We start from the raw sequence: 54209 nt of genomic DNA, 5'->3' as shown, positions 1-54209 counted from the left end.
CGACTTTGGACTGGTCGCAGACCTGTTCCAGGCGGTCCCGGAACTCACCGAGAAACTCGGCTGAGTATCGGACGCGGTCCTGAAAAAACGATCTGGAAAGGCCCGCCATTGCGGGCCTTTTTTATTGCAAGTCCTGAACGGCCTTAGCAAGCACATCGGCAATGCGCCGATGGGTTGCCGGGCCAATCATACGCTCGGCTATCGGCTGCTGCAGGGTTCCGAACAGCATGTCCTCCAACTCGTCAGAATTTCCGGACAATCGAACGGGCAGTGATACCAACTCAGCACAAAACGGCCTGAGCATGTTCGCCATGGAAGCATCGATCCGGATCGGATCAGCCTCGGCGTGGCCGTTCAGAGTGCTCGTATCTGATTGAAGCTTCAGCCACAGAACAATTACAGGCGTCTTCACCAGCCCCAGAAATGCGCGGATTTTTGTAACCCAGCTTTCGCACAGCGCGTCGGCTACAATATCGAACCGGGCGTCCTGATAGCTTTGCAATCGGCTGGCCAGGTGCCGCACGAAATGAACATCCGTGAAATCGACCTCGGGGTACAGAGCAACCATTTCTGGCGTTGGGCACAAAAAACGGTCGTTCCGTCGAGGGTGCACGCGGTAGAACGGATTCGACTGCTCCAGAACGCCGGGAAGTTGTAAGACACACAGCTTGGCGGCGTTTGCCATCGTCAGAAGACCTGCATCCTGGCTCATCGCCTCAACACCGCAAAACATGCTGCCCAGATTGATGCAATTGCTGCCAAGTCGGCTTTCGAGCACGGACGGAAACGGACGATCTACAAAACGCCCGAACGTCTCAGTGCTGCCGATACAGGCGGTATACGGGGCATCCAAAACACGTTGCGGCCCCCTGAACGGGAGGTTGGAACCGTCATAGGTACAGATAGACTCGGCGGCCCCACCCGCCGCCAAAGGTTGGTAGCTCATGATATTCACCCAATTATTTTCACCCGGTTGCCATCATGCGGCCCTAGGTCTTGCAGTTTCGTTAATGCGCGCATTTGAAGCGAAATTGACCGGTCCGCTCCCCTTGCCGCCGGGGGAGAACTACCGGTAGTGTCGCGGTATTCTGCGAACAGGGGCACCGGAGCATGGAAATCAAATCGGTCGGAGTGATTGGCGCGGGCCAGATGGGCAACGGGATCGCTCATGTCATGGCACTGGCGGAGTTTGATGTGCTGTTGAACGACATCAGTCAGGACGCGCTGGATGGGGCCATGTCGACCGTCGAGGCCAATCTGGCACGCCAAGCGTCGCGTGGAAAGATATCCGAAGGCGACGTCCAGGCCGCACTGGGCCGGATCACCACAACCTTGCACCTGCCTGATGTCGGGAAAACCGATCTGGTGATCGAGGCCGCGACAGAGAGAGAAACGGTCAAACAGGCAATCTTTGAAGATCTGCTGCCGCATCTTCAACCGCACACTATTTTGACCTCGAACACGTCCTCCATTTCGATCACCCGCTTGGCCAGCCGCACCGACCGCCCCGAACGTTTTATGGGGTTCCATTTCATGAATCCGGTCCCGGTGATGCAGCTGGTAGAACTGATTCGCGGTATCGCCACTGATGAAGACACCTATAAAGCTTGCAAAACCGTGGTCGATAAGCTGGGCAAGACAGCTGCCAGCGCCGAGGATTTTCCGGCATTTATTGTAAACCGGATTCTAATGCCAATGATAAACGAAGCCGTCTATACGCTGTATGAAGGCGTCGGAAGCGTTCAATCCATCGATCAGTCCATGAAACTGGGGGCAAATCATCCGATGGGTCCGTTGGAATTGGCGGATTTCATCGGGCTCGACACATGTTTGGCCATCATGAACGTGTTGCACGACGGTTTGGCCGACACCAAGTATCGCCCCTGCCCATTGTTGACCAAATATGTTGAGGCCGGATGGCTCGGCCGCAAAACAGAACGCGGTTTCTATGATTACCGCGGTGAGGTCCCTGTTCCGACGCGGTAAAGGGGGCCAGCCCCCTCGCCCGGATTTCATCCGGGCTCACCCCCGGGATATTTATGGCCAGATGAAGATTTGGATCAGGTCTTTTTGGAACTGCCCAAAGACAGGGTATGTTCGCGAAGCCAGGCCATGAAGCCACGGGGATCGCGTTCCAGCAATTCCATGTCCTCGTCCGGAATTGGGTCACCGATGACCGGGGACTGCGGCCTATTGCACGAGCGGACAATCTCGTGCAGCAGCAGGCCCTGGCGCAGAATTGGCGATACGCGGTTGGCGATCTGATACCAGCGCGAGTTACTGCCGGGGAAGAAAATCGGGACGACGCGCGCGCCCGAGCGACGGATCATCTTGGCGGTGAACACGTTCCATTCACGTTCCTGCGCCGGACCGAACCAGTCGTCCGAGGACATCACCACCCCTGACGGGAAAAGCGCAACAACGCCACCATTCTTGAGGTGATCCATCGCCTTGCTTCGCATTTCCAGCATCTTGGATTGCGCCTCGGGATCGTGAGGGAACGGCACAGGGATCATGAATGAGGTGGCGGCCTCGTCCAGCCCGGTCAGAACCGAGCGGGTCAGAATGCGATAGTCGCTGCGGACCCGTCCAATCAATTCGGCAAGGATCATGCCGTCGACCATACCGTGCGGGTGATTTGCCACGACCACGACTGGGCCCTTGCGCGGTATGCGGGCAATCTGGTCTGCCGGTGTGGTCAGGTCGATTCCCATCGTGCTAAGCGCGCCGCCCCAGAATTTCTGACCGCGATAATGTTCGTTCTGCTTTTCGAACTTGTTGACCATACGCAGAATGGTCAGCTTTCCGGTGAGCCATTCGATCGCGCGAATTGCCGTGGAGGTCCATGCATGGTCAAACGAATTCGCATAGGTCAACGTCCGGCGATCATAGATTTCACCCTGATCGGGTTCGTGATCCACAACCGGACCCGTCTTGGTATCGTGCGTGGTTTCCGCCAATGCCTGGTCTTCCCGTCAAAATATCGCGGCAGTTTCTGTCAGAACCCTTCTCCGAACTTGTCGGCCACCAGAGTCTCCAGAGCTTCTGCCAACGCCTCAGCATCCGGGCCAGACGTCTCGACGTCAATAGTGGTTCCGCGCGACGCTGCCAACATCAAAAGACCCATGATGCTGTCACCCGAGGCAGAAAGCCCGTCTTTTGAAACCTCGGCATTTGCGTCAAACCCTTCGACCACTTCAACCAGTTTGGCTGAAGCGCGGGCGTGAAGCCCTTTTTCGTTAATGATTTTCAAGCTTCTATTGACCATCTTAAACTATCCGCTTTCAATCCGGCGTCACATTTTGCGCGTTGATGTATTTTCGACCGGCCTCCATAGCCAGACGCACGGCATCGGCCACCGGTAAGTGGCGGCTTTTGGCCAATTTGATCAGCAAAGGCAGGTTCGCGCCATAAAGAATCCGCCGATCCTGGGGCGTGCAAGCCCGCAGGCTGAGATTCGACGGGCTACCGCCGAACAGGTCGGTGACGACCACAACGCCGTCTCCGACATCCACCTCATCGGCGGCACGGCAGATTTCGGCCTGCTTTTCCTCGCGGTTGTGGTCGGCCTCGATCGGGACAGCCACCAGCCCCGGCTGTTTGCCAACCACATGCTGGGTGGCGGCCAGATACTCTTGTGCCAGCCCGCCATGGGCTACTATTACGATCCCGATCAATCCGGCCTCACATTCAATGATCGACGCTCCATTTCGCGATGCCTTATTGACACCGGCTGCCCTGCCTCCGCAAGGGCCTTTGCAACGGCTTCCGCCGTGGCCACCGATCTGTGCTGTCCCCCGGTGCACCCGAAAGCCACCGAAAGATGAGCTTTGCCCTCGGCCCGGAAGGCCGGAAGCAACCCGATCAGCAGGTCCACGACACGGTCAAAGAAAGCTGCATAATTCATATCGGATTGAACATAGGTCGCCACATCCGGATTCCGACCGTCTTCGGCCCTTAATTCGGGACGCCAATATGGATTTGCCAGAAATCGGCAATCGAACACCATGTCCAAGCCCCGCGGCAGACCGCGCTTGTAAGAGAAGGATTCGATGGAAACGGCCAGATGTCGACCACCCTGCGGAGCAAACCAACGCTCAACTTCTTCGCGCAATTGATGAACATTCAAGGTTGAGGTGTCGATCAGGGTATCCGCAATCTCGCGGATCGGCTGAAGCAGCTCTTTTTCCCGCGTGACACCTGTTTCCGGGCTGGCATCCGAAGACACAGGGTGGCGGCGGCGGGTCTCAGAGAACCTGCGCAACAACACCTCATCGCTGCAATCCAGATAAAGCGTTGTCAGATCGACTTGCTCCATCCGGCCCAGCTTGGCGACCAGTTCGATAAAGCCGATGGTTGAAAAGTCGCGATTGCGTGCGTCAATGCCCAATGCCATCGGTTGCTGATCGTCTGCACCGTCCAGCAGGCGGGTCAGCAGCCCCATCGGCAAATTGTCGATCGCTTCGAACCCCAGATCTTCCAGAACGTGGATCGCGGTTGAGCGGCCTGCACCCGATGGACCTGTCACCAGGACGATACGCCTTTGCGTGGTTATCTGTTCGGCCATTCCGGGTCTACCCGCCCCATTTTCACATATTGCATCAGCGCTGCTGCCAAATTGGGGATGCCCGCAGCGTGAAGCAAGGGAACAGTTTGCCTCAGGACTGGGACGGTCATCGGGTCGGGTAACCTCTTGGATGTTTCCTGCCCCAGATCGACGACAACAGACACTGGAACCGGACCGGCCGTGTCTGCGCGCAGCAGGCCAATACCTCGCGCCTCGACAAGGCCGCGGATGGCGGGCGGCGCATCGGCGATGACCCTGCCCGCGTCCTCGGCCAAGTCGATCCGGTCGTCCCCTACCAACTGCGCGCCCAGCGCCATCATATGCAGCGCAAGTCCGGATTTGCCCGCTCCTGAAGGGCCAACGATCAACACCCCTTGCCGCAGGACCGCAACACAGGACGCGTGAACGCAGGCCGCTTCACGACCAACCGTATCTTTCAGAGATTGACACTCCATGACCCTAAATAGGTAGCCCCACAACAAAGCGTGCGCCAAGCGGGTCCGAGGTAATGTCTGCCTCGGTTGGGCGAATGTTTTCCGCCCAAATCACGCCGCCATGGGCTTCGACAATCTGTTTTGAGATGGCCAGCCCAAGGCCGGAGTTATTGCCGAAATGCTCCTCGGGGCGTTCCGAGTAGAAGCGCTTGAACACCTTGGTCAGCGCCTGATCGGGGATGCCCGGTCCCGTGTCTTCGACAACGATCAGAACCCGTTTGTCGCGCTGACGCACCCAGACACGGATAGCGTCACTTTCATGACAGAATGAGATCGCATTGGTGATCAGGTTGACGAAAACCTGCGCCAGACGTGCCTCAAGCCCGTTGATGATGATCGGCTCGGACGGCAGGTCAGTAATGTACTCGATACCCTTTGACTGCGCATCTTCACCCAGGAACTGGCCAATATTATCCAGCAATTTGAGCAGGTCGAACGGCTGTTCTTCTTCTTTAACCAACTCGGCATCCAGACGAGAGGCGTTCGAGATATCGCTGACCAGACGATCCAGCCGGCGCACGTCATGTTCGATAACGCCCAGCAGTTTTTCGCGCTGATCGTCCCGCTTGACCATGCGCAGGGTTCCGACCGCGGATTGCAGGCTGGCCAGCGGGTTCTTGATCTCGTGCGCAACGTCGGCTGCAAACTGCTCGTTCGCATCGATCCGGTTGTAGAGGGCGGTGACCATGCCGCGCAACGCACGGCTCAGGCGACCGATTTCGTCGGGGCGGGCACTGAGGTCGGGAATACGGATCCGCCCGGGATTAACGCCAGAACCACGATCCTTGCCCGTTTCAGCCGCCGAAGCCAGATCAGCCAGCGGGTTGGCGATGGTCGAGGCCAGGACCAGGCTGAGGCCAATGGAGACCAGCAGCGCAACAATGAACATCTGCAGGATACGCTCCTGCTCTTGCCGGGCAAGGGCGTCGATTTCTCCAGCGGGGCCTGCCATCGCGACGGCTCCGACGGGGGTGTTGTTCAACAGGATCGGCGCAACCGCCACGATCACTGTATCCCCGGCGTCATCCTGAACGGTCTGAACCTGCACCTCACCCTCCAGGGCGCGGGGAATGATTTCTTGCACGCGCTGTGCAAGGGTTGGGGCTTCCCCTTCGGGGGCGCGGCTAAAGAGTGTATGGACGCCCATCCAGACCGCATTAAGCGCATCGCTGATCAGAGTGCTGCCGGATGCGGCTCCGTTGTCTGAACGGATAAAGACCGGCACTTCAGACTCGGATACTGCACCCCGGGTCCATCCGATTAGTGTTCCGGTATCGTCATAGACGAAGACTTCACCACCTTCCGGCAAGGTGAGGCCGGATAGGGTATCACGAACATCCAGACCCACGGTTTCTCCACCAACCGTTAGGCGTGGCTGCCGCAGCTGGGTTTCGAACACGTTGCTGATCAGCTGGGCGTCGCCAATCAGGTTGCGCGCTGTCTGCTGCACCCTTTGTTCGCGGGAGTTGTCCAGATACAACAGCCCGGCCACCAGAATGACCAGAGCGATCAAATTGAACGTAATAATGCGCCGCGCCAACGGCGATCTGCGCAGCGAAAACAGATTGCGCCGCGAGCGTTTGGCATTCAGCTCGGCGGCCTCAGGGTCCTGCGGGATGACCCAGTCATCCCCAAGAACGACATCACCGTCGCGCAATTCGCTGGATTGTTCGGTATCACGCACGAGACCCTACCACCCCTTTAATCGGTCGCGTTTATTCTTCGTTATACCGATATCCGATGCCGTACAAAGTCTCGATTGCCGAAAACTCGGGGTCTGCGGCCCGCATCTTCTTGCGCAGGCGTTTGATGTGGCTGTCGATTGTCCTGTCATCCACATAAACCTGATCGTCATATGCGACGTCCATCAGCTGGTCTCGGCTTTTGACGAAGCCCGGACGCTGCGCCAATGCCTGCAAAAGCAGGAACTCGGTCACGGTCAATGAGACGTCTGCGCCTTTCCAGCTGACCGCATGGCGCAACGGGTCCATCCGCAACTCACCGCGCTCCATGACCTTGGCGTCCCCTGTGGCAGCGGCTGCCGTATCACCATCGCTGACCTCCTGTCGACGCAGCAGCGCACGGATACGCTCGACCAGCAGGCGTTGCGAGAAAGGCTTTTTTACATAGTCATCCGCGCCCATGCGCAGGCCCAGAACCTCGTCGATCTCGTCGTCTTTCGAGGTCAGGAATATGACCGGCATCTGGGTTTTTTGCCGCAGGCGCTGCAACAGATCCATACCGTCCATTCGCGGCATCTTGATATCCAGAACTGCCATGTCCGGCAGCTTCTTGTTGAACGCATCCAGCGCTGCCTGCCCGTCATTATATGTTTCGACCTCAAACCCTTCGGCTTCGAGTGTCATGGATACAGACGTCAGAATGTTTCTGTCGTCGTCAACCAGTGCGATCTTTGACATCGGGTTCACCCCTATTTCCTGCTCACTGCGAAATAATTCGCTTTTTTGTAAGGCATTGTTGGCGGTTTTAAGACGCCGAATCAATCCGTAACTGCGAATCATGCCTTTGTTGGGGCAGCTATGCGGCAAATTTGCCTTCATGGCCGCAAAATTCTGCCCGGATTTCCTGCACGAAAATTGTGGTGGCGCTAAACTGTAACTTGGTTGCGCTAACTGCGCCAAACCGTCCTGTTCATGCCCTAAACGACCGTGATAAGAGGCCTTTGACCGCCGGGTTGCCCCGGCATGAATGCCCCAAAGGCGCATCTGGCCAAACCGCCGTCGCGCCGCCACAGGAGAAGACACACATGACATCTGGACGGGTTAACCCGCAATTCCGCCTCGAAGATCAGGGCATCGAGGGTCTGGGCAATGTCTATTACAACTTCATGGAACCAGCGCTGATCGAAGAAGCGCTGAAACGCGGCGAAGGCACCCTTGGCAATGGCGGGGCATTTCTGGTCACCACCGGCAAGTTCACCGGTCGTTCGCCCAAAGATAAGCACGTTGTCAAAACTGACAGCGTCGCCGACAGCATCTGGTGGGAAAACAACGCCGCGATGAGCCCCGAAGGGTTCGATGCGCTTCACAAGGATATGCTGGCCCATATGAAGGGCCGTGATTACTTCGTGCAGGACCTCGTTGGTGGGGCTGATCCGGCCTATTCGATCAAGGTGCGCATGGTCACCGAGTTGGCCTGGCACAACCTGTTCATCCGCCACCTGCTGCGCCGTCCGGATCGTGAGGATCTGGATGATTTCATTGCAGACTTCACTATTATCAACTGCCCCAGCTTCCAGGCGGACCCGGCCAAGCACAACTGCCGCAGCGAAACGGTGATTGCGCTGAATTTCGACCGCAAGATGATCCTGATCGGCGGCACTGAATACGCGGGCGAAAACAAGAAGTCGGTCTTCACCCTGCTGAACTACATGCTGCCCGAGAAGGGTGTGATGCCGATGCACTGTTCGGCCAATCATGCCGTGGGCAACCCTGTCGACACCGCCGTGTTCTTTGGCTTGTCGGGCACCGGTAAAACAACGTTGTCGGCTGATCCGGCGCGCATTCTGATCGGTGACGACGAACATGGCTGGTCGGATCGCGGCACCTTCAACTTCGAAGGCGGCTGCTATGCCAAGACGATCAACCTTAATGCCGAAGCCGAGCCCGAAATCTACGCGACCACCAGCAAGTTCGGCACCGTAATCGAGAACATGGTCTTCGATCCCGAAACCAAGGAACTGGATTTCGACGACGACTCGCTGACCGCAAACATGCGGTGCGCCTATTCGCTTGAGTATATCTCGAACGCATCCAAAAGCGCTCTGGGCGGTCATCCCAAGAACATCATCATGCTGACCTGTGACGCATTCGGCGTGCTGCCTCCGATCGCGCGTCTGACACCGGCGCAGGCCATGTATCACTTCCTGTCCGGCTTCACCTCAAAGGTGGCGGGCACAGAGCGTGGTGTGACCGAGCCGCAGCCGACCTTCTCGACCTGCTTTGGTGCACCATTTATGCCCCGCCGCCCCGAGGCCTATGGCAACCTGCTGCGCGACAAGATCGCCCAGCACGGAGCCACTTGCTGGCTGGTGAATACCGGCTGGACCGGCGGAGCCTACGGCGTTGGCAGCCGGATGCCGATCAAGGCGACCCGCGCCCTGCTGACGGCAGCACTGGATGGGTCATTGGCCGATGCGGAATACCGCAAGGATGCAAATTTCGGCTTTGATGTTCCCGTCTCAGTACCCGGCGTCGCCGAGGTTCTGCTGGACCCGCGCCGCACCTGGGATGATCAGGAAGCATTTGACAAGCAGGCCGAGAAACTGGTGCAGATGTTTGCCGAGAATTTTGAACAATACGTTCCCTTCATCGACGACGACATCAAGGCCGTCGCCATTGGGTGACTGCATTAAAAGGGGCTGCAAGGCCCCTTTTTGTCACCTTACGTAGGGTTCACTTGTATAGGTTGACTATACAATTTAATTGCAGGCTATCACTGCTTCAGGTATCAAATTAAGCCATTATGACAGCCCCGACCTGATTCTCCTCGTGGGAAGGGCCTGTCTTGGTGCCGATTGGGGGCTTCTGCGATTTCACTCACACCCGCGTTGTGAGCTTACCAATCATATGGTGAATGAGTTCAATTGGGGTGAGTACCAAGCTGGGGTAGATAGAAATGCCTCTGATTTGCAAGCCTCAGCCGTGTGCTGGAATTAACAGGGAAGTCATGACCGAAATCTCGAAACTCGCTGAACTACGCAGACTGATGCAGAGCATGGAACGCACATTGGGGCTGGAAGAACTATCTCCCGTCGAGCGTGATATCTATTATGCCGCTGAGGAACTGTCCAAAGCCCATCAGGAAGTGCGCACTTTTGGCCTGATCGAACACACCCTGGTTCAAAGCGTCTCGCGCCCAACATTTTTTCGCGCACTGAAGTCGCTGGTTCAGAAAGGGTATCTGTCACAGAGCGGTAGCGCCAACCGGGGGCGATATATCGTACATGCACCCAGGTGATACGCCCCTGCGGCAAGTACTCGGCTGATGCCCGTGCGTGGTTGGGTAACGGACACATTTTTCGCCTCATTGGCCTATGTGGTGGCCTCGCTTCTGACCTTTGAGGTTCTGATGCCGCTGCAAAATGTCTTTTTTCCGGAATATCCCAGCCACGCCAGCCTGCTGTTTCTGCCGCATGGCGTACGCGTTTTGGCGGCCTGGCTGTTAGGGTGGCGCGCGATCTTCGCGCTTCTTCCGGGTGTGTTCCTGGTTTTTGCAATGGTTGGTGGATGGGATGTCCTCCTGCCAAGTCGTCTACTGGCCATCGTCATCGCAGTGACAACGGTACCGGCTGTGTTCTACGCGTGCAGATGGGTGGGATGGGATCTGTTTCCCCATCCAAACCGGCAGCCATGCTGGTCCTGTGTTATGGGGGTCGGCGTGATCACCTCAGTCCTGGTTGCAATTCTGACCAACCTGGCCTTTGGCAGCGCCACGATAGAATATTTCGCCTATCTGATCGGCGACATCTCGGGTCTGTTTTTCCTGATGCTTGTCCTTTACTTTTCATTCCGCTTTGCGGACCGACGAGCCTGAAGCCTTAGCCCAAAAGCCCGCGCCGCAACAGGTTCAGGCCAGCGATCAACAGTACCAATAAGGTCAGCTTGCGAAATTGGGCCTGATTGATCCGGCCTTGCAAGAACATTCCGCCCCACATCCCTACCAGAGCAGGCAGTATCAGCACCGCTGAAAACGTGGCCGTTTCAGCCCGTAAAATCCCCGAGCCGGTATGCGCGGCAGCCAATGCAACGGCACCCAACCCGTATACGACACCTTGCACGCGCATCTGTTCCTGCTTCGGAGTATTCAGCGCCGTCAGATAGGCGACGGTCGGTGGGCCCCAAACCCCGGACACTCCCCCGACAAAACCGGCAACCGCACCCGACGCGGCCTCGACCCGGAAAGATGGTTGATCCAACACCAGTTTCAGCCCCAGCAACTGCACCAGCGCGAAGAAAGACACCGGGAAACCGATCAGCGTCAGAAACATCGAAGGCGACAGAATACTGACAAGCTGCGCACCGGCCAGCAGAAAAATCAGACCAACCCCAAGAAACACCCGAAACTGACAAACTGAGTGCCAGGCCGCGCCCGCCCCTTCACGCAGGGCCTGAACGCCATTGGTGACCAATGTCGGCAGGATCAGCCCCGCCAAAGCCAGATGTGGCGGCAGAACGATGCTCAGCCCTGAAATCATCACCATCGGCATGGCGAATCCCACCATGCCTTTGACCCATCCCGCCAGAAACGCGACGGCCAACGCCAGATAGAGGTCCTGAGGCTGTATGATTGAGAAAAGCGACACGCCCCTTCATAACACTGGAGAATTTCTCTGCACTGCAAAATTCATAGCGCAATAATTGAACTTTTTTTGATCATTTTTCGTATTTTTGTTGCGCTGCACTTGCAGCATGATATGACCAGACGACCGAATGAAGGACGCGATTCATGGCCCATGACGGACAGGATATGACCACCATGACTACACCGGCTGTTTTGCCTGACCTGCTTGCACTGACGTCAGCCGCCGTGCCTGCGGTTGATGGCGTGTTCCACAAAGCACGTGAATCGGTGCGGGAAATGGTTTCCAAGGATGGCCGTGTTTCGGGCGCGTTGATCGAGGCACACCAGACAGCGGCCCATGGCCTTGCGTGGTTTGCAACCTATCACCAGGCACTGACACAGATGCAGCGCTGGGCCGAAGCGTTACAGGCCGAGGGTAAATTCGGCGAGATCGAACAATTGCTTCACCAGATCGCCTTCGGTGAATACCTGCATCAGGTGGCAGGCGGCATTCCGATGAATCAAGGTGAGGTCGTGCGCCTTCAGGATATGGGTCTGGGTTGGGACGCATTGTCCGGCTTCCAGTGCCCCGAGGTGCAAACGCTCATGGCGCAGGCCAACTCTCAAGCCGCGCGCACCCGCCTGGTTGAACTGGTGCAGGACCAGCCTGGCGCTACAATGTTCGGCGCCTCAGGCCTTGATGAAGAGCTTGAGATGATCCGCGACCAGTTCCGCCGCTATGCGCAGGAAAAGGTCGAACCCAACGCGCATGAATGGCACCTCAAGGACGAGCTGATCCCGATCGAGATCATCGAGGAACTGGCCGAAATGGGTGTCTTTGGCCTGACTATCCCCGAAGAGTTCGGTGGATTCGGCCTGTCCAAGGCTTCGATGTGTGTGGTGTCAGAGGAACTGTCACGCGGCTATATCGGTGTTGGGTCGCTGGGCACCCGGTCCGAGATCGCGGCTGAATTGATTATCGCGGGCGGAACAGATGAGCAAAAAGCAAACTGGCTACCGAAACTGGCCAGCGCCGAGATCTTGCCGACGGCTGTCTTCACCGAACCCAACACCGGCTCGGATCTTGGCAGCTTGCGCACCCGTGCCGTGAAAGACGAGAATGGCGACTACCAGATCACCGGCAACAAGACCTGGATCACCCACGCGGCACGAACCCATGTCATGACCTTGCTGGCGCGAACCGACCCCGACACCGCTGACCATCGGGGCCTGTCCATGTTCCTGGCCGAGAAGACACCGGGCACCGACGAGAATCCCTTTCCCACACCCGGCATGACCGGCGGCGAGATCGAAGTTCTCGGCTATCGCGGCATGAAGGAATACGAGCTGGGGTTTGACGGTTTCCACGTAAAGGGCCAGAACCTGCTGGGCGGTGAAGAGGGCAAAGGCTTCAAACAATTGATGGAGACCTTCGAAAGCGCCCGCATCCAGACCGCCGCCCGCGCCATCGGCGTGGCGCAAAGCGCGCTGGATATCGCAATGCAATATGCACAGGACCGTAAGCAGTTCGGCAAGTCTTTGATCAACTTCCCTCGTGTGTCAGGCAAATTGGCGATGATGGCGGTTGAGATCATGATCGCGCGGCAGCTGACTTATTTCTCAGCCTGGGAAAAAGATCACGGCCAGCGCTGCGACCTTGAGGCCGGGATGGCCAAGCTATTGGGCGCAAGGGTTGCCTGGGCTGCAGCAGATAACGGTTTACAAATCCATGGCGGCAACGGATTTGCACTGGAATACAAGATCAGCCGCGTCCTGTGTGACGCGCGGATTCTGAACATATTCGAAGGGGCTGCCGAAATTCAGGCACAGGTCATCGCGCGACGTCTGCTCGGTTGATCGAGGTTCGGCAATCCCGTTTCCCCAACTGGCCCGGCCCCAACGCCGGGTCTTTTTCTTGATCGGCTGGCTTACGGTAACGCTGGGTGAAACCCATGTATTGGCTGCTCCCTGATCCGCTGATACGCAAACTTCCCCTTTGATCCCCGACAGAAGCCGGTTACAGCACGCAAAAGATATTCTAAATCCGAGCAGTTGGCCGCTACATGACCAGACAATTCCTAGCCGTTTGCATGACCCTTGTCGCACTTGCCGTTGGCGGCTGCGCGACCACCTACCCGACCGCCAGTCAGAACGATATTGATGCGCTGGCGCAGGCCATCCAAAAACTGGGCCCTGAGGTTGATCCGGTCGAGGCACGACAGGCCGCCACCATCTCGTACACCTATTCGCAACAATTGGCACGAGATTGGCAGGTTACCGACTCGGCCATTGTCCATAACGCCAAAGTCATCAACGGGTTCCGCGAGCGTGGTTTATGCAATGACTGGGCTCAGGCCATGACACAGCGCTTGCGGCAAGAGAACTTTCGCACATTGGATCTGCATTGGGCCACGTCTCCGCCGACACCGTTCCGTATCATCCACCATTCGGCACTGATCAGCGCCAAAGGGGATTCGATGTATGACGGCATTATTCTGGACCCCTGGCGGAACAGCGGCGCGCTGCATTGGGCCCCAACGCGCGAAGACACCCGCTATAACTGGCGCCCCCGGCTTGAGGTCCGCGAAGAGCTTCTGAACGGAGAATTGGCGTTCTGACCGAAGTTTTCATCGAAACGCAGATAGGTTAAATCCTGATCATGACACGCCTGATCATGACCCTGCCGCTGGTGGCCCTGTTTCAATGCGCCAAAGACGAAACCGTTGCGGCCTACGGCGCGGCAGATCAGACATGGGTTCTGCAGGAAATCGACGGGCAACCCTATGGGGCAAGCGCCCTGTTGCGGTTTCCGGACGAGGGCAAGATCGCCGGAAACGCCCCGTGCAATAGCTATTCAGGCACCCTGAACGCGCCCTACCCATGGTTCGAGATCACCGATCTCGCGGCCACCCGCGCCGCCTGCGCAGGGCTTGAGGCCGAAGGGGTCTACTTTGCCGCTCTGCTGTCCATGACTCAATCCGAAGTGTCCGGAGATGTGCTGATCCTACGCAACGAAGACGGGCACGAGATGATCTTCAAAGCCGCCGACTAAACTGCTCAACAAACCGCGCCCGTGCCTCTGGTAGTGGATGATGGCCCAGAGACGGAGCCAAACGCTGTTCCATAAAATAGCCTGTCGTCCGTAGCGCCTCGGCGACCTCGGCGTCGGGGGCGACCCCTTCGCCTCGCAGGCATGGCGGCAGCGGCAACAGTTTATCCGCCCACTCCCCCGCTCCTTTTGCGCTGACCGCGCGGCCCGTCTTGGGCGAGACATAGATCAGCCCCTCGGTCGCGCCGGTTACGGCGCAAGTGGACAAGTCCAAACCGAAACCCAATTCCTCAAGCAACGCCAGTTCCCACCGCAGATAGGCCAGCGGCCAGATGTCATCCTGCCCCAACAAATCCATCAGTTGTTCCGTCTGCCTATAGATAGACGGATGCGGCTCACGTTCCGGCAGGCAAAAGGACAACAAAGCCACCACTGCATTCAACCCCGCCAGTGCCAGCCGACCAGAGAACGCAGCCGCAGCTCGGGAACGCAAAGGTTCAACCTGAAAGGTGCCGATATGTTCCTCTAGCCGCGCACGCCAAAGCACATCCAGTTGCGCCCCCGGTTGCAGGACCGGAGCGATCTTGCGGCTGGCCCCCCCGCGCACGACACCGGCATGACGTCCGTGGGTTTCGGTAAATACCTCAATGATCGCCGCAGTCTCACCATGGCGACGAGAGGTCAGGAGTATGCCGTGATCGCGCCAGTCCAATACAGGGTCCTACCAGTGGATAGATTAGAATGTCCGCAGAAAACCGCGAAGAACGCATTTCCGCAATGGTTTTGCGCATCGGAGACTGAAAGATGAAGCGATCATTTGATCTGGCTGAAAGGCATAAGTCGTATAGGCGGACTTACCGACCGTTCGTCTACCCGATCACACTTTTTAGAACGCGTTGATAGAACGCGCCTTGTGCATCCTCATCAGCAGGTCCTACGACCCATTCTCGATCCAAATTCAGTGCTCCCGCGGGTACGATTTGCCGCGCGATCTCGGGCGGCGTGGTTTCGTCAAACGTTCCATTCCTCCAGTCGTGAAAGGCTGATGAGTATCGAACGACCGCTCCGCTATTCGGCAAATCCAGCAACCCGCCCTCGGCAAAAAACGTCAATCCATCGCCCATTTCTTCGCCGATGAGTTTGAGCCTATTTCCCAAACGATGTTTAAGGATGGCTACAAACACGATCGCTGCGGAAAACGTGAATTTATCCACAAACACAACAACCTGCTGACTTGCGCTTTGCGAAATCGCGTCGATCAGTGGCATCGTTAGAAGAAAATCGCCGCCGGTGTTTCCACGAACGTCAACTAAGAGTGTTTTGCCTGAGCAGGCGCGCACGCGTTCCACTGCATCCGAGATGGCTTTGGGCAGCGCAGTTTCGCTCGGATCAAAGAAACTTGGCAATGCTATTGAAAGCCCAAGCTCTTGCCAGTCCTGTATTTCCACAAATGTCTCGGGTTCCCACGCTGGATCAGCCCTGCCGTGCTCGTTTCTTGGGTAGAGCTTTGATGCAGGAACAGTATTGCCGGTTGCAACTTTCAGATTGGCTATCTGCCCTTTTTCGTCCTGCACACGATACTCGATCGTACCTCCGTTTGACGAAAAGCCCAAACGTGTCAATGCGTACGGCCAAGCCAGAAGGATCGGCCCGATGACCCGTTTCCGTTGGCACGTGCCCGCCAGAAATTTCTCCGCAGTGGCTTCGATTTGGCTCAAGGCTGCGCCGTTGACTGCTATCAACTTTCCTCGTGGTGCAGTTACCCCCGGCGCGGCCCCAATGAGGTGCACCGAACGCCCCACACTTACGAACCTTAGCGGTAGCACCGAAATTGCATCATTCGGGATCAGCCGTGTGTGCCCATTACCGGGAAGTGCCAATAGGCGCATCGCGGACATCAGAAAGGCTTCGGTGGAACTCTCCAAAGCGTACCGCCGGCAGTCACTAATGCAGCTGTCCACCACCGCCTTTTCGACCCGCCGAAAGCTGGGATCGGTTGGCAGAGCAGTTTCCAGAATTTGGTCCAGGTCTTCTGTCAGCGACATGGCTCACAGTGGGCATAGCCGTTCGTCAATGTCCAGATTAGACCCGAAGCCGACACGTCAGCATCCTTCTACTCCAACCCATCCTCTCCCAACAAATGCCGCCCTTGTCGGTCCTCGACCTCGATCACCCAAAGATCGGGGTCAAAGCTACGCTGTTTGGTGATGGCGGAGTCCACGTCGCCCTCAGGCCCCGAGGACAATTCAACCCACTTCCGCTCCCCGCTCATCAGATCAAAGCTGCGCTGATACGCAACCGCCTGACCGTCAAGGGTGTTCAGTTTGACCAGAACCGCGCCCGCCGTATCATCGCCGTGGGTCACGACGAAGGCGGGGATTTCCTGCAACCGCAGCCGCGCCAGATAGGCGTGGACCCAGAACTCTGCCGTAAGACGAGTCATGCGTTGCCGTCTTTGAAATCCAGGCCCATTTCCGAGTAACGCTCGGATTCTTCCAGCCAGTTGGGCCGGACTTTCACTTGCAGGAACAGGTGGATCTTGCGGTCGAGGAATTCTTCCAGCTCCGCCCGCGCGGCCTGACTGACCGCCTTGATGGTTTCTCCGCGTTTGCCCAGCACGATGCCTTTGTGACCGTCGCGCATGACATAGATGACCTGATCGATCTTCGCCGAACCATCCTTGCGCTCTTCCCAGTTCTCGGTCTCGACGGTCAGTTGATAGGGCAGTTCCTGATGCAGGCGCAAGGTCAGCTTCTCGCGCGTCATTTCAGCCGCGATCATGCGCAGGGGCAGATCGGCAATCTGGTCTTCAGGATACAGCCACGGACCTTCGGGCAGTTCCGAAGCCAGCCATTTGCGGAGATCGTCGACACCGTGGCCTTTCTCGGCAGAGATCATGAAGGTTTCGGCAAACGGATAGCGGGCGTTCAGGTCACTCGTCAGGGCAAGCAACTTCTCGGACGGCACCTTATCGATCTTGTTGATGGCCAGTGCGATCGTGCGGCCCTGCCCGATCTCTTCCAGACCTTCGAGGATGCGCTCGACACCTTCCGTGATGCCGCGATGCGCTTCAACCATCAGAACAACGACATCCGCATCAGCAGCCCCGCCCCACGCGGCGGCAACCATCGCACGGTCCAGTCGGCGGCGGGGTTTGAAAAGGCCCGGTGTGTCTACGAACACCAGCTGCGCGTCGCCCTCCATCGCTACACCGCGGATGCGGGCGCGGGTGGTCTGCACCTTGTGGGTCACGATCGAGACCTTGGCCCCGACCATGCGGTTCAGAAGGGTGGATTTGCCTGCGTTGGGCTCTCCGATCAGGGCGATAAATCCGGCGCGTGTGCTCATGTGTCCTGCGATCCTGTTTGCAAGTGCGCACCCCTATAGCAGAACGCAACCCCGGACCAGAGGGATTTGTCGCATTGCGGACCTGTGTTGGGGATGTCACCAAAGCGATACGCCGCGCCAATGCCAGCCAGGCGATCATCCTTTGCAATGAGGCAAAATATGAAACGTCGCGAGTTTCTTTTGGGTAGCGGGGCGGCCGCGGGTGCGCTGGGTCTGGGAGGCTTGGGTTTGGCCGCAGGGGCGCAGGAGCTGGTGATCCAGCCCGCAAGCTTTGCCCTGCGCGATCAGGTAACGCGAGGTATGGTCAGCCTGTCACCTGATGCGCCGCCTCCGGTACTTTACGGCAAGCAGGGTGAGGCGATGCGGTTGCCCGTGCGCAATACACTGCCCGATTACACTGCGATGCACTGGCATGGGCTGCGCATTCCCAACGGGATGGATGGGGTTCCCTATTTGACCCAGATGCCTTTGGGCCAAGGCGAAACCTTCCACTATGAGTTTACGCCTCCTGATGCAGGCACCTACTGGTACCATCCCCATTGCATGACGATGGATCAGATGGCCCACGGGTTGACCGGCGTTATGGTGATTGCCGAGGCCGAAGATCCCGGCTTTGACAGCGAGCAGGTGATTAATCTGCGGGATTTCCGGCTGGATGACGCGGGCGCTTTCCTGCCGGACTATACACAACGCGGTGCGGCGCGGGCCGGGACGTTCGGCAATGTTCATACGGCGAACTGGCTGCAGGCGCCGGTCTATGACCATGGCGCTGGCGGGCTCGTGCGGCTGCGCGTGCTCAATTCAGACACGACACGGATCTACAGAGTGAATCTGGACAGCTCCAACGCCCGGATCATCGCGTGGGACGGGCATCCGGTGGATGTTGAAGTGCCATTGCCCAGCGCCAAGGAACCGTTGCTGCTCGGCCCCGGCCAGCGTGTCGATTTTGCGGTGAAGATGCCCGAAGGTGAAGGCCAGACAGTGAACTTGATGGTCAAGCTGCCCGGGCAGCCCTTGCGGGTGATGGCTGGATTACGGGCGGTTGGCGCGTCCGTGGCCAGAGATTTGCAAGAGCTGAAGCCTCTGCCTGCGAACCCCATTGCCCGACCTGATCTGAAGGGGGCTGAGCTGCACGAGTTCGTCTTTGGCTGGACCCCTGAAGGAGGAGAGCCGAATAACGGGTTCTGCGGATCGCTTGGGTATAATTTCTGGTCGATCAACCGAAAGCCCTGGCCGGGAGACGCCGCCACAGATGTCGGGCCTCTGGCAACACTGGAACTGGGTAAAAGCTATATTCTGCGCCTACGCAATGAATCCCCCAATCTGCATCCAATCCATTTGCACGGCTTGGCTTTTGTACCGCTAAAATCGAATATCCGCACCTTGCCCCGGTTGATGACTGACACGATGTTGCTGCTGAAAGATGAAGTTGTCGAGATCGCTCTGGTCGCCGACAATCCGGGCGACTGGGCATTCCATTGCCATGTGATCGAACACCAGAAAACCGGGCTGACAGGGTTTATTCGGGTGGTTTGAATCTGAAAGATGACCGGAGATGCCACGTGCTCTGCCGATGGGTATTGATTGAGAGGACAGCTTTGGGGGCCAGCCCCCAAACCCCCGGGATATTTTTAGCCAGATGAAGAGGGATCCCGTTTCGGGGCAGCCCCGTTACTTGGTCAGACGGTCCAGCAAAGCCTTGGCCGCAGCCTGCTCTGCCTGGCGTTTTGATCCGGCGGTTGCCTGTGCCTCTGTTCCATCCTGCAAACGTGCTGCAATCGTGAAGATTGGGGCGTGATCGGGGCCGCTTCGGTTGAGTTCGACGTAGGATGGTGGCTTTTGGCCACGCGCCTGCGCCCATTCCTGTAAAGAGGTTTTGGCGTCACGGGCGTCGGCCTCGACATCATGAACGCGGTCACCCCACAGTCTTAGGATGACGTCACGCGCGGCCTCAAAACCGGCATCCCGGTAGACGGCGGCAATCACGGCCTCCATCGCATCTCCCAAAAGGGCCTGTTTGCGGCGTCCCCCGGACAGCATCTCGGACCGGCCCAGTTTCAACACCGCGCCCAGATCGATCTGACGGGCGACATCAGCGCAGGCCTCTTTGCGGACCAGCGCATTGAAGCGGGGGGCAAGCTGCCCTTCTGAAGCGGTTTTGTCGGCCTCAAGCAGCGCGGTGGCCATTACAAGGCCCAACACACGATCCCCCAGAAACTCAAGCCGCTGGTTGTCGGGGCGCGTAGCGGAGGAGACAGAGCCATGGGTCAGTGCACGCACCAGAAGTTCAGGGGTGGTGAACTCGTACCCCAAACGGTGTTGAAACGCTTTTATCTCAGCCGAAAGCTTCAATTGACAGCCTTGAAGAAGCGATCACCGCGCCAGGTCCAGAAAAACAGCATGGATCGGCCAGCTGACGAGAACATGATGCGATCCGCGCGACCGATCAGGTTTTCATAGGGCACGAACCCGACGCCGCCAGCAGATTTTGGCAACCGGCTGTCGGCCGAGTTATCCCGGTTATCGCCCATAAAGAAATAGTGCCCGGCAGGTACAGTATAGACGCCGGTATTGTCCGATCCCTGGTTGCCAATATTGAGAACGTCATATGAGACCCCATTCGGCAGAGTTTCGATTAAACGTGTCTTCTCACAAACTCCACCAATCCCAACCGGGCCGTTTTCACAGCGGGGGCGCAGACCCTGAGGACCCTGTGGTTCGGCTATTTCGGTGAAAACCCCATCCGGTTGTTGCGGCACCGGAGTACCGTTCAGAATGACCTGACCCTCGCGGATCTGAACCTTGTCGCCCGGCAGGCCGATCAGGCGTTTGATGTAGTCGCGCCCTGTAACCGGGTGACGGAAGACAATAACATCGCCACGCTCGGGCTCGCCACCCCAGATACGGCTTTCACCGTCCCCTTGCATCCAGCCACAGATATCTTCAGCGTCGATGTTCAGGCCGACCCTTGGAATGATCAGGCTGGGGCATGAGGCGTAGGAGTAGCCGTACGCCATCTTGTTGACGAACAGAAAATCTCCGATCAGCAGTGTCTGCTTCATCGAGCCTGAGGGGATCCAGAAAGGCTGAAAGAACAGGGTGCGGAAAACGCCCGCAATCAGCAGGGCGTAGACGATGGTTTTGATCGTCTCCCAAACGGCGTTACCTGTTTTGGCTTCCTCGGCCATACTGCTCTCCGGTCCTTTGGTTGTTGGGGTGCTACATGCGGGTCAGGTAGGGGCAAGTCAAGGCTGCGCGGTGCGTTCTTCAAGTGGAAGCGCCTCGATCACTACGAATGCCTGCGCCCAAGGGTGATCGTCGGTCAGGGTGACGTGGATAATTGCTTCATGGCCCTTGGGCGTCATCTCTTTCAGGCGCTCGGCAGCCCAGCCTGTGACGTGCATGATGGGCTGGCCTGTGCGCAGATTGGTCACGGCCATGTCTTTCCACGAGATCCCCATTCTGAGCCCGGTTCCCAGCGCTTTTGAGCACGCCTCTTTCGCGGCCCAACGTTTGGCATAGGTGCCTGCGGTATCCGCCCGGCGTTCGGCCTTGCGCTGTTCGGTTTCGGTGAAGACGCGGTTGCGGAATCGGTCGCCAAACCGATCGAGCGTACCCTGGATACGCTCGATATTGGCGAGGTCTGTGCCGATGCCGAGGATCATCTGGAAAAGGCCGATCTTACAAGCCCTAAGCCCGCAACTGCAAACAGACCGGCGACCACGCCATCGATCCATCGGCGAAACCTGCGATAGCCCGCCATCATGCCGCCCACTGAAAACACAACAGAGTACAACAGGTTGTTTAGGAACCCTGCGGCGACACACACAAATGTTGCTGCGGCCACGGATATCAGGCTGTCATCCGGGCCAAGCCCGACGGACAAGGCTGCCATCCATGCAATGACCGACTTTGGATTGGACAGATTCAGGATCAGCCCCCGCCAGAACCAACGGCCCTTGTACGATACAGTCACATTGTCTGACCGCGGTTGCATCGCGGATCGGCCCGATTGCCAGGCCAACCACAACAGGTAAAGGCCACCGAGAACTTTCAGAACCATCAAGACATAAAACGAGCTTTGAAGGACTGCCCCCATGCCGCTAGCGGCCACCATCCCCCAAAACACCAAACCACAAGACAGCCCAAACCCGTAGATCAGACTGGTTTTTCGGCCATAACTCATCGCAATGGCAGCATTTGAAATATTTGCCGGGCCAGGAGACACAGCCACGACAAAAAATGCAGCAGCGGTAATGGCAAGTGCGGAGACGTCTATCATTCGCGCGCCTCATCCATCAGGCGGCGCATTTCCTGTATCGCTGGTGTCAGGCCCAGAAAGATCGCCTCACCGATCAGGAAGTGGCCGATATTCAGTTCGCGCACCTCAGGGAAAGCCGCAACCGGCCGCACGGTATCATAAGTCAGGCCATGGCCAGCGTGAACCTCAAGCCCCAGTGAATGAGCGAATGTGGACATCTTGCGCAGAGCTTCCAACTCGCGCGCGGCGTCTTCCATTCGGCCTTCCGCATGCGCGTCACAATAGGCACCGGTGTGCAGTTCAATCACCTCGGCCCCGATGCGGTGGGCGGCCTCGATCTGACGCTGATCAGCGGCGATGAAGATGGACACGCGGCAGCCGACGTCGCGCAGAGGGGCAATAAAATGCGCCAGCTTGTTTTCTTCGCGTGCAACTTCAAGCCCGCCCTCGGTCGTGCGTTCTTCGCGCTTTTCGGGCACGATGCAGACGGCATTCGGTTTGTGCCGCAGGGCGATTTTCTGCATCTCATCCGTCGCGGCCATCTCAAAGTTCAGCGGAACTGACAGAACCTCCATCAGCCCGTCGATATCGGCATCGGAAATATGGCGGCGATCTTCGCGCAGATGCGCCGTGATGCCATCGGCCCCGGCCTCCTCTGCCAGTTTCGCGGCGCGCAGCGGGTCCGGATAAGCTCCACCCCGAGCATTTCGTACAGTGGCCACGTGGTCGATATTCACACCCAACCGCAGATGATTATCAGTCATCTTTCGAATCCTTTTTGAACCTTCGGGCCGACCCTATCGGTTTTGCGGCCGAAGCGGCAATCTCTGCCTGAGCCAAACGTTTGATTTGCTGGAATTTCGCTTTGATTTTCGCGCGACGGCGCTGCTGATAGGTGCGGATCAGGGGCAAACTGAGATAGCCGCAGATTGCCCCTGCGACAAGGCCCGGAACAATCCCACCGATCATGTAGGGGTAGAATACTTCGTGGTAAAAAACCTCGAGCCCGCGCCAATCGGCGACGTTGTCGGTGAACATTGCCAGAAAGTTGTTCTTGAGGTCGCCCAGCGCACCAGCAAATTTCCCCATCAGCCCGTGGGTATCGCCTTCGTCAAAATCGGTTCCCAGCAGAAAATGCCCGGTCTGCAGACAAATCACCCCGATGGGCACATAGGTCAGCGGGTTGCCGAAAAAGGTACCGCTGAGCGCCGCCAGAATGTTGCCGTTGATCAAGCGGGCACCAATAGCTGCCACGACGAAGTGCATGCCATAAAACGGCGTGAAGGCGGCAAAAACGCCGGCGCCGATGCCGCGCGCGATGCGTTCAGGCGAATCCGGCAGTCGCCGCACGCGGTGTTTGACGTAGTGAAAGGCGCGAGTCCAGCCGCCGCGCGGATAGACGAATTCCGATGCGATCTGGATGGGCGAGCGTCGATCTCGGCGCTTGAAAACCACTCCTGATCACCCCTTCTCAGCCAGCCGCAACCGCGGTTTTGGTCCGATCCCTGTACCGTTCCACCGCGGCCACGTCACTTTCTGCTTCTAGCATCAACATCAGCGAATGCAGCTGTTCCAGATCCCGCAATTCGACACTGATCAGCAGACGATAAAAATCCGGTTTGCGGTCAACAAATTCCAGGTTCGAGATATTGGCCTTTTTCTCGCCAATCAATGTGCAAATACGCCCCAGGACTCCGGCATCGTTGCCGATCGTCAGGTCCAGCGTTGCGCCATAAACCGCTGGGTGCGTTCCGGAGTGCCAATGCAAATCCACCCAACGGTCGGGTTCACTTTCAAACTCGCTGAGCCGGTCGCAGTCGATGGCATGCACGACCACACCTTTGCCGCGATAGGTGATGCCAACAATACGCTCACCCGGCAGAGGCTGGCAGCAAGGCGCGCGGTCGAACTTCTGCCCCGGCTCCAGACCAATGACCGCGCGGCGCAAGGGGATAGCATCGCCATCATCCTGTGTCAGTTCCGGATAAACCGCACCAACAACATCGTGGGCTGTCAATTCCGCACTGCCGAGGCGGGCCAGCAATTCGTCGCGATCCTTCAGGCGCAAGTGCTTGGCGGCGGTGTCCAAAGCCTTATCTGTCGCCTTTCGGCCAACATGCTCAAACCCTGAGCGGGCAAGTTCCTTGCCCAGTTTGATGAACCGTTCCCGGTCAACCTCGCGCAGGGCGCGGCGGATGGCGGTGCGGGCCTTACCCGTCACGGCGATCTCAAGCCATGTGACTTGCGGTGTCTGTCCGTCAGCGGTGATAATATCCACCGACTGCCCGTTCTTGATCCGTGTCCACAGCGGCACTCGGATGCCATCCACCTTGGCCCCGACGCAGGCATGACCGATCCGCGTGTGGATGGCATAGGCAAAGTCAATCGGCGTCGCCCCGCGCGGCAGCTTCACCACATCCCCTTTGGGCGTGAAGCAGAACACCTGGTCGGAATACATCTCAAGCTTGACGGCTTCGAGGAAATCCTCGTGATCGTCCTCACTGTCAAACTGCTCGGTCAGGTTGGCGATCCATTTGGCCGGGTCCACGGCAAAGGGGTTTTCGGATCGCACACCATCCCGGTAAGACCAATGCGCCGCCACACCGGTTTCGGCGACGTCGTGCATCTGACGGGTTCGAACCTGAACTTCGACCCGTTTGCCATCACGACCCGACACCGTGGTGTGGATCGAGCGATAGCCGTTCGACTTCGGCTGGCTGATATAATCCTTGAACCGCCCCGGCACCGCACGCCAACGCTGGTGGATCGCGCCCAGAGTCCGGTAACAATCTTCCTCGGTCTGCGTGATGATGCGGAAACCATAGATATCGGACAGGCGGGAAAAACCCTGATCCTTTTCCTGCATCTTGCGCCAGATCGAATAGGGTTTCTTGGCGCGCCCGAAAACCTCGGCCTCGATCCCGGCCTTTTCTAGCTCGTGCCGCATGTCCCCGGTAATCCGATGGATCACATCGCCGGTTTCGCGTTGCAGTGTGATGAAACGGCGGATAATCGACTGACGGCCTTCGGGATTGAGAACGCGGAACGCAAGGTCTTCCAGTTCCTCTCGCATCCATTGCATCCCCATGCGTCCAGCCAGCGGCGCATAGATATCCATCGTCTCACGCGCCTTGACCACCTGCTTTTCCGGGCGCATCGCCTTGATCGTGCGCATATTGTGCAAACGGTCGGCCAGCTTGACCAGAATGACCCGCAGATCCTTGGACATGGCCATGAACAGTTTGCGGAAGTTCTCGGCCTGTTTGGTTTCGCGGCTGGAGAGCTGAAGGTTGGTCAGCTTGGTAACACCATCCACCAGCTTGGCGACCTCATCCCCGAACAGATCCGAGATTTTGCCATAGCTGGCCTTGGTATCTTCAATCGTGTCGTGCAGCAGGGCCGTAATGATCGTCGCATCATCCAAACGCTGTTCGGTCAGGATGGCGGCTACGGCAACGGGATGAGAGAAATAAGGCTCGCCGGAATGGCGAAACTGACCGTCATGCATCTGCATTCCGAACTCATAAGCCCGGGCGATGCGGTCAGCATTTGTTTTCGGGTTGTAGTTGCGGACCAGCGCAATCAGGTCATCAGCAGAAATCATCCGGTCCGCACCTTCATTACTGGGGCTTACCCCTGGCCCTGAGCCTCCATCAGAGCGCGCAGGAGCTTTTCTTCCGACATGTCGTCATCGGCAGGCTTGTCCGATTCCGCGCCCATCAGCAGCGCCATCTGATCTTCTTCAGGCTCATCAACCTCGATCTGAGTCTGGTTGGCCTCGATCAGGCGCTCGCGCAGCTCGTCCGCGCTTTGGGTTTCGTCGGCGATTTCGCGCAGAGACACGACAGGGTTCTTATCGTTATCGCGGTCAACGGTGATCGCGGCACCAGCAGAAATCTCGCGCGCCCGGTGGGCTGCAAGCATCACCAGTTCGAACCGGTTCGGGACCTTGTCTACACAATCTTCGACCGTAACGCGGGCCATAGGGCGCTCTCCGTAAATGAATCCGTGGCAAGAAGGGGTTTATCTAAGCGTGATTCCCCGCCTTGACAAGCAGGAAATGCCGCAAATGCAAGGATCACAGCGGCGTCACAAGGGCCACATCCTCCGGCGGCAGCGCGGCTATCATCTCAGCAACATTCTTTCCAAGCATCGGGTGACGCCAGTCAGGCGCAACATCCGCCATCGGAACCAGTACAAACGCCCGGTCCTGAACGCGCGGATGCGGCAGGATCAATTGGTCCGGGGCCAATTGCCTTTGGTCTTCGGGGGGCAATGTCCTCCAGCGCTCGTATTCAGTGACATCAGGCAGCACAAGATCGTCCCAGCACACTAAATCCAGATCCAATGTCCGCATCCCCCAGCGCTGTTCTCGCGAGCGGCCAAATCTATGTTCGATGTCGTGCAGAACCTGCAACATGACCTGAGGGTTCTCATTTGTCTCGACCAATACGGCGGCGTTGACATAGTCCGGCCCTGCCCCAACAGGGAAACAGGGGGTGGCAAAAAACCTGCTTTCCGCGCGAATCACCAGGCCTGCTTCGGCCATGGCCAACACAGCGTGCTCGAGTGTCACCTTGGGTCCGCTATGTCTCAAGCTGAGATTTGCGCCCAGCGCCACAACCGCTTTTGACTGCGTTTTTACCATATTTACCTCTATATTCAGGTCAGAGAATACTTGCGATAAACCCCAAAAGGCCTATTTTAAGTTTACCATTGTGCTGACCAAATTTTTCTCACTCACGGAACCAAACGGTGCGATGGTTTATACCGGAAGGATCTATTTATGTTTTATAAGGACGAACGGCTAGCGCTGTTCATCGATGGCTCGAATCTTTACGCAGCCGCAAAAGCACTGGGGTTTGACATTGACTACAAGCTGCTGCGGCAGGAGTTCATGCGCAGGGGCAAACTCCTTCGGGCCTTCTACTACACAGCGCTACTGGAAAATGACGAGTATTCACCGATCCGCCCACTCGTGGACTGGCTGCACTATAACGGGTTCACCATGGTGACCAAACCGGCCAAAGAGTACACGGACGCCATGGGACGTCGCAAAGTCAAAGGCAACATGGATATCGAACTGACGGTCGATGCCATGGAACTGGCTCCGCGCGTTGATCATATCGTGCTGTTTTCGGGCGATGGGGATTTCCGCCCGCTGATCGCAAGTTTGCAACGTCAGGGCGTACGCGTTTCGGTCGTGTCGACCATTCGCAGCCAGCCTCCGATGATCTCGGACGAGTTGCGCCGTCAGGCCGACAACTTCATCGAACTGGAGGATCTGCGCGATGTGATCGGCCGCCCTCCGCGCGAGATGCCCAGCGAACCACGTAGCGTCGCAGCCGCTGGCGGGCTCTGATCCCACCAAAGCTGTTCAATACAATGAAGCGCGGTCAGAAGTGATTCTCCTGACCGCACTACTTTAACTATGTATTGGTACTGAAACGTCATTTTGATAGCAGTTAATCATGTCATGTAAATGACGCGTTGCTGTCTGGACCATGGCAGGGAAAAGACTTACCTGTCTGTCAAGGAGACAGACACATGAGCAAGCCGCCCCTGACACTTTATCTTGCAGCCCCGCGCGGTTTCTGTGCCGGTGTGGACCGGGCCATCAAGATCGTTGAGATGGCTCTGCAGAAATGGGGGCCGCCGGTCTATGTTCGCCATGAGATCGTCCATAACAAATTCGTTGTCGACGGGCTACGCGCGCAAGGGGCCGTATTTGTCGAGGAACTGGACGAATGCCCTGACGATCGGCCAGTGATCTTTTCTGCCCATGGTGTTCCAAAATCGGTTCCCGCTGCGGCATCCCAGCGCGAGATGATCTATGTGGATGCCACCTGCCCGCTGGTGTCTAAGGTGCATGTCGAAGCTCAGCGCCACGCGGATGCCGGATTGCAGATGATTATGATTGGCCACAAGGGCCATCCTGAAACGGTCGGTACAATGGGGCAATTGCCTGAAGGTGAAGTGCTATTGGTTGAAACCGTGGACGATGTGGCCTCGGTTCAGGTCCGCAATCCTGACAAGCTTGCCTTTGTCACCCAAACCACGCTGTCCGTGGACGACACCAAAGACATCATCGCGGCGCTGCAAACGCGGTTCCCGGCCATTGTCGGGCCACATAAGGAAGACATCTGCTACGCCACCACAAACCGGCAAGAAGCTGTGAAAGCCGTAGCCCCGAAATCCGACGCCCTGCTGGTTGTCGGAGCACCAAACTCATCAAACTCGCGCCGTCTGGTCGAAGTCGCTTCGCGCGCCGGGTGCAACTATGCACAGTTGGTACAACGCGCGACCGAGATTGACTGGCGCGCACTGGACGGCATCAAAAGCGTCGCGATCACCGCAGGCGCCTCGGCTCCTGAGGTTTTGGTGAATGAAGTCATCGACGCCTTTCGGGGCCATTATGACGTCACGGTCGAACATGTCGAAACCGCAATCGAAAACGTTGAATTCAAGGTGCCGCGCGTTCTACGAGAGCCCGCATGAGTGATATACCGCGCGCACCCTTGCTTCTGGCTCTGGCCGGGTTGATTCCGTTTGTCTGGGGCGCGCTGACATATCTGAACTCTGACCTTCAGGCTTGGGGATCGCGTGCGCTTGGGCCACGTTTTGTTGGCCCTTACGTTCAGCTGTTTTACGGCTCTGTAATTCTAAGCTTCATGTCGGGGGTTTTGTGGGGTTTCGCCACCAAAACGTCAGGCAGCAGGGCCGCCACCGGCTATACCCTGTCGGTGCTGCCCGCGCTGTGGGCGTTTTTCATGACTGGCGGCGGGCCGATAAGCGCCAGCGTCAATCTGATCATGGGCTTCACCGGGCTTCTGTTTCTGGATGCGGCCTTCTGGTACTGGGGTCTGGCCCCGCGTTGGTGGATGAAACTGCGCATCCTGATGACAGCCATCGTAATCCTGTGCCTTTCCGTCGGAGTGTATCTATGACCGACCGGAACACCATTTCCGTCTATGACGCGCAAGCCGCGCGGTACTCGGAACTGACCGACGCAGACAATACCGGTGACCCCCAACTGGCCCGATTCATTACCGCCCTTCCCGATGGCGGCTCTGTTCTGGACCTGGGCTGCGGCCCCGGTGCTTCTTCTGCCGTGATGGCACAAGCAGGATTGCAGGTGCAGGCCGTGGATGCCTCGGCTGAAATGGTGCGTTTGGCGTCCTCTCATGCGGGTGTTTCCGCCATACAAGCCAGCTTTGCCGATTTGGATGCGGTCGCTGAATATGACGGCATCTGGGCTAATTTCAGTCTGCTGCACGCGACCCGTGCGGATTTCCCCGGATATTTGCGCGCAATCCACCGGGCCCTGAAGCCAAAAGGGCATTTCTATATTGCCATGAAACTGGGGCGCGGGGACGGACCTGATCGGCTGGGCCGTTATTACAGCTATTACAGCGAGGATGAATTGAAGACATATCTGCAGAAGGCGGGCTTTCGCATCACAGATCGACGACTGGGTAGTGGGACCGGGCTGGACGGCTCGGTTTCGGATTGGATCGGACTGACCGCCCATGCCTGAGCTGTTTGCCTATACCGACGGCGCGTGTTCGGGCAATCCCGGCCCTGGCGGCTGGGGTGTTTTATTGCGCGCCATGGATGGCGATACCGTTTTGAAAGAGCGCGAACTGAATGGTGGTGAGGCGGAAACCACCAATAACCGCATGGAATTGCTGGCCGCGATCAGTGCGCTGGAAACGTTGTATCGGCCCTCAAAGCTGACCATCGTGACCGACAGCGCCTATGTGAAGAATGGCGTCACCGGATGGATCTTCGGGTGGAAGCGCAACGGCTGGAAAACCTCGAACAAGAAGCCTGTGAAGAATGTTGAACTGTGGCAACGGCTGGACGAGGCGCAAGCCCGCCATGACGTGACGTGGGAATGGGTCAAAGGCCATGCCGGTCACCCGGAAAACGAACGCGCGGATGAGCTTGCACGGGCGGGAATGGCCCCGTTCAAACCGAAGAAAGAGCAAGCGTGACCGCGCTCGCAGTGCTGGACTACACCTCGGTTCTGGTCTTTGCCCTGACCGGCGCACTGGTGGCCAGCCGGGCGCAATTGGATTTGGTGGGTTTTGCTTTCATTGCCTGCCTCACCGCAGTCGGCGGCGGCACCGTGCGCGATTTGCTGTTGGATCGCCATCCGGTCTTTTGGGTGGGCCAGCCGGACTATATCCTTATTGCTGCGGCAGCAGCAGTTCTGGTTTTCTTCACCGCCCATCTGGTGGAAAGCCGCTATAACTGGCTGATCTGGCTGGACAGTTTTGCGTTGGCCATCGCGGTTGCAGCCGGCACCGGCGCGGCTTTGTCTCTGGGTCAGTCGGGCGTCATTGTGGTGCTGATGGGTGTCAGCACCGGCTGTCTTGGCGGACTGATGAGAGACGTGGTGTGCAACGAAGTTCCATTGGTTCTGAAACAGGGCGAACTCTACGTATCCTGCGCTTTTGCAGGGGCAATCGCCGCAGTGCTTATGAACCAGCTTGGGTTTGACGAGCTTGCATCTCTGGGCGCCTGCGCAGCGACATGCTGGGCGCTGCGGGCCGGATCGCTGTTGTTCGGTTGGCGGCTTCCCGTTTACAAAAGCCGCCCTCCACGCCAGTAGCGTTTTGGAAATCGCGCCGTTAACGCATCAGCAACCGGGCACCGATTTCCTTGACGAATTTGGCCGCAACCATTGCTGTCATACCATTGGGGTCGCGATGGGGATTCAGTTCGACGATATCGGCACCCACCAGTTGCCCTTCAAACCGGTGGATCAGGTCAATAACCTCGCGCGTGCTGAGCCCGCCAGGCTCGTGATGCGAGACGCCGGGCGCAAAGGCCGGGTCCAGCGCATCAAGGTCCAGCGACAGATAAACCGGACCGTCAAAGGATAGCTGCAGATCAGCATGCCAGCTGCGCATGTCCACAACCTCGACCCCGAATTTATCGGCCTGCTCGCGCTGATGCTTGTTCATCGTGCGGATACCAACCTGTACCAGACGGTTGATCTGACAGCTTTCCATGACCCGCGCAAAGGGACAGCCGTGGCCGAACGGTCCGATGTCCTGCGTATCGTACAAATCGGGATGGGAATCGATATGCAGAATGTTCAGCCCCTGATGACGATCCGCATGCGCCTTGATTAGCGGGAAGGCGACCGAGTGGTCACCACCAAGCGACAACAGCCGCGCACCGGTTGCGATCCGTGCGGCGGCCTCATTTTCGATCCGGTCAATCGGTTCCTGCCCGCGCATTTCGAACACATCCAGATCACCTGTGTCTTTGAACCGGTCTGTAGCACCCAGATCAGTACCGTCTTCAGCCGTTAGATTGGCGGCACCGCAATGCAGCGCTTCACGAATTCTGTTGGGCGCAAAAGCAGGACCCTGCAGGAACGAGGAATGCCCGTCCAGCGGGATCCCCATCAAGGCAACATCACCGGGTTTCAGATCATAGGTCACTGAGCAGCCTTTCTGGTTTGATTAATTGTTCGGTTAGGGCTTCACCGGCGGAAATAGGTTTGCCAAAGCCAGATGAACAACAATGCGCCCAGCACAGCCCCGACAAATCCCGACAGCCACCCCATTACGGTCAACAACGCCCGCAATAAAAGCCCGCCGATCAACGCACCGACGATGCCGATCAGCATTGTAGTTGGGATATCAGCCTCAATCCGCATCAGGCGGGTCGCCAGAAATCCGGCGGCGGCTCCGATGACGATCAAGGCGACGATGGGCACGTTATTTCCTCCAGTGGGTTGGCACGACAATCAGCGCACCAATTGATGAGACGATCGCATTCATGCCCGCGGACCAAAAGCCAATTCCAAACATACGGGCCAACATCATCTGGGCGAAGAAGAACAGAAATGCGCCGCCAATACAAATGATGATGGATTGCAGATATCCGTTGTGGGTAAAGCCGGTTTTTTCGGACAGGCTACCGATGATGGCGGCAATCAGAACCGTCCCGATCAATGTCATATACAAATCTGATATTCCCTCTTACAGCCGGGCCCCTTCGACCACCGGCCAACCGCGCAGAAACACATCTGCGTCTTGGGCACCTTTGCCCGCCCGTTGCAGGCGCAGCAGATCAATCGCCCCATCCCCGCAAGCCACGCGCAGCGTTCCGTTCAGCACTTCGCCCGGGGCACCCTGCCCATTGGCCAATCGCGAGGCCAGCACTTTGACCCGCTGACCATTCACCTCGGTCCAAGCGCCCGGAAATGGCGACAGGCCCCGAATTTGGCGATCAACCTCAGCCGCGGGTCGCGTCCAATCGATCCGCGCCTCGGATTTGTCGATCTTTGTGGCATAAGTCACACCGTCCTCGGGTTGCGGATCAGGGGTCAGGTCGGGCAGCCTGGTCAGAGCCTCGACAATCAGCGCGGCACCCATGTCCGACAGGCGGTCATGCAGCTGGGCCGTGGTTTCCTCGATGCCGATATCGGTGGCCTCACGCAGCAAAACCGGGCCAGTGTCCAGTCCAGCCTCCATCTGCATGATGCAGATGCCGGTCTGCGCATCACCTGCCATGATCGCGCGATGGATCGGAGCAGCCCCGCGCCAGCGCGGCAGCAGGCTGGCGTGGATATTCAGGCAGCCATGGGTCGGTGAGTCCAGAATCGGTTGCGGCAGGATCAGCCCATAGGCCACGACCACTGCGATATCGGCATCCAGCGCGGCGAAACTGTCTTGTTCCTCGGAAGATTTTAACGAGGCCGGGTGACGCACCTCGAGGCCCAGCGCCTCGGCTCGGGCGTGGACCGGGGTCGGGCGGTCTTTCTTGCCCCGCCCTGCTGGGCGCGGTGGCTGGCAATAGACGGCGGCAATGTCGTGCCCGGCCTCAACCAGCGCCTCCAGCACCGGTACTGAGAAATCAGGCGTTCCCATGAAGATGACGCGCATTGCTACCCCTGCTTTTTGGCCTTGCGCAGCAGCATGTCGCGTTTGACCTTGCTGAGCCGGTCGAAATACATCCGCCCGTTCAAGTGGTCGATCTGATGCTGTACGCTGGTGGCCTCGATCCCGACAAAGTCACGACGGTCGATCATGCCCTGTGCGTTGAGGAACTTCACCGTCACTGCGCGTGGGCGCGTCACCTTGGCAGAAACTCCGGGCAGGTTTGGGCTGGCCTCTTCATGCTCGCGCAGTTCGACCGAGCTGTGGAGGATCTCCGGGTTGGCCAAACGCACCGCCTTGCCCCGTTCGGTCGATCCGTCCACCACGGCCAACCTTAGCATCACCCCAATCTGAGGCGCGGCGAGGCCAACGCCGGGCATCGCCTCCATCGTGTCGATCATATCGTCCCATATGGCGCGGATATCATCGGTGATTTCGGTGACGTCCTCGGCCTGGGTCCGCAAACGTTTATCGGGCCACGGCAGGCAGGTCCGTACCGTCATGTGCGGGCCTTCTCGCGCTTGAGCTTCTGCATTTTACGCGTGATCATCTGGCGCTTGAGCGGTTTGAGATAGTCGATAAACAGCTTGCCGTTCAGATGGTCGATTTCATGCTGTACACAGGTCGCCCAGAGATCGTCAAAGGTCTCCTGCTGCAAATTTCCGTCGCGATCCAGCCACGTTACCTCCACGACCTTGGGGCGTGTGACTTCGGCATATTGCTCGGGGATCGACAGGCAACCTTCCTCATAGACATTGGTCTCGTCCGACGAGGCGATGACCTCGGGGTTGAACATCACCAGCGGGCGCGGGGTTTCGCCCTCTTCCTTGACGCAATCCACCACGATCAACCGCTCCAGCACGCCAATCTGCGGCGCCGCAAGTCCGATGCCGGGCGCGTCATACATCGTCTCCAGCATGTCATCGGCCAGTTTGCGCAGATCGTCGGTGATGTCGGCTACCGGTGCGCAGACCTTTTTCAGGCGGGGATCGGGATGGATTAGGATATTGCGTTTCATGGGGCTGATTTAGGCCATCGCGCGCGACACCGCAACGGCCCCCTTGCACCTGATGGATTTGTGGTTAGCTTTCGGCTCGACAGATGGAGATGACATGACTTTCAACGACATGATCGACCGCCGTGGCACCAAAAGCTCGAAGTGGGGCAAGATGGAACAGCTGTATGGCGTGTCGCCCGAGGATGGGCTTGCCATGTGGACAGCGGATTCCGATTACCAGACGGCCCCTTGCGTGATTGACGCAGTACGCAAGGCCGCAGAGCACGGTGTCTTCGGGTATTGCTGGATGCATGCGGACTATCTGGCTGCGGTTCAATGGTGGATGAAAAACCGCCATGATTGGGAAATTGATACCGATTGGATTCTGACAACGCAGGGATTGGGCAACGCAATAGCACTCAGCCTGGATGTCTGGACCGCCCCGGGCGATGGCGTTGTGATCTTCCCTCCTGTCTACCACGAGTTCGCACACAAGGTGAACAAAGCCGGACGGCGCGTGGTGGAATGCCCCCTGGTGCGGGATAGCGACAGCTATGCGCTGGATCTGGAAGATGCCCAGTCACGTCTGGACGGGTCTGAAAAGCTCCTGATCTGGTGCTCTCCGCAGAATCCGTCGGGGCGGGTCTGGACACCGGATGAACTGCGCGCCGTAGCGGATTTCGCCGAACGCAATGATCTGATCCTGATCTCGGACGAGATTCACAATGATCTGGTCTACCCGGGCCATAAATTTGTCCCTATGGATGTCGCAGCGCCCGAGATGCGCGCCCGAACCGTAACGCTGACCGCGGCCTCCAAGACGTTCAACATTGCGGGTCAGCGAACGGGCAACATGATCATCCCGGACGCCAAGCTGCGGGCAGAAATGAAGCACCGTCTGAACACATTGGACTACGACCCCAGTGCGTTGGGCGTCGCCATGATCACGGCAGCCTACAGCCCGGACGGCGCAGACTGGGTTGATGCACAGATCGCCCATCTGAGCGAGAACCGCCGTCTGTTCGACGCAACCATCGCAGAGATCCCGGGACTATGGTCTATGCCTTTGCAGGCGACATATCTGGCTTGGGTTGATTTTTCGGGCACCGGGATGGATCACGACGAGTTTGTGCGGCGGCTGCGAGAGGACGCAAAGATTGCAACATCGTCAGGCCCAGGCTTCGGAACCGGAGGCGAAACGTTTGAACGTTTCAATCTGGCAACGCAACGCGCCCGCGTGGAGGACGCGTGTGAAAGGCTGAAACGTGCGTTTTCCGATTTGCAGTAATCTGCAGAACTTTCCGGGCAGTCACGCTGCCCGGCTGCAAGTCAATCCTCTTTCCCCAAAAGCGCAATCGGCGCGTCTGGTGCGCGGTAGAAATCCAACGGTGCCTTGTCGGCAGCGACAGTATTTCGCTTGAACTCATACCGCATCTCGCCTGCGGCTTCCTCATCCGCGATGATCAGGCATTGGTAGAGGTGATTGGCCCCGTCATAGATATCGACCAGCCCCCGCAAACGGGGTGTGGTTTCGGCCTCGACCGTAAATCCATCCCGCCACAATGTCAGGATTTTGAAGCTATTGTTTCCAAATTCCACCCTCAGGCGGCTGGCCTTCTTCAACGACGCGAGTCGCGCGGCATCCAGTTCAGCGCGAATTTCCTTTGAAACATAAGTACTCATACTGAATTTCTCCCTGGATACCCTCTATTGTGGAATCAATTTTGTAAAAATCCAGTGAATCTGGCCACTTCGCCTGATGCCGTGGCGATCTGTTGCCGGGGCTCCCTGTCTTGGATTGTGCATCGGCGCAGGCTCTCTGCGCGTCGGGAGGAATAGGCATAGGCCTGCTGCTGCCCTAGCTTTACGGTCACCCACAGACGGAGGACTAGGGATGGGATTGCTTGTCGACGGCGTGTGGCATGATCGCTGGTATGATACAAAATCAAATGACGGCGCTTTCAAACGATCCGCGGCACAGTTTCGCAACTGGATTACCCAAGACGGAAGCGCAGGCCCATCAGGCAAAGCCGGTTTCGCCGCCGAAAGCGGACGCTATCACCTTTATGTCAGCCATGCCTGCCCATGGGCACACCGGACACTGATCTTTCGAGAACTGAAAGGGCTGACCGATCACATTCAGGTCTCGGTCGTGCATCCCGACATGCTTGACAAGGGCTGGACCTTTCAGACCGATGATCATGGGGCAACCGGAGATCCATTGTTCGGGTTCGACCATGCTCACCAGATTTACACACGCGCAGACCCGTCCTATTCCGGCCGTGTCACCGTTCCGATCCTGTGGGACAAAGCGCAGCAGACCATTGTTTCGAACGAAAGCTCGGAAATCATCCGCATGTTCAACTCGGCCTTTGACAGGGTCACCGGCAATTCCGACGATTACTGGCCGGAACCGATGCGGGACGAGATCGAAGAGGTCAATGCCCGCATCTACTCCAACGTCAACAATGGCGTCTACAAATGCGGTTTCGCCACGTCCCAACAGGCCTATGACGCAGCGGTTGGTCCTCTGTTTGATACGTTGAACTGGCTTGAAGAGAGATTGGCCAATAACCGGTACCTCATGGGTGATCGCGTAACCGAGGCGGACTGGCGATTGTTCACGACTCTGATACGATTTGATCCGGTGTATCACCTGCATTTCAAGTGCAACCGCAAGCGGCTGATCGATTACCCGAACCTATGGGCCTTTACGCGAGAGATGTACCAATGGCCCGGAATCGCACAGACGGTGAATATGAACCATACCGTGCGCCACTATCACTACAGCCACGACAGCATCAATCCGCACCGGATTATCCCGGCAAACCCCACGCTGGATTACATGCAGCCCCACGGGCGCGATCAGCGGCCAGCAGCGTAATGTTCAACCATCGCCGCCAGATCTTCGGGCGGCGTGCTGCTTTGCACATAGGCACAGGCATTCGGACTGTGGGCAAAGATGGAACCATCCGAAAAGAAGGTGGTATTGGTAACAAAGATCACCCGCGCCTCGGGGCGGCGATAACTGGCGAAATCGGCAACCGCCAGGGCACTGCCGCTTTCCAGAACCAGATCAAGAACGATGATATCAAAGGCCGTCCCATACAGCGCCAGGATCGCGGCTTCTTGAGTCTCAACCAGTGTAACCTCGGCATCCTGCCTTTGCAGATGCCGTTGCCAGACCCGACCGAGATCGGGGTTACTCTCAACAATCAATACTTTCATTTGCAACAACCTCGGCACATGATAGGGTGAGTAGTGCCGACCCCTAGGGTCCGTGATCACGCCATTTCGTTAACAAAGTGTTAACAATGATAGGCGCGGGCCTCGCTCACGCGGATTTGCTTGTGTAGACGGCGAAAATCCGCTTGAAACGGGGAAAATCGACAGTTTTTCAGCAAAGATCACCGATGCAGCGACTCACCGACCTGAACCCTCGCGCACAGCGTGACCATGGCGGCGGATTGGCCTCGGCCATGGCCCAATATGGTGGGGATCGCACCGACTGGCTGGACCTGTCGACAGGGATCAACCCCCTGCCTTATCCGGTTGGTCAGCTTGTCCCGTCGGACTGGACGGCGCTGCCCGATCACGATGCCTTTGAGGCGCTGACCGCAGCCGCGCGAGCCTTTTGGGAGGTGCCCAAAAGCGCTTCGATCCTGCCTGCGCCGGGCGCCTCTGCCGTGATTGCGCGACTCCCGGCCCTCGCCACCCCCGGGCGCGTACGGATCACTACGCCCACATATAATGAACACGCCGCCGCGTTTCGGTCTCAAGGCTGGGATGTCACGGAAGATGGAGCGGCAGATGCCCGTGTCATTGTACATCCGAACAACCCGGATGGGCGGCTGTGGCAGGCGTCTGACGTCGATGCGGTCCTGACCGTGATTGATGAAAGCTTCTGCGATGTCACACCTGAGGCGTCACTGATCCACCTGGCAGAAAAGCCCGGAATGATCGTGCTGAAAAGTTTCGGCAAGTTCTGGGGTCTGGCCGGGCTTCGGTTGGGGTTCGCCATCGGACAGCCGGACCTTGTTGCCCGGTTGAACGACCTTACCGGTCCATGGGCTGTGTCCGGGCCCGCGCTTCGGATCGGGACCCGTGCTTTGCAAGATACCGGCTGGGCCGACATGACCCGCGCCCGGCTGGCGCAGGATGCGGAACGGCTGGACGCGCTGATAACATCACGCGGCGCACAACTGGTCGGCGGCACCGACCTGTTCCGCCTGTATCAAGTCGACCGCGCCGCAGACTGGCAAGACCGGCTGGCGCGCTCCCATATCTGGAGCCGCATCTTCCCCTATTCGGAAACCTTTTTGCGCCTGGGTCTGCCACCTTCTGACGGCTGGTCCAGATTGAAGGCCGCGCTGTGAGCGCCGCGTTCCTGCTGATCTGCGCCATGTGCCTGGATGCCGCTCTGGGCGAACCTGACTGGCTCTGGTCGCGCATCCGCCACCCGGCAGTGATAATTGGCAACGGGATCGCCTGGCTAGATAAACGCTTGAATCATGGCACTCATCGTCGGCTCAAAGGTCTGGCTGTAGCCGCCTGTCTGGTGCTGACCGCAGTGGCTGCGGGAAAAATACTCAGCGTGTTAGGCCCCTTGGCCGAAATCGTGATCTGCGCCGTACTACTGGCACAGAAGTCTTTGGTTTCACATGTGCGCAACGTCGCGGACGGTTTGCAGAACTCTCTGCAAGAAGGGCGGAACACGGTGGCTCTGATCGTCTCCCGTGACACACGGGATATGAGCGAAGCGCAGGTTTCTCGATCAGCGATCGAAAGTGCGGCCGAGAACCTCAGCGATGGGGTTATCGCGCCTGCCTTCTGGTTTCTGGTTGGGGGGCTGCCGGGGCTGCTTGTTTACAAAACCATCAACACGGCTGACAGCATGGTCGGCTACCGCAACGAAAAATACCTTGAATTCGGTTGGGCCGCAGCCCGGCTGGACGATCTGCTGAACCTGATCCCGGCGCGCCTGACCTGTCTGATGATTGTCGCGCTCTCTGGCCAATGGATGCACTGGCCTCAGATCGTCGCAGATGCCCGCCGCCACATCTCGCCCAACGCTGGCTGGCCCGAAGCTGCGATGGCGCGGGCCCTGAATGTAGCCCTTGCCGGTCCCCGCAGCTATGACGGGCAGGTCCGCGATCTGGCCTGGGTCAACGGCGATGCCCCGCGCGACATCGGCGCGGCAGAGATTTTCCGCGCATGCGACATGCTATGGAATGTTTGGGGGCTTGCGCTTGGCGTTGTGTCGGTGTGGGTTGGGCTCAGCATTATTTTCTGACGGACACACTCATGCGTTTCTTCTCCGGCCTCCTTGTCGCCACCCTGCTCGCCTCACCTGCCTTTGCCCAATGCGGAGGGAACTTCAATTCCTTCGTGAAAGGACTAAAAGCCGAGGCCGCACAGCAAGGATTCGACAAATCCACCGTCAACGCTTTCTTCAAGGGCGTTCAACAGGACAATGCGGTACTGAAAGCGGATCGCGCACAGGGCGTTTTTCAGAAGCCGTTCATCGAGTTCTCACGCCGCTTGATTTCGCAAAACCGGATTGATCGCGGACAGGCCATGTCGCGCAAATACGACGCAGTGTTTGACCGGATCGGGCGGGAATATGGCATCTCGCGCGGTGTGCTGCTGGCGTTTTGGGCTTTCGAGACCGACTACGGCGCGTTTCAGGGCGATTTCAACACACGCAATGCACTGGTGACACTGGCCCATGACTGCCGCCGACCGGAACTGTTCCGACCACAGATTTTCGCGGCTATCGAACTGTATCAACAGGGTAATTTCGATCCCAACCGCACCACCGGCGCCTGGGCCGGAGAGATCGGCATGGTTCAGATGCTGCCCCGTGACATTCTGGAAAACGGAGTGGATGGCGATGGCGACGGCAAGGTTTCCTTGAAAACCTCTGCCCCCGATGCGCTGATGTCCGGGGCCAAGATGTTGTCACATCTGGGCTGGCAACCGGGTCAACCCTGGCTGCAAGAGGTGACGGTACCCACCCAGATGGACTGGTCGCTGTCCGGCCCCGGCAAGCCGCGTTCTGTGACCGACTGGCAGGCGATGGGCGTTCAGGCGCGCAACGGGTCTTTGACGGACCTGCCAACCTCGCTGATCCTGCCGCAGGGGCACAAGGGGCCTGCCTTTTTGGCCTACCCCAATTTCGACGTCTATTTCGAATGGAACCAGAGTTTTGTCTACGTACTGACCGCCGCCTATTTCGGCACCCGTTTGGAGGGCGCGCAGATCTATGATGCGGGCAACCCGGCGCAGGGGTTGTCGGGCGCTCAGATGAAGCAGTTGCAGAGCAAGCTGCAGGCGCGTGGGTATGACGTGGGCAAGATCGACGGCATTCTGGGGGCGGGAACGCGGGCCGCCGTGCAGGCGGAACAGGCGCGACTGGGGTTGCCTGCGGATGCGTGGCCGACGGTCGCTTTGTTGAACAGCCTGTAGAACCAAACGCCTCTGCGCCAAAAAATTCTGGGCAAGTGCCAATTCAAGTCGCCAGTTGCGGAAGTTGAATGCGTGCGACCTGCAGATACCGCGCGATCTCAAGCCCCAAACTGGCCTCGATTGAAATCTGCAGGTCCGGGTTCTTTCCGAACTCACTGTCCAGATCGGCAAACTCCCAGGTCAGCAGACGCGTGGGACGGGTCGTTCTGACCGTAACGGGCGTGGAAAAGTTCTGGCGGTCGCTCAGAAAGGCGATGCTGCCCAGAAAGCGCGATCCACCCAAGCTGTCCACCTCGGCCCCGTTGATCTCGACGCTGACTTCACCGTCAACGATCAGCGACAGGGTTCGGACCGGCGTCCCTTGCGTCATCAGAACGCTGCCTGCTTGCGCGGTAGTCAACTTACCCGCACGAAGAAACCGAAACGCGTCTCGTTCGGCAAAATTGGGCAGCGCCGTTTTGTAAAGATGACTTTCTTCATCGGTGAAAGGGGCCGGACGGCGGTCAAGCAGGATGCGGATGATCCAGAAGATATTGATCGCCGTAAAAAACAAATTCCAGCCGATGGGCGTCCAGAGTGGCGTGCTTTGCATGTAATAGTAGGGCAGCAGAAAAAGGGCTGCGACCACCGTCAGAATGCGTAGCCAGAAGATGTCCTTAACCGAATAGGACAGCAGGTAGAAAATATTCGCCGTATTGACCAGGACGTCCAGACCCAACATGCTATTCCCTCGCTCACCGCATGATCTCGGGTCATGGTAGATGACTGCCCTCAGAGCGCAATGAGCGCTTATGACGGCAGATGGTCAGATCACTCCGGCCGCACCGGATACCGATCCCCTTTCTCGTCAATCAGGATCAGGCGATCCCCACTGCGCACATACAAGTCGCACCGGCTGAACCCGTTGCGATAGGCGATACAGACACTGCCGTCCTCGGCGATGGAATAGGTGCCGAACGCCGAGTCTCCACTGGCGTAGGTGTAGGAATAGGCCCCGCCAGCCGAAAATTTGGCCTGACCATCATCGTAAAATATCAGCGTGCGCCCTGCCAGAGCGTCAAGCTCCTCTGCCGACAAAGGAACATCTCCGGGTTTGATAGGCCAGTCGGCAGCGGTGGCAGGGCCTGCCGCCAGAAGGGCCAGGAACAAAAAACGGGTCATGCGGCAAGCTTACCCCGACAGGTGGTCAGATGGACATAACGTTGCGGTGATCGGTCAGGCGACCATCTGCTCGGCTTTTTTCAGGTCAACCGAGACCAATTGGCTCACGCCCTGTTCCTGCATTGTCACACCGAATAGCCGATCCATCCGCGCCATGGTCACCGCATGGTGGGTGATAATCAGGAAACGTGTGTCGGTCTGGCGGCACATTTCGTCCAGCAGGTCACAGAAGCGGGTGACGTTGGCATCGTCCAGCGGCGCGTCGACCTCATCCAGCACACAGATCGGGGCCGGGTTGGCGAGGAAAACGCCGAAGATCAACGCAGTCGCGGTCAGGGTCTGTTCGCCACCCGACAACAGGCTGAGGGTCGAGAGTTTCTTGCCCGGTGGCTGGCACATGATCTCAAGCCCGGCATCCAGCGGGTCGTCGCTTTCGACCATGACCAGATTGGCTTCACCGCCACCGAAAAGATGTTTGAACAGCATGGCGAAGTTCGAGTTCACCTGTTCGAACGCAGTTAACAGGCGCTCACGCCCCTCGCGGTTGAGGCTGGCTATACCGCTGCGCAGGGCCTTGATCGCGTCTTCCAGATCGGCCTTTTCGCTGCTCAGCGTGTCGAATTCTTCCTGAACTTCCTTGCTGTCTTCCTCGGCCCGCAGGTTCACGGCTCCCATCGCGTCGCGCTGGCGTTTATGGCGGTTGACCTCAGCCTCAAGTGCGTCAGCGGCGGGCATCTGATCCGGGTTAACATCCAGTTGGTTCAGCAACTGGTTCGGGGTCAGTTGCTGATCTTCGGCAATCCGTTCCGCGGCCGCGACAACACTTTCCTTGGCCGCGTCACACCGTGCCTCGGCTGCGGCCCGACCTTCGCGGGCTTCCGAGGCCAGACGTTCCGCTTCACGCTCGGCCAGCACCACCTCGCGCTGCTGCGTCTCGGCTTCGGCCAGCTTGTCGGCGGCCTCGGCCCGGCGCGCTTCGGCGGTTTCGATCAGCTCGTTCAGTTCCTCACGCGCCTCGGCGATTTCCGCAGGGGCTGCCATCGCCTCGGACAGCTCCTCCTCCGAGCTTTCCTTGCGTTCGGCGAGTTCGGAAATTCGCTTTTCCGCCGTCTCAAGACGATGCCGCCAGCCGCTAAGGTCTTTCGTCACCTCCTGCGTCCGGCGTGTTCGCGCCTCACCCTCGCGACGCAGCTCATCATGGGTCGAGCGATGGGTCAGCATGGTGATCCGCGCGGCCTCAACCGTCTGTTTGATGTCCTCGACCTGCGCGCGGGCGCTATCGAGGTCGCCCAGGCCCGTCAACGCGCCTTCGGCTTCACGCAGTTGCGCGCGGGCGGACATGGCGTCTTCCTTATGGCGGTCCACGGCCAGTGCCAGCGTCTCCAACTTACCTTGCGCCAGATTGCGGTCCGCTTCGGCCCGGCTCAGTTGGCGGGCCGTTTCTGCCATACGCTGATCGGCAGTGCGGCGGGCCTCACGCGCACGGCGGTCGGCTTCGGTCACATCGGCCAGTTGTTGCGACAACGCTTCGTGCGCGGCGCACGCGCCTTCGGCCTGCGCCTCGGTCCGGGCCAGTTCCTGTTTCAACGCTTCCAGCTTGTTGAGCTGTTCCAACCGAAGGGCCGCCGCACTTGGCGCATCCTCGGCCCAGGCGCGGAACCCGTCCCATCGCCACAGATCACCCGAGCGTGACACCAGCCGCTGGCCGGGTTTCAGCGATGCCTGCAAGCGCGCGCCTTGATCCGCGTCGACCAGCCCGATCTGTGCGATCCGGCGGCTTAGACGGTCTGGTCCGGACACATGCAGAGCCAATGGCTCAGCGCCTTCCGGCAAGGGTTGGTCACTGTCATATCCTGCAACCTCTACCCAGCCGGACGGGCCGTCGCCTTCGACCAGCGGCGCGCGCAGATCATCGGCCAGCGCAGCCCCCAACGCCTTTTCATAGCCTGAGGCGACACGCAGCAAGTCCAGAACCTGCCCGCCCTCAGCGGTATCACGTTCAACCAGTTTCGCAAGCGCTGTGGTTTCAGCCCTTATCGCGCCTAGCTCACCTTCGGCCTCGGACCGCTTGGCGCGTGCCTCAGCTTCGCGCGCCTGCGTGTCATTGCGCAGTTCATCAGCAGCGGCCAGCGCTTCTTCGGCGGCCTCGGCAGCTTCGCGGGCTTCTTCTTCACCCGCCTGTGCGGTCTCAAACGCCTCGCTGGCACGGGTCAGAGCGCTGCGTGCCTCGTCCACCGCAGCGCGGGCCTTTTCCTCTTCGCCCTCGGAGCGGGCCAGGGTTTTACGGCTGTCCTCTACCAGTCGCTGCGCCGATTGGTGGCGGGCCACCAGACGGGCCATGTCTTCGGTTTCCTGCGAAAGGTGATCTTCGCGATCCTGCAGAACCGATGCAGCCTCGCGGGCAATTTCCGCAGCCTCGGCGACCTTCTCGTCATAACCCTCGGCGGCTTTGGCCAACTCGCGGGCCTCCCACTCCAGCCGTTCGATCATTTCGCCCGCGTCCCGGTTCAGGCCGGATTCGCGTTCAATATCGTTGCCCAGCTGCTGGATACGGTTGGTCAGCGTCTCGATCGTCTGGCGCGCACGGGTTTCCTGATCCGAGAGCTGATCCCGTTGAACCTGCTGGCGTTGCAAGACGGCGGCGGCGATGGCCTCTTCCTCGCGCAGGGGTGGTAGCGTTTCTTCGATTTCGGCACGTTTGGCGGCGGCTTCGCGGGCAGAAGCTTCGGCACGCGAGGCTTCGGTAATGCGGTCCCGCAGCTTTTCTTCTGCCGCCTGACGGGCCATGTCCGCCTCTTTCCAGCGGCGATAGAGCAGCATCCCTTCGGCTTGACGAAGTTGCTCACCAATCTCGCGATAGCGCGCGGCCTGACGGGCCTGACGCGCCAGCTGTGCCAACTGCCCGCCCAATTGTTCCAGCACGTCATCAACGCGGGTCAGATTGGACTCGGTGCCTTTGAGCTTCAGTTCGGCCTCGTGGCGGCGCTGATAGAGGCCCGAGATCCCGGCAGCCTCTTCCAGAATGCGGCGGCGCGCACGGGGTTTGGCGTTGATCAGTTCGGCGATGCGGTTCTGACCCACCAGCGCCGGGGAATGCGCGCCAGTCGAGGCATCGGCAAACAGCATCTGCACGTCGCGGGCGCGGACATCCTTGCCGTTGGTCTTATAGGCGCTTCCGACATCGCGGGTGATGCGGCGGACGATCTCAAGCTGGTCGCTGTCGTTGAAGCCCGAAGGCGCCAGACGTTCCGAGTTGTCCATGGTCAAAACAACTTCGGCAAAATTGCGTGCGGGCCGGGTGGCCGCCCCGGCAAAGATCACATCTTCCATCGCGCCGCCACGCATGGACTTGGGGCGGTTTTCGCCCATAACCCAGCGCAAAGCTTCCAGCAGATTGGATTTGCCGCAGCCATTGGGACCAACCACACCGGTCAACCCGTCCGCGATGATCAAATCGGTCGGGTCCACGAAGCTTTTGAAGCCGGTCAGTTTGAGTTTGCTAAAGCGCAATGGCTGCTCTTGGTATGATTCCTATGGGTAAGAAGTCTGCGCAAGGGACGGGGGAGGTGTCAACGCGATTGCGCAGGATATAGGATGATTGGTCGAGTTATCCACAATATCTTGGCGAAACTACGCGCAAACACGCGTATCTCAGTAAGGCGTGCATTCAAAGACCTGATAGCCATAGTCCCTGTAATATCCGTAATCGACACATTCATACGAGCGCATCATCAGGGCACCAAAAATCAGCTTTTCCCCAAGTTCACGGTCACAACCCAGCACGCCCACGGTGACCGCCGCATCGCCCAGAACATCCAAAAGCGGGCAACCCGAAACCTGCGCCATGGCCAGCGCGGCACGGTCGCGGATCGGGCCAAGACGTGGGGCGTATTGCGGGTTCACGCGGACGGCCTCGGCCAGTTCACCGCGGACGCGGACGTCAAAGATGCTGCCATTCACCGAGACACGCGTTGCCGGCTGATCCCGGAAATGAGGCGTGCCGCCCGAACAGGCAGTGAGAAACAGGAAGGCGAACAATCGGATCATACCGCCGTTCTTGCGGCAATATGGTTAACGAAACCTTTCCCGGATCAGGCGCGAAGCACGACTCCCAAGCGGCGAATGCCTTCGCGGATCATATCCTCATCCGAATTTGAAAAACTCAGCCGGATCGTGTTCGCCCCGGTGTCGTCGGGGTAGAAGGCCTGACCGGGCACAAAGGCGAGCTTGGCCGTTTCAAGCGCCTGTGCCAGCAGGTCGGCCCCGTTCATGTCCCTGGGCAAGGTTACCCAGACGAACATGCCGCCCTCGGGTCGAGCCCAGTCGACACCATCGGGCATATGCTGGGACAAAGCCTCGAGCATCGCGTCCCGGCGGGCGGCATAGGTGCGGCGCAGCATCGGCACATGAGTGTCAAAACAATCCCGCGCCACCTGATACACAGCCATCTGGTTGATGGTCGAGGAATGCAGATCGGCGGCCTGTTTCAGCAGCACCAGTTGCGAGATTACAGGCTTGGCGGCCACGACCCAGCCGACGCGCAGACCAGGCGACAGGGTTTTCGAGAAACTACCGCAATAAATCGCCCGGCAGTTTTCAATCGATCCCTTACGCGCCTGCTCCAGTGCCAGAATTGGCGGGATCGGGTCACCATCATAGCGCAGCGCCTGATAGGCGCCGTCCTCAATCACGGCGCAGTCCAGTTCATCAGCCAGATCCAACAAAGCCTCCCTGCCCCGCAAATCAACGGTCTCTCCTGTCGGGTTGGCGAAATCGGCAGAGAGGTAGGCGAACTTGATCGGGCTGCCACCCGCCGCATGGCGATACTCGGCAGCGCCCCGATTGCCATTGACGCTAAGCTGATCAAAGCGCGGCTCATAGGCATCAAACGCGTTGAGCGCGCCCAGATAAGTGGGCCAACCGACCAAAGCCGTATCACCCGGAGACAGAAACAACTTACCCAGATAGTCCAGCGCCTGCTGCGAGCCCGACGTAATCAGGATGTTGTCGATGTCACACTCCACGCCGACCCCACGCATATACCCGACCAGCCATTCGCGCAGCGGTGCATAGCCCTCGCTGACGGAATATTGCAGCGCCTGCGCCTGCTGATCCGGGCCAAGGGCGTTTTGGAACGCGTTGGCAAAGGCCTCTGCCGGAAAAAGGGCCGGGTCGGGAATGCCTCCGGCGAAGGAGATAATGCCCGGTTGACCCAACAGTTTCAGCAATTCGCGAATCTCGGATGCTTTCATCCGGGATGTGCGTGTGGCGTAGAGTTGATCCATCTCGACGGGCCTCCTCTGCCCTTGAACTTCAGATTAGGCAAAGCGCATATTATGTCAATAATACTGACCCAATGTTTCAGTCTCCGTGAGCGGCTTGAACCTCCCCCGCAAACGTGGTCAAGTGAGTTGACCAATTCCAACAGTTAGCTTCATGCCTTTCCAACAAGTTCAGACCGAAAAACTGTCTCTGGCCGTGGTGCGCCAGATTGAGCTGCTGATCCTGCGCGGCATCCTGCGCCCGGGCGAACGCTTGCCCTCGGAACGGGAGCTGGCCGAACGAATGGGCGTGTCGCGCCCGTCGCTGCGCGAAGCGATCGCAGACCTGCAGGATCAGGGGTTGCTGACCGCCAAGGCCGGATCGGGCATCTATGTGGCCGAGGTTCTGGGCTCGGCCTTCTCGCCCGCGCTGATCCGGTTGTTCGGCAATCATGACGAGGCGGTATTCGACTACCTCTCGTTCCGGCGCGACATGGAGGGGTTGGCGGCTCAGCGTGCGGCCAGGATGGGATCTGGCAGCGACTTGAAGGTGGTGCAGACCATTCTGGACAAGATGGAAGACGCCCACGCCCGCAATGCAGCCGAGGAAGAGGCCCATCTGGACGCCCAGTTCCACATGGCGATCATCGAGGCCAGCCATAATGTGGTGATGCTGCATATGATGCGGTCGATGTTCGACCTGTTGCGGCAGGGCGTGTTCTACAACCGCCAGGTCATGTTCCAGCAACGCACGACCCGAGAGACCATTCTGGACCAGCACCGCGCGATCAACGCAGCATTGCAGGAGCGCGACCCAAAAGGTGCCCGTCGGGCGGTTGAGGAACATCTCAGCTTTGTCGAGCGCTGCATGGAAGATCAGCAGAAGGCGATACGGAACGAGAAGATCGCGCAGCAGCGGCTGAAGCACGAAACCGGTGAGGTTTGATGTTCATCGGGCATCTGCCGGGCGCTTATCTGGTCTTTCGCGCTGCAGCACTTAATCTGGGAAGACTCGCTTTTACGGCTGCAATGATCGGTGCCGTAGCGCCGGATGTGGATATGCTGTGGTTCTATTTCGTCGATAGTCGGGCGCACCATCACCATGAATACCTGACCCACCGCCCGATCATCTGGGCAGGCTTTCTGTTTGCCGGGCTGGTGCTGCGCCTGTGGGCCGTCAAGGCGGGCACGTTTCTGACCTTCTTTGGCGCAGGTGGGTTGGTGCATATGATGCTGGATTCGATCACCGGGGCGGTTGCCTGGCTCTGGCCCTTCTCGGATGCCACCTATCCGCTGGTCGTGGTGCAGGCGACCCATTCGCACTGGATTTTGTCCTTCCTCAACCACTGGACGTTCAAAGTTGAGATCGCAATCACACTGCTTGCCCTGATCGTCTGGTTTGTCACCTGGCGCAGATCAAAACAAGCGCCCTGATACAAAGAAAAAACCCGAAGGCCTGAGGCCCTCGGGTCTTTCAAAGACATATGATCGTGATGATCAGTGCAGTTTTTCACCCACATCCGCGATGGCGGCGTCGATCAGCTTGTTCGCCTGCGTGGCGGTCATCTGCTTGGCCAGCACAGCGTTGGCTGCCGAAACAGCAACAGTAATCGCTTGATCACGGACTTCTTTCACAGCCGAAGCTTCAGCCGATGCAATCTGATCCTGTGCAGCGGCCAGACGGCGTGCGATGGATTTCTCCAAATCGACCTTGGCTTGCTCTGCTGCCAGAGCCGCGTCCTCTTTCGCAGCGGCCACAATGGCGTCCGCTTGGGTTTGCACTTCGCGCTGCTTGCGCTCGTACGAGGCCAGAAGGCTGCGTGCTTCTTCGTGCAGGGCACGGGCTTCGTCCAGTTCGGACTTGATGCCTTCTGCACGATTGTCCAACGCACCACCGATCATGCCGGGGACCTTGAAATAGAACAGGACCGCGATGAAGACGATGAAGCCCAGAGTGACGACAAAGTCAGTGTTGCCAAGCGAGAAGAACGGGCCGCTTGCGGCGAATGCCGGGCTGGCTGCGCCGACCGTCAGGATAAGGGCAAGAGTGTTCCGCATGTCACTTATCCTTTCGATTGCGCGTCTACAGCACTGGCGATAGCTTTGGCATCCGCCTCGCCGCCCAGTGCTGTGACCAGTTCAGCCGCCGTATCCTTGGCAACCACTTGAATGCTTTCCAGCGCACCGGCACGGATGTCGGCAATCGCCTTTTCCGATTCAGCCGCCTTTGCAGCGATTTCCGCGTCCGCCTTGGCAATCGCGTCATCCAGACCAGACTGGATTTCTGCGCGTGCTTCGGCAGCGATACGCTGTGCCTCAGAACGGGCATCGGCAAGCGCCTTGTTGTAGGCCTCTTCGGCCTCGACCGCCTTGGCCTTCAGATCTTCGGCCGCAGCCAGGTCATTTGTAATGGTCCCCTGACGTTCAGCCAGGATTGCCGCGATGCGAGGCAGTGCCACGCGAGACAGGACCAGAAAGATGACGACCAGCGTAATGACCAGCCAGAAAATCTGGTTGGGGAACCAATCGAAGCAGAGCTGCGGCATCCCGATGGCAGAGCCATAGGAGTCGACGCACGAGCCAGCTACCTCTTCTGTAAGGGGTTCAGTCGCCATGATATCCTCCGTCGGAAACTTGTCTTTACAACAGGCGGGCCGCTATGGCTTGGGCCCACCTGCGCGTAAGGATCAGGTTCCGCAGATTATACGGCGAACATCAGCAGCAGCGAGACCAGGAATGCGAAGATCCCCAGGGCTTCTGCGAACGCGATACCGATGAAGAGGGTTGCGGTCTGCGAAGCAGCCGCCGAAGGGTTGCGCAGGGCGCCGGCCAGGAAGTTGCCTGCAACGTTGCCCACCCCGATTGCGGCTGCGCCGGAACCGATTGCTGCCAGGCCTGCGCCGATGTGTGCGAGATCGCCTTCCATGATGTATCTCCTTACGAATTGGAAGTTTCGATTTTGGGGGTTCAGACCTTAGTGCGAAGGATGCAGCGCATCTTTCAGGTAAACACAGGTCAGAATGGTGAATACGTAGGCCTGGATGAAGGACACGAGGACCTCAAGGCCGTACATTGCGGTGATCGCCAGCACGGACACGGGCGAGATCGCGGCAATCGCGGCAAAGCCTGCGAAAACTTTGATAACAGCGTGGCCTGCCATGACGTTACCGGCGAGACGAATAGAGTGGCTGACCGGGCGTACAAAGTATGAGATCAGCTCGATGATCGCCAGAACCGGGCGCAGCGCCAGAGGAGCGCTGGAGACCCAGAACAGACCCAGGAACGCGGCACCGTTCTTGACGAAACCCAAAACGGTCACGGTCAGGAACACGGCCAGCGCCAGCGGGATAGTGACGGCGAAATGCGATGTCGTGGTGAAGGACATCGGGATCATGCCCAGGAAGTTCGCGCAAACGATGAACATGAACAGGGTCATGACATAGGGGAAGTACTTGACGCCTTCCTTGCCGCAGATGTCTTCCAGCATCTTGTAGATAAAGCCATAGGCCAGTTCGGCCACCGATTGCATCCGGGTCGGAACGATGGCGCGCTTCGACGTCGGTACGATCAGCAACAGAACGATGGCGACGATCGCCAGGAACAGCCACAGCGTCACGTTGGTAACCGTGAACATGCCAACCGCACCGTCGCCGAACAATGGCTTGACGATGAACTGATCCATCGGGTGGAAAACCAGGCTGCTGCCTTCTGCTGCGGTGGTCTCAGTTGCCACGTTCAGTCCCTCTCGTCCTTCTCGGCAGCCGTCGCCGCCGCTTGTTTCTCTTGAACCTCTTTCGCGCTGCGGAGCATAACCTTCACGCCCGCGACAAGGCCCAGCAATGTGAACAGCACCAGAAAGATCGGGATTGTCCCGAACAGGCTGTCCAGCCCGTATCCGATGCCAAATCCGATCCCCAGACCGGATACCATTTCGATGACCATCCTCCAGGCAAGCTCGCCGCCCGAGACGTCAGCATCTGCACGAGGCTTCGGCGTTTTGGCCTTTTTCGCCGCCTCGATCTTGGCCTCCAGCTGCGCCATACGCTGCTTTTGGTCGTCATCGGTCACGGGCGTTTCCCTCGCACAGTCTTGGGCACGGTGCTAAGGGGCGATGGGCGCAGAGTCAACGGTGTTGCGCGCCCGGATTGACGCATTCTATAATATTGATTTTAAATGGCTTTTTGAAATCCGCTGACTCAACTCAGTTGGTGAAGCCAACCCCAGAGTATCAAAACTGCCCGAAAACCAATATTCAACCTTTTGGTTGATCTTTTTCCACTCCAACGCGCAGCAGACGCCTGAACATGCGCCCATCGATCAACAACAAGCTAACAAAGATCGCCGCCATCCCCAGCAGATGTTCGGGCAACAGCGCCTCGCCCAGAACCCAGGTGCCAAGCACCAGCGCCGATATCGGGGCAATCAGTGTCGCGGTCGACATGTTGGTCGGGCCCGCCTTGGGCAACAGCCAATAAAAGGCGATGAAAGCGGCCGAGGTCAATACGAACCCGATCACCATCAACGACAACCATGTTTCCGGGCGTGTGACCACCGGCAACCCCTCGCGCCAGAGCGCCAATGGGGCGATGGACAACGTGGCACCGGTCAACGCCAGCGCGACCAGCACCACGGGCTGCATATCCCGAAACGCCCGGGCGATGTTAAGTGAAAAGGCATAACAGATCGGCGCGCAGAGGATCAGCAAAATGGCCCAGAACTCCGAAGTTGCGCCTGCCTGCAACACCGGCAGCGACAAAACAACAATCCCGGCAAAACCGCAAACGACACCCAGAGATTTCAGCAGCGTGGCACGCTCACTGCCCGGCCAGAAATGCGACACAAGCACAGCAAATGCCGGCGTCGTCGCATTGACGATTCCGGCAACACCCGAGGCGACATGCTGCTGCCCCAGCGCATAAAACGCAAACGGCGCGGCATAGCTGAGCGCTCCGAAGCCCAGCAGCCCGGCGGCACGGGCCATACTCAGACGAACCGGCAGCCGGGCACCGATGACATAGATCCAGCAGCCCAGCGCCCCAAATCCCACACGACCCATCGATACCGAAAGCGGCCCAAGCTCGCGCAGCAAAATGGCGTTGAACATGAAGGACATACCCCAGCCGATGCCAAGCACGCCGATCACCAGCCAGTATTTGAGTGCCATACTCTGCCCCTTCGCATCAGTTCCGGGCACAGTGATCCTTTAACGGAAATTGTCAAACCGGTTCCTGCACTTTAGGTAAGACCCATGTCCAGTGATCTCGACACCGTTTTTGCCGCTCTCGCCGACCCGACCCGCCGGACCATCCTTGCGATGCTTCTTGAGGACGACATGGCCGTTACAGACGTGGCTGAACCATTCGAGATGTCGCTGGCTGCGATCTCAAAGCATCTGGTGATCCTGACCAAGGCGGGCCTGATCAGCCAAGAGAAACGCGGCCGGGTGAAATGGTGCAAGCTGGAGCCAGATGCCCTGCGCACCGCATCCGTCTGGATGCAGGGGTTCGGGCAGTTCGAACCGGTCAATCTGGATGCGTTCGAACGATTCCTGGAAGTGGAACTGCCCGGGAAAGAAGATTGACCGCCCCGACTTATTCCTGAACGCCGATCCCTTCGATAACCCCAGCGGAATCTGCCCGACAGACCCACGGCACGTCCGATCCGGCAACTGAAACCGTAACCGTGGTTCCGGACGCATCAGGCACGGTCGAAACCGCTGTTACCCCGTCCAGCCGTGTTTGGGTTTCTGCGGAAATCATCGCTTCGCACTCCGCTTGAAGCATAGAGGTCGACGCGCCGTCCGGCCCGTTTGTTGCGCAAGCGGTAAGGATCAGAAGCGCCGCGGATGAGAGGTGCAGTTTCACGTGAGGACTCCGTATTGTTGGGGCAAGTTCACTACCTTCGGTCAAGTCCCGGGACTAATCCAAAGCTTCGCGTCGGTTTTCAGGCGCAGGCTCCTCGCTCTTGAGTAAAAGCACAAGCGAAATAACGGTCATAACCGCTCCGACCGACACCAGAACGGCAGGGGCTGGTTGGCCGAGAGCAATTTCCCAAAGGATAACCCAGCTCGGGATCAGATAAGTATAGGCCATGACTTTGGCCGATGGCAGGCGCAACGCGGCGAACTGCACCAGAACGAAGCTGGCCGCGGTGGCAAACAAGGCCAGGTAAAGCAGGCTGATCCAGACGATAGCCGGAAGGCCCGCCCAATCGGTGGCGCGAATGTCCGACCAACCGAAAACAATCAGGATCAGGCACCCCGCCAGCATGGTCCCAAAGGCGAAAACAACTGCCGGTTCACCCCGGTTCAGCTTTCGCACCATCGGCGTATATATTGCGTGGGCGACGCAGCCCCAGAAATAGATAAACTCGCCCTGCCCGATCTCAAACGCGCGAAACGCCTGCCAATCTGCTTGAAAAATCACCCACAGCGCCCCGGTGGCCCCGATTGCCAGCGCCACCGCCATCCGCGGCGTCGTCACCTGTCTCAGCAGCGCCCACCCCGCAACGGCCGAGATGACCGGCGTCAAAGTGAAAACAGCCGCCGCCCCCACAGGCGGCGCGGTCTTGAGACCGTAGAACATCAATACGAAATACGCCGAAAAAAGTCCACCCAAGACAAGATATCGCCAAGGTGCCCGCCAGGCGGTTCGCGATATCCCCGTTGTCAACGCTGCTGCCCCGCCGATGACCACCGCCGCAATCGCAAATCGCGCTGCAGTGATCGCAGCCGGTGCAATTTGATTGGCGACCATCGCGCCCAACGAAAAACTACCCGCGACCAGCACTGAAAACAGCAACATGGCCAAATGGCCGCGCGCCTGCTGGCTCATGACTGCCAGCCTTTGGACCGTTCCTTGAGAAAGCTCAGAAAAGCCTGCACTTTGGTCGTTCGGTGCAGGTCGACATGGGTCACCAACCACAGTTTGCCGAACCATTCCGGCATCGGCTCGATCACTTCCACCAGATCGGGGTCCCCGGATGCCTCCCAGCGGGCCATGAACCCAATGCCTGCTCCGGACAGAACCGCCTCGCGAATGCAGAAGTTGTTGGTGCATCGGAACGTGATCACCTCGGCCGGAACCGTCTCGCGCAACCATTTCGAAAACGGCGCCCGGCTGTTTTCATCATCCGTGCTTACAAAGAAATGGTTCGCGAAGTCCTCGACGCCTGACGGTTTGCCGTGACGTTCTACATAAGACTTGCTGGCATAAAGCCCGACTTCCTGCTGGAAAAACGGCTGCACCACATTGTCCGGCTGGCTTGGAGCAGCACCGGCGCGAATTGCAACATGGGCTTCCCCATACTCCAACCGAAACAGCCGATCGCCGGTCAAATAACGGACAATCAACCCGGGATGCGCGATCTGAAACTGTGTCAGAACAGGCACCACCAGCGG

Annotated in this window: 67 protein-coding genes (2 of these 67 running past the window's edge); 23 read left to right on the top strand and 44 right to left on the bottom strand. The window is 58.5% G+C overall.

The genetic code is table 11. From position 1 onward, the window contains the following. Positions 1 to 64, top strand: the 3' end of a protein-coding gene (locus ACP0GE_RS14730) for an electron transfer flavoprotein subunit alpha/FixB family protein (protein ID WP_424832670.1). 866 nt of this gene lie to the left of the window's left edge; 64 of the gene's 930 nt are visible here — the last part of the coding sequence; its start codon lies beyond the left edge, outside the window; it ends in the stop codon at positions 62 to 64. Positions 65 to 121: 57 nt separating this feature from the next. On the opposite strand, the gene ACP0GE_RS14725 is transcribed toward ACP0GE_RS14730, so the two are convergent. Beyond that, entirely contained in the window at positions 122 to 946 is an 825-nt protein-coding gene (locus ACP0GE_RS14725) for a DUF6473 family protein (RefSeq protein WP_424832669.1), read from the bottom strand. 164 nt (positions 947 to 1110) lie between these two features. On the opposite strand from ACP0GE_RS14725, the gene ACP0GE_RS14720 reads away from it, so the two are divergent. Further along, positions 1111 to 1986, top strand: coding sequence for a 3-hydroxybutyryl-CoA dehydrogenase (locus tag ACP0GE_RS14720; RefSeq protein WP_424832668.1), 876 nt, complete (start codon positions 1111 to 1113; stop codon positions 1984 to 1986). Positions 1987 to 2060: 74 nt separating this feature from the next. Here the strand turns inward: ACP0GE_RS14720 and ACP0GE_RS14715 are convergent, their stop codons facing one another. From ACP0GE_RS14715 to ACP0GE_RS14685, 7 genes are read right to left on the bottom strand one after another with little or no spacing between them, the layout of a single operon-like run. Continuing rightward, positions 2061 to 2960 carry a lysophospholipid acyltransferase family protein gene (locus tag ACP0GE_RS14715; RefSeq protein WP_424832667.1) on the bottom strand — a complete coding sequence of 300 codons (900 nt, stop codon included), beginning with the start codon at positions 2958 to 2960 and terminating at the stop codon, positions 2061 to 2063. Between the two features lie 38 nt (positions 2961 to 2998). Continuing rightward, on the bottom strand, positions 2999 to 3268 hold the full coding sequence (locus ACP0GE_RS14710) for an HPr family phosphocarrier protein (protein WP_424832666.1): 270 nt from the start codon (positions 3266 to 3268) through the stop codon (positions 2999 to 3001). Positions 3269 to 3284: 16 nt separating this feature from the next. After that, positions 3285 to 3677, bottom strand: coding sequence for a PTS sugar transporter subunit IIA (locus ACP0GE_RS14705; protein WP_424832665.1), 393 nt, complete (start codon positions 3675 to 3677; stop codon positions 3285 to 3287). Continuing rightward, positions 3674 to 4567: an RNase adapter RapZ gene (rapZ, locus tag ACP0GE_RS14700; RefSeq protein ID WP_424832664.1), complete on the bottom strand. Its 894-nt coding sequence runs from the start codon at positions 4565 to 4567 to the stop codon at positions 3674 to 3676. The genes ACP0GE_RS14705 and rapZ overlap by 4 nt, the downstream gene beginning before the upstream one ends. Next, positions 4552 to 5022 (bottom strand): HPr kinase/phosphorylase, encoded by a 471-nt coding sequence (locus tag ACP0GE_RS14695; RefSeq protein ID WP_424832663.1) that lies wholly within the window; start codon positions 5020 to 5022, stop codon positions 4552 to 4554. Before ACP0GE_RS14695 ends, rapZ begins: the two co-directional genes overlap by 16 nt. A 4-nt stretch (positions 5023 to 5026) precedes the next feature. Further along, positions 5027 to 6745 carry an ATP-binding protein gene (locus ACP0GE_RS14690; RefSeq protein WP_424832662.1) on the bottom strand — a complete coding sequence of 573 codons (1719 nt, stop codon included), beginning with the start codon at positions 6743 to 6745 and terminating at the stop codon, positions 5027 to 5029. Positions 6746 to 6776: 31 nt separating this feature from the next. Further along, complete coding sequence (locus tag ACP0GE_RS14685; RefSeq protein WP_424832661.1) at positions 6777 to 7481, bottom strand: response regulator transcription factor; 705 nt, start codon at positions 7479 to 7481, stop codon at positions 6777 to 6779. A gap of 347 nt (positions 7482 to 7828) precedes the next feature. Here ACP0GE_RS14685 and ACP0GE_RS14680 point away from each other — a divergent pair, with 347 nt between their 5' ends. The 3 genes from ACP0GE_RS14680 to ACP0GE_RS14670 all read left to right on the top strand — a co-directional run bounded on the left by ACP0GE_RS14680 (position 7829) and on the right by ACP0GE_RS14670 (position 10617). Further along, positions 7829 to 9427: a phosphoenolpyruvate carboxykinase gene (locus tag ACP0GE_RS14680; RefSeq protein WP_424832660.1), complete on the top strand. Its 1599-nt coding sequence runs from the start codon at positions 7829 to 7831 to the stop codon at positions 9425 to 9427. A 323-nt stretch (positions 9428 to 9750) separates the two neighbouring features. After that, a complete protein-coding gene (locus tag ACP0GE_RS14675; RefSeq protein ID WP_424832659.1) occupies positions 9751 to 10041 on the top strand; it encodes a hypothetical protein in 291 nt (96 codons plus the stop codon). Positions 10042 to 10068: 27 nt separating this feature from the next. Then, the gene (locus tag ACP0GE_RS14670; RefSeq protein WP_424832658.1) at positions 10069 to 10617 is read left to right on the top strand and encodes a hypothetical protein; all 549 of its coding nucleotides are present in this window, start codon (positions 10069 to 10071) and stop codon (positions 10615 to 10617) included. Between the two features lie 4 nt (positions 10618 to 10621). Here the strand turns inward: ACP0GE_RS14670 and ACP0GE_RS14665 are convergent, their stop codons facing one another. Beyond that, a complete protein-coding gene (locus tag ACP0GE_RS14665; protein ID WP_424832657.1) occupies positions 10622 to 11386 on the bottom strand; it encodes a sulfite exporter TauE/SafE family protein in 765 nt (254 codons plus the stop codon). A gap of 143 nt (positions 11387 to 11529) precedes the next feature. Between ACP0GE_RS14665 and ACP0GE_RS14660 the strand changes: the two genes are divergently transcribed. From ACP0GE_RS14660 to ACP0GE_RS14650, 3 genes are all read left to right on the top strand, one after another. Next, complete coding sequence (locus ACP0GE_RS14660) at positions 11530 to 13221, top strand: acyl-CoA dehydrogenase family protein (RefSeq protein WP_424832656.1); 1692 nt, start codon at positions 11530 to 11532, stop codon at positions 13219 to 13221. Between the two features lie 206 nt (positions 13222 to 13427). Beyond that, positions 13428 to 13982, top strand: coding sequence for a hypothetical protein (locus tag ACP0GE_RS14655; protein WP_424832655.1), 555 nt, complete (start codon positions 13428 to 13430; stop codon positions 13980 to 13982). Positions 13983 to 14023: 41 nt separating this feature from the next. Continuing rightward, positions 14024 to 14416, top strand: a complete 393-nt coding sequence (locus ACP0GE_RS14650) for an META domain-containing protein (RefSeq protein ID WP_424832654.1) — start codon at positions 14024 to 14026, stop codon at positions 14414 to 14416. Here the strand turns inward: ACP0GE_RS14650 and recO are convergent. The 4 genes from recO to era form a co-directional block, all read right to left on the bottom strand. Next, the gene (recO, locus tag ACP0GE_RS14645) at positions 14400 to 15125 is read right to left on the bottom strand and encodes a DNA repair protein RecO (protein WP_424832653.1); all 726 of its coding nucleotides are present in this window, start codon (positions 15123 to 15125) and stop codon (positions 14400 to 14402) included. The two genes, ACP0GE_RS14650 and recO, sit on opposite strands and share 17 nt — an antisense overlap. 157 nt (positions 15126 to 15282) lie before the next feature. After that, positions 15283 to 15987 carry a hypothetical protein gene (locus ACP0GE_RS14640; RefSeq protein WP_424832652.1) on the bottom strand — a complete coding sequence of 235 codons (705 nt, stop codon included), beginning with the start codon at positions 15985 to 15987 and terminating at the stop codon, positions 15283 to 15285. Positions 15988 to 16526: 539 nt separating this feature from the next. Next, positions 16527 to 16856 carry a DUF1491 family protein gene (locus ACP0GE_RS14635; RefSeq protein ID WP_424832651.1) on the bottom strand — a complete coding sequence of 110 codons (330 nt, stop codon included), beginning with the start codon at positions 16854 to 16856 and terminating at the stop codon, positions 16527 to 16529. Beyond that, a complete protein-coding gene (gene era, locus ACP0GE_RS14630) occupies positions 16853 to 17761 on the bottom strand; it encodes a GTPase Era (protein WP_170761868.1) in 909 nt (302 codons plus the stop codon). Before era ends, ACP0GE_RS14635 begins: the two co-directional genes overlap by 4 nt. Before the next feature lie 159 nt (positions 17762 to 17920). Here era and ACP0GE_RS14625 point away from each other — a divergent pair, with 159 nt between their 5' ends. Further along, positions 17921 to 19297, top strand: a complete 1377-nt coding sequence (locus ACP0GE_RS14625) for a multicopper oxidase family protein (protein ID WP_424832650.1) — start codon at positions 17921 to 17923, stop codon at positions 19295 to 19297. A gap of 135 nt (positions 19298 to 19432) precedes the next feature. Here the strand turns inward: ACP0GE_RS14625 and rnc are convergent, their stop codons facing one another. From rnc to folK, 9 genes are all read right to left on the bottom strand, one after another. Beyond that, complete coding sequence (gene rnc / locus ACP0GE_RS14620; protein WP_424832649.1) at positions 19433 to 20113, bottom strand: ribonuclease III; 681 nt, start codon at positions 20111 to 20113, stop codon at positions 19433 to 19435. Further along, the gene (lepB, locus tag ACP0GE_RS14615) at positions 20110 to 20949 is read right to left on the bottom strand and encodes a signal peptidase I (RefSeq protein ID WP_424832648.1); all 840 of its coding nucleotides are present in this window, start codon (positions 20947 to 20949) and stop codon (positions 20110 to 20112) included. Before lepB ends, rnc begins: the two co-directional genes overlap by 4 nt. Before the next feature lie 57 nt (positions 20950 to 21006). Next, positions 21007 to 21426, bottom strand: a complete 420-nt coding sequence (acpS, locus tag ACP0GE_RS14610; protein ID WP_424832647.1) for a holo-ACP synthase — start codon at positions 21424 to 21426, stop codon at positions 21007 to 21009. Further along, entirely contained in the window at positions 21423 to 22043 is a 621-nt protein-coding gene (locus tag ACP0GE_RS14605) for a LysE family translocator (protein WP_424832646.1), read from the bottom strand. The genes acpS and ACP0GE_RS14605 overlap by 4 nt, the downstream gene beginning before the upstream one ends. Further along, complete coding sequence (locus ACP0GE_RS14600; protein ID WP_424832645.1) at positions 22040 to 22786, bottom strand: pyridoxine 5'-phosphate synthase; 747 nt, start codon at positions 22784 to 22786, stop codon at positions 22040 to 22042. Before ACP0GE_RS14600 ends, ACP0GE_RS14605 begins: the two co-directional genes overlap by 4 nt. After that, complete coding sequence (locus ACP0GE_RS14595; RefSeq protein ID WP_424832644.1) at positions 22779 to 23477, bottom strand: DUF2062 domain-containing protein; 699 nt, start codon at positions 23475 to 23477, stop codon at positions 22779 to 22781. Before ACP0GE_RS14595 ends, ACP0GE_RS14600 begins: the two co-directional genes overlap by 8 nt. 16 nt (positions 23478 to 23493) lie before the next feature. Next, positions 23494 to 25626 carry a RelA/SpoT family protein gene (locus tag ACP0GE_RS14590; RefSeq protein ID WP_424832643.1) on the bottom strand — a complete coding sequence of 711 codons (2133 nt, stop codon included), beginning with the start codon at positions 25624 to 25626 and terminating at the stop codon, positions 23494 to 23496. A gap of 26 nt (positions 25627 to 25652) precedes the next feature. Then, positions 25653 to 26006 (bottom strand): DNA-directed RNA polymerase subunit omega, encoded by a 354-nt coding sequence (gene rpoZ / locus ACP0GE_RS14585; protein ID WP_155142277.1) that lies wholly within the window; start codon positions 26004 to 26006, stop codon positions 25653 to 25655. A gap of 94 nt (positions 26007 to 26100) precedes the next feature. Then, the gene (folK, locus tag ACP0GE_RS14580; protein ID WP_424832642.1) at positions 26101 to 26670 is read right to left on the bottom strand and encodes a 2-amino-4-hydroxy-6-hydroxymethyldihydropteridine diphosphokinase; all 570 of its coding nucleotides are present in this window, start codon (positions 26668 to 26670) and stop codon (positions 26101 to 26103) included. A gap of 138 nt (positions 26671 to 26808) precedes the next feature. Here folK and ACP0GE_RS14575 point away from each other — a divergent pair, with 138 nt between their 5' ends. The 6 genes from ACP0GE_RS14575 (at position 26809) to ACP0GE_RS14550 (ending at position 30639) form a co-directional block, all read left to right on the top strand. Further along, on the top strand, positions 26809 to 27384 hold the full coding sequence (locus ACP0GE_RS14575; RefSeq protein ID WP_424832641.1) for an NYN domain-containing protein: 576 nt from the start codon (positions 26809 to 26811) through the stop codon (positions 27382 to 27384). Positions 27385 to 27569: 185 nt separating this feature from the next. After that, entirely contained in the window at positions 27570 to 28520 is a 951-nt protein-coding gene (gene ispH, locus ACP0GE_RS14570; RefSeq protein ID WP_424832640.1) for a 4-hydroxy-3-methylbut-2-enyl diphosphate reductase, read from the top strand. Then, positions 28517 to 28969 (top strand): DUF3429 domain-containing protein, encoded by a 453-nt coding sequence (locus ACP0GE_RS14565; RefSeq protein ID WP_424832639.1) that lies wholly within the window; start codon positions 28517 to 28519, stop codon positions 28967 to 28969. The genes ispH and ACP0GE_RS14565 overlap by 4 nt, the downstream gene beginning before the upstream one ends. Continuing rightward, positions 28966 to 29559, top strand: coding sequence for a class I SAM-dependent methyltransferase (locus ACP0GE_RS14560; protein ID WP_424832638.1), 594 nt, complete (start codon positions 28966 to 28968; stop codon positions 29557 to 29559). The genes ACP0GE_RS14565 and ACP0GE_RS14560 overlap by 4 nt, the downstream gene beginning before the upstream one ends. After that, positions 29552 to 30019 (top strand): ribonuclease HI, encoded by a 468-nt coding sequence (gene rnhA / locus ACP0GE_RS14555; RefSeq protein ID WP_424832637.1) that lies wholly within the window; start codon positions 29552 to 29554, stop codon positions 30017 to 30019. The genes ACP0GE_RS14560 and rnhA overlap by 8 nt, the downstream gene beginning before the upstream one ends. Further along, positions 30016 to 30639 (top strand): trimeric intracellular cation channel family protein, encoded by a 624-nt coding sequence (locus ACP0GE_RS14550; protein ID WP_424832636.1) that lies wholly within the window; start codon positions 30016 to 30018, stop codon positions 30637 to 30639. Before rnhA ends, ACP0GE_RS14550 begins: the two co-directional genes overlap by 4 nt. Before the next feature lie 19 nt (positions 30640 to 30658). Here ACP0GE_RS14550 and speB read toward each other — a convergent pair whose 3' ends face one another. Genes speB through def (ACP0GE_RS14520) form a run of 6 tightly spaced genes read right to left on the bottom strand, consistent with a single transcriptional unit; the run spans position 30659 to position 33941 of the window. Next, positions 30659 to 31480: an agmatinase gene (gene speB / locus ACP0GE_RS14545; protein ID WP_424832635.1), complete on the bottom strand. Its 822-nt coding sequence runs from the start codon at positions 31478 to 31480 to the stop codon at positions 30659 to 30661. Between the two features lie 41 nt (positions 31481 to 31521). After that, a complete protein-coding gene (locus tag ACP0GE_RS14540) occupies positions 31522 to 31758 on the bottom strand; it encodes a GlsB/YeaQ/YmgE family stress response membrane protein (protein WP_424832634.1) in 237 nt (78 codons plus the stop codon). Position 31759: 1 nt separating this feature from the next. Further along, positions 31760 to 32008 (bottom strand): hypothetical protein, encoded by a 249-nt coding sequence (locus tag ACP0GE_RS14535; RefSeq protein ID WP_424832633.1) that lies wholly within the window; start codon positions 32006 to 32008, stop codon positions 31760 to 31762. A gap of 15 nt (positions 32009 to 32023) precedes the next feature. Next, positions 32024 to 32929 (bottom strand): methionyl-tRNA formyltransferase, encoded by a 906-nt coding sequence (gene fmt / locus ACP0GE_RS14530; protein WP_424832632.1) that lies wholly within the window; start codon positions 32927 to 32929, stop codon positions 32024 to 32026. Positions 32930 to 32931: 2 nt separating this feature from the next. Beyond that, positions 32932 to 33426, bottom strand: coding sequence for a peptide deformylase (gene def / locus ACP0GE_RS14525; protein ID WP_424832631.1), 495 nt, complete (start codon positions 33424 to 33426; stop codon positions 32932 to 32934). Then, entirely contained in the window at positions 33423 to 33941 is a 519-nt protein-coding gene (gene def, locus ACP0GE_RS14520; RefSeq protein WP_424832630.1) for a peptide deformylase, read from the bottom strand. The genes def (ACP0GE_RS14525) and def (ACP0GE_RS14520) overlap by 4 nt, the downstream gene beginning before the upstream one ends. 94 nt (positions 33942 to 34035) lie before the next feature. Between def (ACP0GE_RS14520) and ACP0GE_RS14515 the strand changes: the two genes are divergently transcribed. Further along, positions 34036 to 35208, top strand: coding sequence for a MalY/PatB family protein (locus tag ACP0GE_RS14515; RefSeq protein ID WP_424832629.1), 1173 nt, complete (start codon positions 34036 to 34038; stop codon positions 35206 to 35208). Positions 35209 to 35249: 41 nt separating this feature from the next. Here the strand turns inward: ACP0GE_RS14515 and ACP0GE_RS14510 are convergent, their stop codons facing one another. After that, the gene (locus ACP0GE_RS14510) at positions 35250 to 35603 is read right to left on the bottom strand and encodes a hypothetical protein (RefSeq protein ID WP_424832628.1); all 354 of its coding nucleotides are present in this window, start codon (positions 35601 to 35603) and stop codon (positions 35250 to 35252) included. 211 nt (positions 35604 to 35814) lie between these two features. Between ACP0GE_RS14510 and ACP0GE_RS14505 the strand changes: the two genes are divergently transcribed. Further along, the gene (locus tag ACP0GE_RS14505; protein ID WP_424832627.1) at positions 35815 to 36804 is read left to right on the top strand and encodes a glutathione S-transferase family protein; all 990 of its coding nucleotides are present in this window, start codon (positions 35815 to 35817) and stop codon (positions 36802 to 36804) included. Here the strand turns inward: ACP0GE_RS14505 and ACP0GE_RS14500 are convergent. Then, entirely contained in the window at positions 36786 to 37148 is a 363-nt protein-coding gene (locus ACP0GE_RS14500; protein WP_424832626.1) for a response regulator transcription factor, read from the bottom strand. The two genes, ACP0GE_RS14505 and ACP0GE_RS14500, sit on opposite strands and share 19 nt — an antisense overlap. A 185-nt stretch (positions 37149 to 37333) precedes the next feature. Here ACP0GE_RS14500 and cobD point away from each other — a divergent pair, with 185 nt between their 5' ends. The 3 genes from cobD to ACP0GE_RS14485 are packed head-to-tail and all read left to right on the top strand — an operon-like array spanning position 37334 to position 40388. Continuing rightward, complete coding sequence (gene cobD, locus ACP0GE_RS14495) at positions 37334 to 38296, top strand: threonine-phosphate decarboxylase CobD (protein ID WP_424832625.1); 963 nt, start codon at positions 37334 to 37336, stop codon at positions 38294 to 38296. Further along, positions 38293 to 39213 (top strand): adenosylcobinamide-phosphate synthase CbiB, encoded by a 921-nt coding sequence (gene cbiB / locus ACP0GE_RS14490; protein WP_424832624.1) that lies wholly within the window; start codon positions 38293 to 38295, stop codon positions 39211 to 39213. Before cobD ends, cbiB begins: the two co-directional genes overlap by 4 nt. An 11-nt stretch (positions 39214 to 39224) precedes the next feature. Next, entirely contained in the window at positions 39225 to 40388 is a 1164-nt protein-coding gene (locus ACP0GE_RS14485; protein ID WP_424832623.1) for a lytic murein transglycosylase, read from the top strand. 43 nt (positions 40389 to 40431) lie between these two features. On the opposite strand, the gene ACP0GE_RS14480 is transcribed toward ACP0GE_RS14485, so the two are convergent. From ACP0GE_RS14480 to ACP0GE_RS14460, 5 genes are all read right to left on the bottom strand, one after another. Next, positions 40432 to 41109, bottom strand: a complete 678-nt coding sequence (locus ACP0GE_RS14480) for a cyclic nucleotide-binding domain-containing protein (protein WP_424832622.1) — start codon at positions 41107 to 41109, stop codon at positions 40432 to 40434. An 89-nt stretch (positions 41110 to 41198) separates the two neighbouring features. Next, positions 41199 to 41549, bottom strand: a complete 351-nt coding sequence (locus tag ACP0GE_RS14475; protein ID WP_424832621.1) for a hypothetical protein — start codon at positions 41547 to 41549, stop codon at positions 41199 to 41201. Between the two features lie 54 nt (positions 41550 to 41603). Further along, positions 41604 to 45059, bottom strand: coding sequence for a chromosome segregation SMC family protein (locus ACP0GE_RS14470; RefSeq protein ID WP_424832620.1), 3456 nt, complete (start codon positions 45057 to 45059; stop codon positions 41604 to 41606). A 141-nt stretch (positions 45060 to 45200) separates the two neighbouring features. Next, entirely contained in the window at positions 45201 to 45596 is a 396-nt protein-coding gene (locus ACP0GE_RS14465; protein ID WP_424832619.1) for a hypothetical protein, read from the bottom strand. A 44-nt stretch (positions 45597 to 45640) separates the two neighbouring features. Further along, complete coding sequence (locus tag ACP0GE_RS14460; protein ID WP_424832618.1) at positions 45641 to 46834, bottom strand: PLP-dependent aminotransferase family protein; 1194 nt, start codon at positions 46832 to 46834, stop codon at positions 45641 to 45643. Between the two features lie 151 nt (positions 46835 to 46985). Between ACP0GE_RS14460 and ACP0GE_RS14455 the strand changes: the two genes are divergently transcribed. After that, positions 46986 to 47756, top strand: coding sequence for a FadR/GntR family transcriptional regulator (locus tag ACP0GE_RS14455; RefSeq protein WP_424832617.1), 771 nt, complete (start codon positions 46986 to 46988; stop codon positions 47754 to 47756). After that, positions 47756 to 48244, top strand: a complete 489-nt coding sequence (locus ACP0GE_RS14450) for a metal-dependent hydrolase (RefSeq protein ID WP_424832616.1) — start codon at positions 47756 to 47758, stop codon at positions 48242 to 48244. Before ACP0GE_RS14455 ends, ACP0GE_RS14450 begins: the two co-directional genes overlap by 1 nt. Positions 48245 to 48307: 63 nt before the next feature. Here ACP0GE_RS14450 and ACP0GE_RS14445 read toward each other — a convergent pair whose 3' ends face one another. The 6 genes from ACP0GE_RS14445 to ACP0GE_RS14420 all read right to left on the bottom strand — a co-directional run bounded on the left by ACP0GE_RS14445 (position 48308) and on the right by ACP0GE_RS14420 (position 51974). Then, a complete protein-coding gene (locus ACP0GE_RS14445) occupies positions 48308 to 48868 on the bottom strand; it encodes a F0F1 ATP synthase subunit B (protein ID WP_424832615.1) in 561 nt (186 codons plus the stop codon). A gap of 5 nt (positions 48869 to 48873) precedes the next feature. After that, positions 48874 to 49425: a F0F1 ATP synthase subunit B' gene (locus ACP0GE_RS14440; RefSeq protein ID WP_424832614.1), complete on the bottom strand. Its 552-nt coding sequence runs from the start codon at positions 49423 to 49425 to the stop codon at positions 48874 to 48876. An 86-nt stretch (positions 49426 to 49511) separates the two neighbouring features. Then, complete coding sequence (locus ACP0GE_RS14435; protein WP_005981269.1) at positions 49512 to 49736, bottom strand: F0F1 ATP synthase subunit C; 225 nt, start codon at positions 49734 to 49736, stop codon at positions 49512 to 49514. Positions 49737 to 49784: 48 nt separating this feature from the next. Then, complete coding sequence (locus ACP0GE_RS14430) at positions 49785 to 50543, bottom strand: F0F1 ATP synthase subunit A (RefSeq protein WP_424832613.1); 759 nt, start codon at positions 50541 to 50543, stop codon at positions 49785 to 49787. Between the two features lie 2 nt (positions 50544 to 50545). Continuing rightward, on the bottom strand, positions 50546 to 50878 hold the full coding sequence (locus ACP0GE_RS14425) for an AtpZ/AtpI family protein (protein ID WP_424832612.1): 333 nt from the start codon (positions 50876 to 50878) through the stop codon (positions 50546 to 50548). 184 nt (positions 50879 to 51062) lie between these two features. Continuing rightward, positions 51063 to 51974, bottom strand: coding sequence for a DMT family transporter (locus tag ACP0GE_RS14420; protein ID WP_424832611.1), 912 nt, complete (start codon positions 51972 to 51974; stop codon positions 51063 to 51065). A gap of 84 nt (positions 51975 to 52058) precedes the next feature. Here ACP0GE_RS14420 and ACP0GE_RS14415 point away from each other — a divergent pair, with 84 nt between their 5' ends. Beyond that, a complete protein-coding gene (locus ACP0GE_RS14415) occupies positions 52059 to 52391 on the top strand; it encodes an ArsR/SmtB family transcription factor (protein WP_424832610.1) in 333 nt (110 codons plus the stop codon). Positions 52392 to 52401: 10 nt separating this feature from the next. Here ACP0GE_RS14415 and ACP0GE_RS14410 read toward each other — a convergent pair whose 3' ends face one another. The 3 genes in view from ACP0GE_RS14410 to ACP0GE_RS14400 are tightly spaced (at most 54 nt apart) and all read right to left on the bottom strand, a layout consistent with a single transcriptional unit that may run on beyond the window. Continuing rightward, positions 52402 to 52674, bottom strand: coding sequence for a hypothetical protein (locus ACP0GE_RS14410; protein ID WP_424832609.1), 273 nt, complete (start codon positions 52672 to 52674; stop codon positions 52402 to 52404). A 54-nt stretch (positions 52675 to 52728) separates the two neighbouring features. Then, positions 52729 to 53643, bottom strand: a complete 915-nt coding sequence (locus ACP0GE_RS14405; RefSeq protein WP_424832608.1) for a DMT family transporter — start codon at positions 53641 to 53643, stop codon at positions 52729 to 52731. Then, positions 53640 to 54209: the 3' portion of a LysR family transcriptional regulator gene (locus tag ACP0GE_RS14400; protein WP_424832607.1), read on the bottom strand. Its footprint extends 309 nt past the window's final position; only the last 570 of its 879 coding nucleotides appear in the window; the start codon falls outside the window, past its right edge; its stop codon occupies positions 53640 to 53642. Before ACP0GE_RS14400 ends, ACP0GE_RS14405 begins: the two co-directional genes overlap by 4 nt.

The sequence above is a fragment of the Ruegeria sp. genome, assembly GCF_965243365.1.
Taxonomy (GTDB): Bacteria; Pseudomonadota; Alphaproteobacteria; order Rhodobacterales; family Rhodobacteraceae; genus Ruegeria.
Note: the sequence above shows the minus strand (reverse complement) of the source record. Positions and strands in the feature narration are given on the sequence as shown.

Excerpts from the sequence above, each read along its gene's own strand:
- ACP0GE_RS14445 (WP_424832615.1), bottom strand. The coding sequence starts at position 48,868 with ATGCGGAACACTCTTGCCCTTATCCTGACGGTCGGCGCAGCCAGCCCG.
- ACP0GE_RS14575 (WP_424832641.1), top strand. The coding sequence starts at position 26,809 with ATGTTTTATAAGGACGAACGGCTAGCGCTGTTCATCGATGGCTCGAAT.
- ACP0GE_RS14500 (WP_424832626.1), bottom strand. The coding sequence starts at position 37,148 with ATGAAAGTATTGATTGTTGAGAGTAACCCCGATCTCGGTCGGGTCTGG.
- ACP0GE_RS14625 (WP_424832650.1), top strand. The coding sequence starts at position 17,921 with ATGAAACGTCGCGAGTTTCTTTTGGGTAGCGGGGCGGCCGCGGGTGCG.
- ACP0GE_RS14655 (WP_424832655.1), top strand. The coding sequence starts at position 13,428 with ATGACCAGACAATTCCTAGCCGTTTGCATGACCCTTGTCGCACTTGCC.
- ACP0GE_RS14480 (WP_424832622.1), bottom strand. The coding sequence starts at position 41,109 with ATGTTGGGTCTGGACGTCCTGGTCAATACGGCGAATATTTTCTACCTG.
- ACP0GE_RS14680 (WP_424832660.1), top strand. The coding sequence starts at position 7,829 with ATGACATCTGGACGGGTTAACCCGCAATTCCGCCTCGAAGATCAGGGC.
- ACP0GE_RS14635 (WP_424832651.1), bottom strand. The coding sequence starts at position 16,856 with ATGACTCGTCTTACGGCAGAGTTCTGGGTCCACGCCTATCTGGCGCGG.
- lepB (WP_424832648.1), bottom strand. The coding sequence starts at position 20,949 with ATGGCCGAGGAAGCCAAAACAGGTAACGCCGTTTGGGAGACGATCAAA.
- def (WP_424832630.1), bottom strand. The coding sequence starts at position 33,941 with ATGAAACGCAATATCCTAATCCATCCCGATCCCCGCCTGAAAAAGGTC.
- ACP0GE_RS14485 (WP_424832623.1), top strand. The coding sequence starts at position 39,225 with ATGCGTTTCTTCTCCGGCCTCCTTGTCGCCACCCTGCTCGCCTCACCT.
- cobD (WP_424832625.1), top strand. The coding sequence starts at position 37,334 with ATGCAGCGACTCACCGACCTGAACCCTCGCGCACAGCGTGACCATGGC.
- ACP0GE_RS14685 (WP_424832661.1), bottom strand. The coding sequence starts at position 7,481 with ATGTCAAAGATCGCACTGGTTGACGACGACAGAAACATTCTGACGTCT.
- ispH (WP_424832640.1), top strand. The coding sequence starts at position 27,570 with ATGAGCAAGCCGCCCCTGACACTTTATCTTGCAGCCCCGCGCGGTTTC.
- ACP0GE_RS14670 (WP_424832658.1), top strand. The coding sequence starts at position 10,069 with ATGCCCGTGCGTGGTTGGGTAACGGACACATTTTTCGCCTCATTGGCC.
- ACP0GE_RS14510 (WP_424832628.1), bottom strand. The coding sequence starts at position 35,603 with ATGAGTACTTATGTTTCAAAGGAAATTCGCGCTGAACTGGATGCCGCG.
- rnhA (WP_424832637.1), top strand. The coding sequence starts at position 29,552 with ATGCCTGAGCTGTTTGCCTATACCGACGGCGCGTGTTCGGGCAATCCC.
- rpoZ (WP_155142277.1), bottom strand. The coding sequence starts at position 26,006 with ATGGCCCGCGTTACGGTCGAAGATTGTGTAGACAAGGTCCCGAACCGG.
- ACP0GE_RS14720 (WP_424832668.1), top strand. The coding sequence starts at position 1,111 with ATGGAAATCAAATCGGTCGGAGTGATTGGCGCGGGCCAGATGGGCAAC.
- era (WP_170761868.1), bottom strand. The coding sequence starts at position 17,761 with ATGAGCACACGCGCCGGATTTATCGCCCTGATCGGAGAGCCCAACGCA.
- ACP0GE_RS14660 (WP_424832656.1), top strand. The coding sequence starts at position 11,530 with ATGGCCCATGACGGACAGGATATGACCACCATGACTACACCGGCTGTT.
- ACP0GE_RS14435 (WP_005981269.1), bottom strand. The coding sequence starts at position 49,736 with ATGGAAGGCGATCTCGCACACATCGGCGCAGGCCTGGCAGCAATCGGT.
- def (WP_424832631.1), bottom strand. The coding sequence starts at position 33,426 with ATGACGGTACGGACCTGCCTGCCGTGGCCCGATAAACGTTTGCGGACC.
- ACP0GE_RS14415 (WP_424832610.1), top strand. The coding sequence starts at position 52,059 with ATGTCCAGTGATCTCGACACCGTTTTTGCCGCTCTCGCCGACCCGACC.
- ACP0GE_RS14455 (WP_424832617.1), top strand. The coding sequence starts at position 46,986 with ATGCCTTTCCAACAAGTTCAGACCGAAAAACTGTCTCTGGCCGTGGTG.
- ACP0GE_RS14590 (WP_424832643.1), bottom strand. The coding sequence starts at position 25,626 with ATGATTTCTGCTGATGACCTGATTGCGCTGGTCCGCAACTACAACCCG.
- folK (WP_424832642.1), bottom strand. The coding sequence starts at position 26,670 with ATGGTAAAAACGCAGTCAAAAGCGGTTGTGGCGCTGGGCGCAAATCTC.
- ACP0GE_RS14600 (WP_424832645.1), bottom strand. The coding sequence starts at position 22,786 with ATGACTGATAATCATCTGCGGTTGGGTGTGAATATCGACCACGTGGCC.
- fmt (WP_424832632.1), bottom strand. The coding sequence starts at position 32,929 with ATGCGCGTCATCTTCATGGGAACGCCTGATTTCTCAGTACCGGTGCTG.
- ACP0GE_RS14440 (WP_424832614.1), bottom strand. The coding sequence starts at position 49,425 with ATGGCGACTGAACCCCTTACAGAAGAGGTAGCTGGCTCGTGCGTCGAC.
- ACP0GE_RS14650 (WP_424832654.1), top strand. The coding sequence starts at position 14,024 with ATGACACGCCTGATCATGACCCTGCCGCTGGTGGCCCTGTTTCAATGC.
- ACP0GE_RS14710 (WP_424832666.1), bottom strand. The coding sequence starts at position 3,268 with ATGGTCAATAGAAGCTTGAAAATCATTAACGAAAAAGGGCTTCACGCC.
- ACP0GE_RS14565 (WP_424832639.1), top strand. The coding sequence starts at position 28,517 with ATGAGTGATATACCGCGCGCACCCTTGCTTCTGGCTCTGGCCGGGTTG.
- ACP0GE_RS14450 (WP_424832616.1), top strand. The coding sequence starts at position 47,756 with ATGTTCATCGGGCATCTGCCGGGCGCTTATCTGGTCTTTCGCGCTGCA.
- ACP0GE_RS14475 (WP_424832621.1), bottom strand. The coding sequence starts at position 41,549 with ATGACCCGTTTTTTGTTCCTGGCCCTTCTGGCGGCAGGCCCTGCCACC.
- ACP0GE_RS14460 (WP_424832618.1), bottom strand. The coding sequence starts at position 46,834 with ATGGATCAACTCTACGCCACACGCACATCCCGGATGAAAGCATCCGAG.
- ACP0GE_RS14695 (WP_424832663.1), bottom strand. The coding sequence starts at position 5,022 with ATGGAGTGTCAATCTCTGAAAGATACGGTTGGTCGTGAAGCGGCCTGC.
- ACP0GE_RS14560 (WP_424832638.1), top strand. The coding sequence starts at position 28,966 with ATGACCGACCGGAACACCATTTCCGTCTATGACGCGCAAGCCGCGCGG.
- ACP0GE_RS14465 (WP_424832619.1), bottom strand. The coding sequence starts at position 45,596 with ATGATCCGATTGTTCGCCTTCCTGTTTCTCACTGCCTGTTCGGGCGGC.
- ACP0GE_RS14405 (WP_424832608.1), bottom strand. The coding sequence starts at position 53,643 with ATGAGCCAGCAGGCGCGCGGCCATTTGGCCATGTTGCTGTTTTCAGTG.
- ACP0GE_RS14675 (WP_424832659.1), top strand. The coding sequence starts at position 9,751 with ATGACCGAAATCTCGAAACTCGCTGAACTACGCAGACTGATGCAGAGC.
- ACP0GE_RS14420 (WP_424832611.1), bottom strand. The coding sequence starts at position 51,974 with ATGGCACTCAAATACTGGCTGGTGATCGGCGTGCTTGGCATCGGCTGG.
- ACP0GE_RS14515 (WP_424832629.1), top strand. The coding sequence starts at position 34,036 with ATGACTTTCAACGACATGATCGACCGCCGTGGCACCAAAAGCTCGAAG.
- ACP0GE_RS14505 (WP_424832627.1), top strand. The coding sequence starts at position 35,815 with ATGGGATTGCTTGTCGACGGCGTGTGGCATGATCGCTGGTATGATACA.
- rapZ (WP_424832664.1), bottom strand. The coding sequence starts at position 4,567 with ATGGCCGAACAGATAACCACGCAAAGGCGTATCGTCCTGGTGACAGGT.
- ACP0GE_RS14725 (WP_424832669.1), bottom strand. The coding sequence starts at position 946 with ATGAGCTACCAACCTTTGGCGGCGGGTGGGGCCGCCGAGTCTATCTGT.
- ACP0GE_RS14605 (WP_424832646.1), bottom strand. The coding sequence starts at position 22,043 with ATGATAGACGTCTCCGCACTTGCCATTACCGCTGCTGCATTTTTTGTC.
- acpS (WP_424832647.1), bottom strand. The coding sequence starts at position 21,426 with ATGATCCTCGGCATCGGCACAGACCTCGCCAATATCGAGCGTATCCAG.